At 67.5% G+C, this 56753-nt stretch carries 57 protein-coding genes and 2 pseudogenes (1 of these 59 cut by a window edge); 29 read left to right on the top strand and 30 right to left on the bottom strand.

What is annotated here, in order from left to right; genetic code table 11:
• Nucleotides 1-58: 58 nt before the first annotated feature.
• From rpsI to eccCb, 6 genes are all read right to left on the bottom strand, one after another.
• On the bottom strand, nucleotides 59-550 hold the full coding sequence (rpsI, locus tag PT015_RS22850; RefSeq protein ID WP_285187453.1) for a 30S ribosomal protein S9: 492 nt from the start codon (nucleotides 548-550) through the stop codon (nucleotides 59-61).
• Nucleotides 550-993, bottom strand: a complete 444-nt coding sequence (rplM, locus tag PT015_RS22845) for a 50S ribosomal protein L13 (protein WP_285187451.1) — start codon at nucleotides 991-993, stop codon at nucleotides 550-552. Before rplM ends, rpsI begins: the two co-directional genes overlap by 1 nt.
• Before the next feature lie 455 nt (nucleotides 994-1448).
• A complete protein-coding gene (locus PT015_RS22840; protein ID WP_285187449.1) occupies nucleotides 1449-1754 on the bottom strand; it encodes a WXG100 family type VII secretion target in 306 nt (101 codons plus the stop codon).
• Nucleotides 1754-2068, bottom strand: a complete 315-nt coding sequence (locus PT015_RS22835; protein WP_285191240.1) for a WXG100 family type VII secretion target — start codon at nucleotides 2066-2068, stop codon at nucleotides 1754-1756. Before PT015_RS22835 ends, PT015_RS22840 begins: the two co-directional genes overlap by 1 nt.
• A gap of 97 nt (nucleotides 2069-2165) precedes the next feature.
• Nucleotides 2166-3335, bottom strand: a complete 1170-nt coding sequence (locus tag PT015_RS22830) for a type VII secretion-associated protein (RefSeq protein WP_285187447.1) — start codon at nucleotides 3333-3335, stop codon at nucleotides 2166-2168.
• Entirely contained in the window at nucleotides 3332-6964 is a 3633-nt protein-coding gene (gene eccCb, locus PT015_RS22825) for a type VII secretion protein EccCb (RefSeq protein WP_285187445.1), read from the bottom strand. Before eccCb ends, PT015_RS22830 begins: the two co-directional genes overlap by 4 nt.
• A 92-nt stretch (nucleotides 6965-7056) precedes the next feature.
• On the opposite strand from eccCb, the gene eccD reads away from it, so the two are divergent.
• Both eccD and mycP read left to right on the top strand, forming a co-directional pair.
• Nucleotides 7057-8364: a type VII secretion integral membrane protein EccD gene (gene eccD / locus PT015_RS22820; RefSeq protein WP_285187444.1), complete on the top strand. Its 1308-nt coding sequence runs from the start codon at nucleotides 7057-7059 to the stop codon at nucleotides 8362-8364.
• A 17-nt stretch (nucleotides 8365-8381) separates the two neighbouring features.
• Nucleotides 8382-9665: a type VII secretion-associated serine protease mycosin gene (gene mycP, locus PT015_RS22815; RefSeq protein WP_285187442.1), complete on the top strand. Its 1284-nt coding sequence runs from the start codon at nucleotides 8382-8384 to the stop codon at nucleotides 9663-9665.
• On the opposite strand, the gene eccB is transcribed toward mycP, so the two are convergent.
• Entirely contained in the window at nucleotides 9636-11015 is a 1380-nt protein-coding gene (eccB, locus tag PT015_RS22810; protein ID WP_285187441.1) for a type VII secretion protein EccB, read from the bottom strand. The two genes, mycP and eccB, sit on opposite strands and share 30 nt — an antisense overlap.
• Before the next feature lie 182 nt (nucleotides 11016-11197).
• Here eccB and PT015_RS22805 point away from each other — a divergent pair, with 182 nt between their 5' ends.
• From PT015_RS22805 to PT015_RS22795, 3 genes are read left to right on the top strand one after another with little or no spacing between them, the layout of a single operon-like run.
• The gene (locus PT015_RS22805; RefSeq protein ID WP_390888051.1) at nucleotides 11198-11998 is read left to right on the top strand and encodes a cutinase family protein; all 801 of its coding nucleotides are present in this window, start codon (nucleotides 11198-11200) and stop codon (nucleotides 11996-11998) included.
• 15 nt (nucleotides 11999-12013) lie between these two features.
• Nucleotides 12014-12664 (top strand): cutinase family protein, encoded by a 651-nt coding sequence (locus PT015_RS22800; protein WP_285187438.1) that lies wholly within the window; start codon nucleotides 12014-12016, stop codon nucleotides 12662-12664.
• Nucleotides 12665-12714: 50 nt separating this feature from the next.
• Nucleotides 12715-13332: a cutinase family protein gene (locus tag PT015_RS22795; protein ID WP_285187436.1), complete on the top strand. Its 618-nt coding sequence runs from the start codon at nucleotides 12715-12717 to the stop codon at nucleotides 13330-13332.
• Here PT015_RS22795 and truA read toward each other — a convergent pair.
• The 9 genes from truA to PT015_RS22750 form a co-directional block, all read right to left on the bottom strand.
• Nucleotides 13329-14201: a tRNA pseudouridine(38-40) synthase TruA gene (truA, locus tag PT015_RS22790; RefSeq protein ID WP_285187434.1), complete on the bottom strand. Its 873-nt coding sequence runs from the start codon at nucleotides 14199-14201 to the stop codon at nucleotides 13329-13331. The two genes, PT015_RS22795 and truA, sit on opposite strands and share 4 nt — an antisense overlap.
• Before the next feature lie 10 nt (nucleotides 14202-14211).
• Nucleotides 14212-14772 carry a 50S ribosomal protein L17 gene (rplQ, locus tag PT015_RS22785; RefSeq protein WP_285187432.1) on the bottom strand — a complete coding sequence of 187 codons (561 nt, stop codon included), beginning with the start codon at nucleotides 14770-14772 and terminating at the stop codon, nucleotides 14212-14214.
• A gap of 60 nt (nucleotides 14773-14832) precedes the next feature.
• The gene (locus tag PT015_RS22780; protein ID WP_285187430.1) at nucleotides 14833-15879 is read right to left on the bottom strand and encodes a DNA-directed RNA polymerase subunit alpha; all 1047 of its coding nucleotides are present in this window, start codon (nucleotides 15877-15879) and stop codon (nucleotides 14833-14835) included.
• 72 nt (nucleotides 15880-15951) lie between these two features.
• Complete coding sequence (gene rpsD / locus PT015_RS22775; RefSeq protein WP_285187428.1) at nucleotides 15952-16557, bottom strand: 30S ribosomal protein S4; 606 nt, start codon at nucleotides 16555-16557, stop codon at nucleotides 15952-15954.
• A 14-nt stretch (nucleotides 16558-16571) separates the two neighbouring features.
• The gene (rpsK, locus tag PT015_RS22770; RefSeq protein ID WP_285187426.1) at nucleotides 16572-16991 is read right to left on the bottom strand and encodes a 30S ribosomal protein S11; all 420 of its coding nucleotides are present in this window, start codon (nucleotides 16989-16991) and stop codon (nucleotides 16572-16574) included.
• A gap of 4 nt (nucleotides 16992-16995) precedes the next feature.
• A complete protein-coding gene (gene rpsM / locus PT015_RS22765; protein ID WP_240259706.1) occupies nucleotides 16996-17370 on the bottom strand; it encodes a 30S ribosomal protein S13 in 375 nt (124 codons plus the stop codon).
• A gap of 175 nt (nucleotides 17371-17545) precedes the next feature.
• Complete coding sequence (gene rpmJ, locus PT015_RS22760) at nucleotides 17546-17659, bottom strand: 50S ribosomal protein L36 (RefSeq protein ID WP_003879483.1); 114 nt, start codon at nucleotides 17657-17659, stop codon at nucleotides 17546-17548.
• Nucleotides 17660-17707: 48 nt separating this feature from the next.
• Nucleotides 17708-17929, bottom strand: coding sequence for a translation initiation factor IF-1 (infA, locus tag PT015_RS22755; RefSeq protein ID WP_003418601.1), 222 nt, complete (start codon nucleotides 17927-17929; stop codon nucleotides 17708-17710).
• A gap of 187 nt (nucleotides 17930-18116) precedes the next feature.
• Nucleotides 18117-19934: a serine/threonine-protein kinase PknD gene (locus PT015_RS22750; protein WP_285187423.1), complete on the bottom strand. Its 1818-nt coding sequence runs from the start codon at nucleotides 19932-19934 to the stop codon at nucleotides 18117-18119.
• Between the two features lie 150 nt (nucleotides 19935-20084).
• Between PT015_RS22750 and PT015_RS22745 the strand changes: the two genes are divergently transcribed.
• The 5 genes from PT015_RS22745 to PT015_RS22725 all read left to right on the top strand — a co-directional run bounded on the left by PT015_RS22745 (nucleotide 20085) and on the right by PT015_RS22725 (nucleotide 26798).
• Nucleotides 20085-21755 carry an FAD-dependent oxidoreductase gene (locus PT015_RS22745; protein ID WP_285187422.1) on the top strand — a complete coding sequence of 557 codons (1671 nt, stop codon included), beginning with the start codon at nucleotides 20085-20087 and terminating at the stop codon, nucleotides 21753-21755.
• Nucleotides 21756-21757: 2 nt separating this feature from the next.
• On the top strand, nucleotides 21758-23254 hold the full coding sequence (locus PT015_RS22740; protein WP_285191239.1) for an ATP-binding protein: 1497 nt from the start codon (nucleotides 21758-21760) through the stop codon (nucleotides 23252-23254).
• Between the two features lie 198 nt (nucleotides 23255-23452).
• Nucleotides 23453-24703, top strand: a complete 1251-nt coding sequence (locus tag PT015_RS22735; protein WP_285187420.1) for an aminotransferase class I/II-fold pyridoxal phosphate-dependent enzyme — start codon at nucleotides 23453-23455, stop codon at nucleotides 24701-24703.
• Complete coding sequence (locus tag PT015_RS22730; RefSeq protein ID WP_285187417.1) at nucleotides 24700-25650, top strand: NAD-dependent epimerase/dehydratase family protein; 951 nt, start codon at nucleotides 24700-24702, stop codon at nucleotides 25648-25650. The genes PT015_RS22735 and PT015_RS22730 overlap by 4 nt, the downstream gene beginning before the upstream one ends.
• An 11-nt stretch (nucleotides 25651-25661) precedes the next feature.
• Nucleotides 25662-26798: an acyl-CoA dehydrogenase family protein gene (locus PT015_RS22725; protein WP_285187415.1), complete on the top strand. Its 1137-nt coding sequence runs from the start codon at nucleotides 25662-25664 to the stop codon at nucleotides 26796-26798.
• On the opposite strand, the gene PT015_RS22720 is transcribed toward PT015_RS22725, so the two are convergent.
• Nucleotides 26795-28990 carry an MMPL family transporter gene (locus PT015_RS22720; RefSeq protein WP_285187414.1) on the bottom strand — a complete coding sequence of 732 codons (2196 nt, stop codon included), beginning with the start codon at nucleotides 28988-28990 and terminating at the stop codon, nucleotides 26795-26797. The genes PT015_RS22725 and PT015_RS22720 overlap by 4 nt on opposite strands.
• A gap of 74 nt (nucleotides 28991-29064) precedes the next feature.
• Between PT015_RS22720 and PT015_RS22715 the strand changes: the two genes are divergently transcribed.
• The 6 genes from PT015_RS22715 to PT015_RS24775 all read left to right on the top strand — a co-directional run bounded on the left by PT015_RS22715 (nucleotide 29065) and on the right by PT015_RS24775 (nucleotide 32939).
• Nucleotides 29065-29916, top strand: coding sequence for an LLM class F420-dependent oxidoreductase (locus PT015_RS22715; protein ID WP_285187413.1), 852 nt, complete (start codon nucleotides 29065-29067; stop codon nucleotides 29914-29916).
• A 20-nt stretch (nucleotides 29917-29936) separates the two neighbouring features.
• On the top strand, nucleotides 29937-30800 hold the full coding sequence (locus tag PT015_RS22710; RefSeq protein WP_285187411.1) for an LLM class F420-dependent oxidoreductase: 864 nt from the start codon (nucleotides 29937-29939) through the stop codon (nucleotides 30798-30800).
• Nucleotides 30801-30868: 68 nt separating this feature from the next.
• Nucleotides 30869-31864 carry a dTDP-glucose 4,6-dehydratase gene (gene rfbB, locus PT015_RS22705; RefSeq protein WP_285187408.1) on the top strand — a complete coding sequence of 332 codons (996 nt, stop codon included), beginning with the start codon at nucleotides 30869-30871 and terminating at the stop codon, nucleotides 31862-31864.
• 1 nt (nucleotide 31865) lies between these two features.
• On the top strand, nucleotides 31866-32468 hold the full coding sequence (gene rfbC / locus PT015_RS22700; RefSeq protein WP_285187405.1) for a dTDP-4-dehydrorhamnose 3,5-epimerase: 603 nt from the start codon (nucleotides 31866-31868) through the stop codon (nucleotides 32466-32468).
• Nucleotides 32469-32520: 52 nt separating this feature from the next.
• Nucleotides 32521-32748, top strand: a complete 228-nt coding sequence (locus PT015_RS22695) for a deoxyribodipyrimidine photolyase (protein WP_285187403.1) — start codon at nucleotides 32521-32523, stop codon at nucleotides 32746-32748.
• Between the two features lie 29 nt (nucleotides 32749-32777).
• Nucleotides 32778-32939, top strand: a complete 162-nt coding sequence (locus PT015_RS24775) for a DUF732 domain-containing protein (protein ID WP_390887888.1) — start codon at nucleotides 32778-32780, stop codon at nucleotides 32937-32939.
• 38 nt (nucleotides 32940-32977) lie between these two features.
• Here PT015_RS24775 and PT015_RS22690 read toward each other — a convergent pair whose 3' ends face one another.
• The 3 genes and pseudogenes from PT015_RS22690 to PT015_RS22680 all read right to left on the bottom strand — a co-directional run bounded on the left by PT015_RS22690 (nucleotide 32978) and on the right by PT015_RS22680 (nucleotide 35097).
• A complete protein-coding gene (locus PT015_RS22690) occupies nucleotides 32978-33220 on the bottom strand; it encodes a hypothetical protein (RefSeq protein ID WP_285187401.1) in 243 nt (80 codons plus the stop codon).
• A gap of 92 nt (nucleotides 33221-33312) precedes the next feature.
• A pseudogene (locus tag PT015_RS22685) lies at nucleotides 33313-34716 on the bottom strand (HNH endonuclease signature motif containing protein).
• An 81-nt stretch (nucleotides 34717-34797) separates the two neighbouring features.
• Nucleotides 34798-35097 (bottom strand): PE family protein, encoded by a 300-nt coding sequence (locus PT015_RS22680; RefSeq protein ID WP_285187399.1) that lies wholly within the window; start codon nucleotides 35095-35097, stop codon nucleotides 34798-34800.
• Between the two features lie 645 nt (nucleotides 35098-35742).
• Here PT015_RS22680 and PT015_RS22675 point away from each other — a divergent pair.
• The 3 genes and pseudogenes from PT015_RS22675 to PT015_RS22665 form a co-directional block, all read left to right on the top strand.
• Nucleotides 35743-37068 carry a PPE family protein gene (locus tag PT015_RS22675; protein ID WP_285187397.1) on the top strand — a complete coding sequence of 442 codons (1326 nt, stop codon included), beginning with the start codon at nucleotides 35743-35745 and terminating at the stop codon, nucleotides 37066-37068.
• A 12-nt stretch (nucleotides 37069-37080) separates the two neighbouring features.
• Entirely contained in the window at nucleotides 37081-38490 is a 1410-nt protein-coding gene (locus PT015_RS22670; protein WP_285187395.1) for a PPE family protein, read from the top strand.
• A 10-nt stretch (nucleotides 38491-38500) separates the two neighbouring features.
• Nucleotides 38501-38845: pseudogene (locus tag PT015_RS22665) on the top strand (DUF732 domain-containing protein); the annotation flags it as partial.
• 80 nt (nucleotides 38846-38925) lie between these two features.
• On the opposite strand, the gene PT015_RS22660 reads toward PT015_RS22665, so the two are convergent.
• Both PT015_RS22660 and PT015_RS22655 read right to left on the bottom strand, forming a co-directional pair.
• Nucleotides 38926-39744, bottom strand: coding sequence for an SAM-dependent methyltransferase (locus tag PT015_RS22660; RefSeq protein ID WP_285187392.1), 819 nt, complete (start codon nucleotides 39742-39744; stop codon nucleotides 38926-38928).
• A gap of 7 nt (nucleotides 39745-39751) precedes the next feature.
• Nucleotides 39752-40597: a helix-turn-helix domain-containing protein gene (locus PT015_RS22655; protein ID WP_285187391.1), complete on the bottom strand. Its 846-nt coding sequence runs from the start codon at nucleotides 40595-40597 to the stop codon at nucleotides 39752-39754.
• A 31-nt stretch (nucleotides 40598-40628) separates the two neighbouring features.
• Here PT015_RS22655 and PT015_RS22650 point away from each other — a divergent pair, with 31 nt between their 5' ends.
• The 4 genes from PT015_RS22650 (at nucleotide 40629) to mmsB (ending at nucleotide 44985) form a co-directional block, all read left to right on the top strand.
• A complete protein-coding gene (locus tag PT015_RS22650) occupies nucleotides 40629-41324 on the top strand; it encodes an SDR family NAD(P)-dependent oxidoreductase (RefSeq protein ID WP_285187390.1) in 696 nt (231 codons plus the stop codon).
• A 78-nt stretch (nucleotides 41325-41402) separates the two neighbouring features.
• A complete protein-coding gene (locus tag PT015_RS22645; RefSeq protein WP_285187388.1) occupies nucleotides 41403-42923 on the top strand; it encodes a CoA-acylating methylmalonate-semialdehyde dehydrogenase in 1521 nt (506 codons plus the stop codon).
• 6 nt (nucleotides 42924-42929) lie between these two features.
• On the top strand, nucleotides 42930-44105 hold the full coding sequence (locus PT015_RS22640; protein WP_285187386.1) for an acyl-CoA dehydrogenase family protein: 1176 nt from the start codon (nucleotides 42930-42932) through the stop codon (nucleotides 44103-44105).
• Between the two features lie 10 nt (nucleotides 44106-44115).
• A complete protein-coding gene (gene mmsB / locus PT015_RS22635; protein ID WP_285187384.1) occupies nucleotides 44116-44985 on the top strand; it encodes a 3-hydroxyisobutyrate dehydrogenase in 870 nt (289 codons plus the stop codon).
• Nucleotide 44986: 1 nt separating this feature from the next.
• Here mmsB and PT015_RS22630 read toward each other — a convergent pair whose 3' ends face one another.
• A complete protein-coding gene (locus PT015_RS22630; RefSeq protein WP_285187383.1) occupies nucleotides 44987-45391 on the bottom strand; it encodes an HAD family hydrolase in 405 nt (134 codons plus the stop codon).
• 176 nt (nucleotides 45392-45567) lie between these two features.
• Here PT015_RS22630 and PT015_RS22625 point away from each other — a divergent pair, with 176 nt between their 5' ends.
• Entirely contained in the window at nucleotides 45568-46218 is a 651-nt protein-coding gene (locus PT015_RS22625) for a response regulator (RefSeq protein WP_285187381.1), read from the top strand.
• On the top strand, nucleotides 46215-47438 hold the full coding sequence (locus tag PT015_RS22620) for a GAF domain-containing sensor histidine kinase (RefSeq protein ID WP_285187379.1): 1224 nt from the start codon (nucleotides 46215-46217) through the stop codon (nucleotides 47436-47438). The genes PT015_RS22625 and PT015_RS22620 overlap by 4 nt, the downstream gene beginning before the upstream one ends.
• Here PT015_RS22620 and PT015_RS22615 read toward each other — a convergent pair.
• The 6 genes from PT015_RS22615 to secY are packed head-to-tail and all read right to left on the bottom strand — an operon-like array spanning nucleotide 47435 to nucleotide 51944.
• Nucleotides 47435-47941 (bottom strand): MarR family transcriptional regulator, encoded by a 507-nt coding sequence (locus tag PT015_RS22615; protein WP_285187377.1) that lies wholly within the window; start codon nucleotides 47939-47941, stop codon nucleotides 47435-47437. The two genes, PT015_RS22620 and PT015_RS22615, sit on opposite strands and share 4 nt — an antisense overlap.
• A 45-nt stretch (nucleotides 47942-47986) precedes the next feature.
• Nucleotides 47987-48685, bottom strand: coding sequence for an anti-sigma factor family protein (locus tag PT015_RS22610; RefSeq protein WP_285187375.1), 699 nt, complete (start codon nucleotides 48683-48685; stop codon nucleotides 47987-47989).
• The gene (locus PT015_RS22605) at nucleotides 48682-49215 is read right to left on the bottom strand and encodes a sigma-70 family RNA polymerase sigma factor (protein WP_285187374.1); all 534 of its coding nucleotides are present in this window, start codon (nucleotides 49213-49215) and stop codon (nucleotides 48682-48684) included. Before PT015_RS22605 ends, PT015_RS22610 begins: the two co-directional genes overlap by 4 nt.
• Before the next feature lie 58 nt (nucleotides 49216-49273).
• Nucleotides 49274-50074, bottom strand: a complete 801-nt coding sequence (gene map / locus PT015_RS22600) for a type I methionyl aminopeptidase (protein WP_285187372.1) — start codon at nucleotides 50072-50074, stop codon at nucleotides 49274-49276.
• Nucleotides 50075-50076: 2 nt separating this feature from the next.
• Nucleotides 50077-50622 (bottom strand): adenylate kinase, encoded by a 546-nt coding sequence (locus PT015_RS22595; RefSeq protein ID WP_285187371.1) that lies wholly within the window; start codon nucleotides 50620-50622, stop codon nucleotides 50077-50079.
• On the bottom strand, nucleotides 50619-51944 hold the full coding sequence (gene secY / locus PT015_RS22590) for a preprotein translocase subunit SecY (RefSeq protein WP_285187370.1): 1326 nt from the start codon (nucleotides 51942-51944) through the stop codon (nucleotides 50619-50621). Before secY ends, PT015_RS22595 begins: the two co-directional genes overlap by 4 nt.
• Before the next feature lie 320 nt (nucleotides 51945-52264).
• Here secY and PT015_RS22585 point away from each other — a divergent pair, with 320 nt between their 5' ends.
• Nucleotides 52265-53176 (top strand): class I SAM-dependent methyltransferase, encoded by a 912-nt coding sequence (locus tag PT015_RS22585; RefSeq protein ID WP_285187369.1) that lies wholly within the window; start codon nucleotides 52265-52267, stop codon nucleotides 53174-53176.
• Nucleotides 53177-53184: 8 nt separating this feature from the next.
• A complete protein-coding gene (locus tag PT015_RS22580) occupies nucleotides 53185-54105 on the top strand; it encodes a class I SAM-dependent methyltransferase (RefSeq protein ID WP_285187367.1) in 921 nt (306 codons plus the stop codon).
• On the opposite strand, the gene PT015_RS22575 is transcribed toward PT015_RS22580, so the two are convergent.
• Nucleotides 54097-55419, bottom strand: a complete 1323-nt coding sequence (locus PT015_RS22575) for a xylulokinase (protein ID WP_285187365.1) — start codon at nucleotides 55417-55419, stop codon at nucleotides 54097-54099. The genes PT015_RS22580 and PT015_RS22575 overlap by 9 nt on opposite strands.
• Nucleotides 55420-55440: 21 nt before the next feature.
• On the opposite strand from PT015_RS22575, the gene PT015_RS22570 reads away from it, so the two are divergent.
• Entirely contained in the window at nucleotides 55441-56421 is a 981-nt protein-coding gene (locus PT015_RS22570; protein ID WP_285187363.1) for an NAD(P)-dependent oxidoreductase, read from the top strand.
• Nucleotides 56418-56753, top strand: partial view of an L-fuculose-phosphate aldolase gene (locus PT015_RS22565; RefSeq protein WP_285187361.1) — the 5' portion only. Its footprint extends 321 nt past the window's final position; only the first 336 of its 657 coding nucleotides appear in the window; the start codon lies at nucleotides 56418-56420; its stop codon lies off the right edge, out of view. The genes PT015_RS22570 and PT015_RS22565 overlap by 4 nt, the downstream gene beginning before the upstream one ends.

Here is a 56753-nt window from a genome sequence, read left to right as displayed (position 1 = left end):
TTTGTACGCCGACACGCCGACGCGTGCGTACAACGATGCACGCTCGCGGCCAAAAAGATCAGCGCTTGCTGTACTGAGGCGCCTTGCGGGCCTTCTTGAGGCCGTACTTCTTGCGCTCAGTGGCACGCGGGTCACGCGTGAGGAAGCCGACCTTCTTCAGCGCGGGCCGGTCCTCGGGCTGAACGAGGATCAGCGCACGGGCGATGGCCAGACGCAGCGCGCCGGCCTGGCCGGACGGGCCGCCACCGTCGAGGTGCGCGAACACATCGAAGGCGCCCTCCCGGTCCACGGTCACCAGCGGGGCCTTGATCAGCTGCTGGTGCACCTTGTTCGGGAAGTAAGCCTCCAGGCTGCGGCCGTCGAGGTCGAACTTGCCGGTGCCGGGCACCAGGCGGACGCGGACGACGGCTTCCTTGCGGCGACCGACGGTCTGGATCGGGCGCTCGATGAGGATGTGGTCCTCGCGCGGCGCCGGGGCTGCCTCGGCCTCGGGGGTCTCGATGACCTCTTCGACGACGGCTTCGGTATCAGTTCCTGCGGTCTCGGTCATTACTGGGCCACCTGCTTGATCTCGTACGGGGTCGGCTGCTGGGCAGCGTGGGGGTGCTGCGGGCCGGCGTAGACGTGCAGCTTCTTCTTGATCTGACGGCCGAGCTTGTTCTTGGGGATCATGCCGACGATGGCCTTCTCGACCACGCGGTCGGGGTGCTTTTCCAGCAGCTCGCCGATCGTGCGGCTCTTCAGCCCGCCGGGGTAACCCGAGTGGCGGTAGGCCAGCTTCTTGTGTTCCTTGTCGCCGCTGAGGGAGACCTTCTCGGCGTTGATGATGATGACGAAGTCACCACCGTCGGTGTTGGGCGTGAACGTCGGCTTGTGCTTGCCGCGCAGCAGATTGGCTGCCGCGACGGCGAGGCGACCGAGCACCACGTCCTGGGCGTCGATGACGTACCACGACCGCGTGGTGTCACCCGCCTTAGGCGCGTATGTGGACACAGCGCTTACCTTCTCTTCTCTCGAGTGGATCCCGGTGACCCGGGCTGCCGGTCAGGCATAGTGCGGAAGGGAAGATCTCGGCGACCGACGTTGACCCGAGTCCCGGCGTACCGCACGCCAACGGAGCAGCTTACCGGCGGTTATCCGCGCAGGTCAAAACGCGTCATTCGGGCCGTTGCCGATACCTCAGTCGCCACACAAGCCTCATTGGCCACCTGTCTGAGGTGTCTCTCTTTTTTGGTTTTGTGACCACGGGCGATATCACGAGTTCGCGAGCTGGCTGACGCGCCGCGGAGAGGTGTCGAGCAGCGCGGCGTTGTCGCGGAAAGTCTGGACAGGTCAGCGACAGCGCCGACGGCAACCGAGCAACGCCCAGGCGCGTGGACGGCCGTAGGTGACTGCGCGGTTCCGCCGGTCTCTCCTTACCGACGGAACCGCGCAGAGTCTTTGCGGGCTCAATGCCCCGGACGGGCCCATACGCCCGCCGCTCGGTGGTCCGCAGCCGCAACATCGTCGGCGCCATCGCGGACGGCGTTGCCGAGGTCGACCAAGATCTCGTTCAGCGCGGCGGCCGCCTGGTGCCACTTGATCTGCTCGACGCCGTACGCCGCCGCCGCCTCGCGGGTCCACAACTCGTGCAGCGGGGCAACCTGCGCCCGCAATTCCTGCAGGGCGGAGTTGAAGCGCGTCGACGCGGTGTGGATCTCCTGCCTCACCGACGCCTCGATCTCGTCGAAGTTGTAGGACAATCGCGTATCCATCACAGACTTCCGGCGGCGGCGCCGATGTGGGCCGCGTGATTGTCGGCCGCCTCGCGCAGCGTGACCTCGTTGCAGCGGATGGTCTCGGCGATACCGTGGAGTGCCTGGTGCAGCTTCAGCGACTCCGCGTTCCATCGATGCACGACGTCCTTGAATCGGGCGGCCGCCATGCCACCCCAGACCGACTGCGGCACAGCGCTCATGCGCCCGATGAACGCCTGCAACGCCGCGCGAATCTCCTCATTTCGGGTTTCGATGGCCGCGGCGACCGAGCGCATCAGTTCGAAATCGGTGCTGAGTGCATTGCCACCCATCGGTGCGCTCACTGGGTCTTCTCTCTGTCGATCGTTGCGGGCCAACCGCGCTAACGACATATAAGACTTCTGCCACCGCGCTTCGGTTCCGTCGATTTCACTCAAGGACGTGCGCGGATCCAACGGCCAGGTCGCACTCGCGGCGCACTGGGTCGTCATCCTCGCGACGGCTCTGACAGCCGATGCTGATCCGGATCGCCCGCTCGACCCAGACGATCCAACGGATGACATGGCCGGGCCGCACCTCGCGGTAGCTCACGACCGGACGGCCCGCGATGTGGTCTCCCGGATTGAAGTCGACGAACACGCCGGCATCCGCCGCATCGATCGCGGACTTGAGGAATTCGGCCGTCGCCTCCAGGCCCTGCAACGCGACTCTCGACTGGGTCACGTGCAACGCCACCTCCGCATCCGTCGGCGACGTCACCTGCACCCGGGCTGAGCCCGGCCCCGTGACAACGCGTTGAGTCGTCCATTGCGCCGGCACCTTCAGCGTTACTCGCCCCTCCACCACATCGGTCGTCGGAAAGTCCTGCCCCGCAGCCGAATCAGAACCGAGGTGCATCGCACCGACTCCGGTGACGAGCCCGGCCACCACCGCAACCGATGACAACGCGGATCGGAAGCTCATCCGGCGCGCGGGCTCTTGAGGCACCGGAGAGCTCGCTTTCGCGGGCAGCTCTCGGACCAGCTTTCGAAACCGGATGTCATCAACGAGCACCACGTCGCCCGGCAACTGTTCGGCGATCTCGGTGGCCAACTTCGCGGCATCGCGGACCGTCGACGGCACGTCGATCACGACCGTGCTACCGATCTCCCCCGTCATCGTTCGGATGGCGGCAGCGACTCCGCCCGTGTCCGTGCCGCGCCGCTCGGCGGTCACCGATTCACCCGTGACCACCACGAAATCGTCTGCAATCTCGACGATCACCGTCGACGATGACGCACCACCGAGCACGAAGGTCCGCGGCCGCAGCTCGACGGGACCGGCCAGAGCGTCTGTTGCACCACGGATCACGGCCAGTCGCGCCGACGACCACCAGGACGGGTGGACCACGAGCTTGCCTTCCGGCGCACCGCAATCGATGGACCTGAAGATGTCTTCCCACAACGACGCGACGCTCGCCGGTCTACTCTCGACCAGCGCGATCTGGTCATCTATACTTTCAAGTGCCGTTCGCGCCGACTCGGAATCAACGAGATTGACTCCACCGCAACAGAATCGACGGATTTCACTCGGCCCGACCTCGATGACGTGTGACCTCACGGCGCCGGCGACCAGCCAACCTGAATCAGCTGGGACTCGCCGCGCCGAGTGATCAGTACGCCGCGACCGGGCGGCAACGGTGTCGGTCGCACCGGGCCGACCGCAAGGCCCTCATCGGGATTGCCACTCATCAGCAATGTCGCACAACCGGCGTCGCGCAACCCCGCCAATAGGGGCTCGTACATGGCCCGGGCGGCACCGTTACTGCGGCGCGCCACCACCAGGTGCAAACCGATGTCCCGGCTGTGCGGCAACAGTTCGACCAGAGGCGCCAACGGGTTTTCGCCGACAGCGGCGAGCGCGTCGTAATCGTCAATCACCATGTAGATCTCAGGCAGCGGCGCGCCGCCCGACCCTGGCAGTCTTGCACGCAGCGTGTCCAGCAATCGCGGCATCTGCGCACTGAAAGCATCGAGCGACACAACCTCGACGACGTCGGTGAGCGAACGCCGGGGGTCGATGGCGAGCAGCCGAGTCGCGGCCGGTGTACGCATCAGCTGACGACATATCGTCCGCAATGTCGCGGTCTTTCCACACTCGGCATCCCCGAGAACAATCAGATGCCGCTCCTGGTCGAAATCGATTGCCACCGTGCGAAGCTCGACCTCCTCCACCCCGAGAGTGACCCCTGCCTCGCAGGTGGCCAGGCTGTCTTGGTCGATCGATCTCGGCAGGACCGGGATCGGCGGCGCTGTCCATCCGTCTCCAGACACGGAACCGTCGATGCGTGGCAGCGCAATGGCCATCTGCATCCCGTCGTGAGTCAGACCACGGCCGGGCGTGCCCCGGGGAACTTGCTGCGCGCGCCGCCGGTCGAGTTCCGAATCCGCGGGGTCCCCCAGTCGCAACTCAATCCGGGTGCCGATCTGGTCCCGCAACGCGGGCCGGATGTCGGCCCAGCGCGAGGCGGAGATCACGACATGCACCCCGTACGAGAGTCCTTCCACCGCAAGGCTCGTGACGGAAGTCTCCGCGGTTTCGATCTCACGCTGAAGCCCGAGCCACCCGTCGATGACGAGGAAGACATCGCCGAATTGATCGCATGCCGGATCATCGGTCGCCTTGAGCAGCCGATAGCGCTCGACCGACTCGATTCCGTGCTCACGAAAGAGCACCTCACGCGAGCGAACGAGTGCGACGAGGCGGGCAATGGTGCGGCGTGCCCGTTCGGGTTCCGTCCGCCCGGCGACCGAGCCCACGTGGGGGTGGTCGCGCAACGAAGCCAATGCCCCACCGCCGAAGTCCAGGCAATAGAACTGCACCGTGCGCGGATCGTGCGTCGTCGCCAGCGCTATGACCAGCGTGCGCACGCATGTCGACTTTCCGGATTGCGGGGCACCGACGACCGCGACATTGCCCGCTGCCCTGGACAAGTCGACCACCAGCGACGTGCGACGTTGCTCGAACGGCCGGTCTACGACACCGATCGGCGCGGTGAGCGCCACGCGGGGGCTGACCTCTGCCAGGACAGCACCCAAGTCAGGCGATTCGCTGAGCGGCGGCAGCCACACCTGGTGGGCCGGCGGACCGGCTCCGCTGAACCGTTCGACGATCGCATCCAGAACCGTTGGCCCGGTTGCGATTTCGTCATCCCCGTCGCGGACGGTGGCCCCGACGGGTGCGGTGGTGAATACACGCAGCGGCGGACCATCCAGCGACCGGCCACCTTTGCGAGGCAATGCGGCCACCGACGACCCGGATACGAAAGCGGTCTGGAATCGCACCGGTCCCTCGGTGCCGACCCGCAGATACGCCACCCCCGGCGCGGCAGGCAACTCGTAGGCCTCCGAGGTTCCGAGCACCGCCCGAGACTCGTTGACCGACAGCGTCTTCAAGCACACCCGATACGACAGATGTGACTCGAGTCCCCGCAATCTGCCCTCGTCGAGGCGCTGACTCGCGAGCAGGAGATGCACTCCCAGCGATCGTCCCAGCCGCCCGATCGCGACGAATACCTCGGCGAAATCGGGTTGTTGGCTCAGTAGTTCGGAGAATTCGTCGACCATGATGAACAACACCGGCAGCGGGTCCATCGCGGCATCGACCTGCCGCCGGCGCCGATAGGCGGCGATGCCGTCGACATTGCCGGCCGCGCGGAGCAGCTCTTGGCGCCGATTCAACTCCCCCATCAACGCGTCACGCATCCGGGCGACCAGCGCGGCCTTGTCGGACAGGTTCGTGATGACCGCGGCCACATGCGGCGCAGATTCCAAGCCAGAAAACGTTGCCCCGCCTTTGAAGTCGATCAGGATCAGATTCAGCCGATCGGACGGGTGGCCGACGATCATTCCCAAGGCAACGGTACGCAGAAACTCCGACTTCCCCGAACCCGTTGCGCCGATACACAGTCCGTGGGGTCCCATACCACCAGCGGCGGCCTCGTTGATGTCGAGTTCGACCGTCGTACCTGCGGCCGTGGTGCCGACCGGAACTCGCAGGCTCTTGGCCGCACAATGGCCACTCGGCGAGAATGCGGCCACATCGGCGATGCCGACGAGGTCTTGCCAGGTCGTGCCCGGCGCCGCACCATGCAGACGGGCGGTACGATAGCCAGCCAATCGCCGCGCACACAGCAGTGCCGATTCGTTGCTCAGCTCATCGGGTAGCGCGGCAATGTCATTGCCGGACAAAGAGACTGCCACTGGCTCACCCTCGCGGGTGTCAATCCGTACCGTCGTCAGGTCGCGGTCGTCCCACTGCGGATCCTCGCCCCCGTCGACCACCACCAAGAGTTGTGGGACTTTCACCCCGTCGAGCGCTGCCCGTGCGGCCGCCGCCGTGTCATAGACCATTCGCGCCGGGCCGACATCGTCGCGCGCCTGCGGGTGCTGGTTGTGTGGCAACCACTTCAACCAATCCCACTCGTGCCGAGTTCGGTGTGCGACGGCGGCGATCAGGACGTCCGACGGATCATGCGCCACGGCCAGTTGGCAGACCAAGGCGCGCACCACTGCCCGTGCGCGTGACGGATCGCCGCTGACGCGCACAACCGCTGGGCCGCGCAGCGCAACCGCCGCCGGCATACCGGAGAACGACGAGTGCGTGTCGAGAAATCGTTGCAGCGCAGCCACGCCCACCGGATCTACGCGGCTTGCCTGCGCAATCTCCGGGACGATCATCCGGGTCGCCAGCGTCACCGCACCCAACCCGATGCGAACCTGGCAGAAATCGGCGTCGCCCGCGCGCCGCTCCCACATCCTCCGACCACCCACGAGGGTCCACAACGTGTCGGGATCGGGATGGCTCCAGAGCAGTGAATCATGCTGCGCCGCAGCTACCCTGAGCGCATCTGCCCGTAGTTCGGAGAGGTAACGCAGGTAGTCCGCGCGGCGAGTATTCGTCTCACCGCGACGCCTATCCGCCCCGGGCAGCACCGTCGCGATAGCCGACGTCAGCATCATCAGCGGGAAGATCATGAACGCGGGGTTCCGCGCGATGGCCGAGCGGGCGTGGTAGGCCACCGCCATGGCTCCGACCGTCGCCAGGGCCGTCACTATCGGAAGGAAGCGAATCAAGGGATTCGCTGCCGTCTCGGCCGCTTCCGGCGGTGCGGTAACGGCGGTGTCGTGGTCGGCGTACGCCGGCGGCGTCAACCGCTGACCGGCGTCGAACGGCCTCGCGCCCTCCATATTCCGGCACGGTAGGTACCGCTCACGTGGTCGGCAAGTCGCCTGTGGATCACTGGATACCGCGCACCTTTGGCCGGTCTAGCTTGGGTGCCGTGAGCGAAGTGCGGCGGGTGTCGATTCACGCCGACGCCGCACGAGTCGACGCGGTTGTGTCGGCGGCTGAACCGGTCGGATCGCTGATACCGGCCATGGTCGACGCCTTGACGCAGCACACCGACTTCGACGCCGGACACGTCGCTCGTCGATACCGCCTCGTCGTGCAAGGCCGGGTGGTGGCCCCATCGAAGACGCTGTCCGAGTTATTGATTGCCGATGGGATGTCTCTGACCCTGACTCATGAAGCGACCGCCTTCCTGCCACCGCCGTGCGACGATGCGGCCGAAGCGGTCTCGACGGAGGTTGCCGGTATCGAGCGACGGTGGAGCCGGCCTGCAGCACAGTCCGTGGCCGCGCTCGTCGGGGGCGGCTTCTCCGTCGTCGGCGCAATGGTGCTGCTGCGGAATGGGTTCGGACCCGACGGCGGACAGCGTCTGGGCTGCGTTGGCGTGGCCGCGACGATCGGGCTGCTTGCGCTGTTAGCTGCGGTCACCGCATACCGTGTCTTCAGCGAACAGGCGGCCGGGTTGGCGCTCGGCGTGGTGGCCGTGGGATGCGGCGGACTCGCGGGGTCGCTCGCCGTTCCCGGTGGCCCGGGAGCACCGAACGCCCTGTTCGCCGCCGCGGCCGCGGCCACGTCCGCGACGGTGATGCGCACGATCGGTTGTCACACCGTCATATTCACCACACTCGCGTGTAGCGGTACGGCCTGCACCGCGGCTGCGTTCGCTGCGGTCATCACCGGCGGGTCACCTGCCGTCATCGGCGCGGGACTGGCGGCCGCGTCGTTGGCTGTGATCGAAGCGGCCCCGTCGATATCGGTCGCGCTAGCGCGGTTGTCCGCCGAGGAACCACAGCATGCCCGTCGGGCGCACGCGTGGCTCACCAGCCTGATCGCCGCACCCTCGGCAGCCGCGGCTCTCGGTGTGGTCTGTGCCGCCTCCCGAATGTCCACGTCCGCAACCATTTTCGCCGTTGTGGTCGGCAGCGTCATGATCCTGCGCGCCCGCACACATCACGACGTCACACGTGCCGTGTCGCTTATCGTCTGCGGGTCGGTCTGCGTCGGCGCCGCTTTTCTGGCTTTCGCCGTGGCTCACCCACGCCACACGCTGCCGGTCGCGGGACTCTGCGTGGCGCTGGGTGTTGCCACCCTCGGGCTCGGCGGCAACCGGGTCAACGTCTCGCCAGGCGTGCGGCGAAGCATCGAATTGGTGGAGTCGGCCGCGTTCGCCGCTGTCGCGCCGCTGGCACTGTGGCTGAGCGGCCTACTGGGCGCCATCCGCGGCCTGGATCTGTCGTGAGGTTCGCACGGCGATGCATGACCATCGCGGCAATAGTCTCGGTACCACTGTGCATCGCCGCACCGGCGTGCGCCGTGGCGCCGCCGCCGATCGACGACAGTCGGCTCCCGAAAGCAGACCCGGCACGTCCGCCGACGCCGACCGTGCAGCGCGACATCTGCGCGATGCCGTCGCTCGACCGCGCCGCCGCTACCAGCCAGCTATCCGGACTTGATCTGCAGCAGGCCTGGGGGCTCAGTCGCGGCGCGGGCCAACGCGTCGCCGTCATCGACACCGGGGTCGCGCCGCATCCCCGACTTCCGCGCCTCGTGGCCGGTGGTGACTACGTGTCGACCGGTGACGGCCTGCAGGACTGCGACGGGCACGGGACCGCGGTGGCCGGGATCATCGCCGCCACAGCGGAATCCCACCGCGCGGACGCGTTCAGCGGCGTCGCCCCGGAGGCCGGCCTGATCAGCATCCGGCAATCCAGCACGCGGTTCGGCGCCGCGCGGGATTCGGCAGCGTCGGGATTCGGCGACGTCGACACCATGGCCAGGGCCGTGCGGACCGCCGCCGACATGGGCGCCTCGGTGATCAACATTTCCTCGGTCGCGTGCGCCCGGGACGACGCGACGCTCGACGATCGCCCACTCGGGGCCGCGTTGGCCTATGCGGTCGACATCAAGAACGCCGTAGTGGTGACTGCCGCGGGCAATGCCGGCGCAGGGCAGTGCGCCGCCGACACGACCGTCGTCAGCCCGGCCTGGTACGACGAATTCGTGCTGACCGTCGGTTCGGTCGACGCGAACGGAGAGCCGTCCTCGTTCACCCTCGCCGGGCCGTGGGTCGATGTCGCCGCACCCGGTGAAGGGGTGATCTCGCTGAGCATCTCGGGCAACGGGTTGGCCAATACCGTTGCAGGAAAACACAGCTCGACCGCGCTCGTGGGCACGAGCTTCGCCGCCCCCGTCGTCAGCGGGTTGGCGGCGTTGATCCGGTCGCGATTCCCGACCTGGACCGCCCGCCAGGTCATGCAGCGCATCAAGACCACCGCTCAGCATCCACCCGGCGGGTGGAACCCACGCGTCGGCGCGGGTGTCGTCGACGTGCTTGCTGCGGTCAGCACCGACACCCCCGCACCGTCCGCCTCCCCCACATCGCGGCCCGTCGCCACGCCCCGTCCGCCGCAGTCACCCGACCACCGACCACGCAACACGGCATTGGTCGGCGCGGCGATCTGCGGAATCGGGTTCGCGGCAATGTTGACCGGTGGCCTGATTCGCGGGCGGCTACGGCGACGAAACATCCCGTGCGACTGAGGCATTGACTCGACTCAACTCCGGACCGGCGGGCAACGCCGCCAGCACCGACCACGGTGCGGCCGGCGCCGTGTCGGGCAGGCCGAGATCGTGTGCCGCGGCGTCGTCATGCACGGCGAAGCGCACGCCCGTGTCCGACACGAGGTATCGAGTGCCCGCTCGGACATTGGCACCGGACAAGCTGGTCGCCCGCGCATAAGCCAGCCGGCCCGGTGACAGGTAGACCGCATCGACGGCTGGTCCGGGCCCGTCCCCTTGGACCAGCCGAACCGGTTCTTGCCCCGCCGGAAAGGTCGGTGCGCCAATCGAAAACGAGACAGTCGCACCGCCTGAGGTGAAGTCCCACGTGACGCAGAGCGTCGCACCGTCGGCGATCGGCAGCGCCCGCGTCTTGTCGGGAAGATCGAATACGGGTAGCGACATCACCGACTTTGTGGCTCGAATGACATCGGGCGCAACAGAAATCGTGGTGCGGGTGTCCTGTGAGTCGGCGTAGCGCATCAGTTCGGCGGCAACCCTACCGACCCGCTGAATGCCGTGACGCAGCACGACGTAGTACTCGTCGCCCTCGCTACGAGCCACCCGCAGGACGCTGCCGACCGTGAACCCAGGCAGCGTCTCCGGCCCGCGCCCGCCGGAATCGGGTATTCGCGGGGCGACTATCGGCGGCGCTTCGGGTATCAGATTGAGCAGCACCGACGACACCGGAAAGGGGCGCAGGCCGTCGAGCCCCAACGCGCGCGCGACCGCCGCGTCACCCGGATCGAACATGGCGCGCCGGCCGTCGAACATCAGATACGTCGAACCGCCGGAGGACGGCGTGACAAGCAGACCCTGGTCGCGGTTCAGGGCATCGGATCGACGCTGCCCACCCACGATCACCGTCGTGCCGTCGCGTCCGTCGCAGACGGTCCAGGACGATTCGTCGAGCGGCTTTCCAAGAGCCTGCGGGGCGCCGGGGATGCCCAGCGGCGGGCCCAACCGTGGGTAACGGAACGCCGATGCGGCCATCGGCCGAGGATCCGCATCGGTCCCAAGGATCAGTCGCGCCGATGCCAAGTTCAGGACGGGGTGCAGCGTGTCGCCCAGCCGGACATAGAGCGCGCCCGACTGTCGTTCCATCACGATCGGCGCCGTTTCCGCGTCGGGTTGGGGGCGCAGGAGCGCGAGCACCAGGCAGCCGGCCAGCAGCACGACGCTCACCGCTGCGCCGGCCGCCAGCGAGTGCGCCGGACCCCGCAGCGACTCGTTGACGGTCCGCGGATCACGACCCAACAGCGCGCACTCGAGACGCCTGCGCAGGAACCGGTGCCCGCTGATCTGCAGCCCAGTGGTCGGTTGCCATGCCATCGCAGCTCACGCTAGGCAGCCGAGCCTCCCCGCCATCTCCGCGATCCACAGCCAATGCCTAAACCGTTGAATGTGACCGAGGACCCGAAAATCCGTAGAATCACCTGGTGAGCATTAACTGCAAGAGTCCCGCAACGCCCCGTCGTGCCTGGTCACGGCGCTTCAATCTGACCGCGGTCGCATTGCTGGGAGCAGGGTTGCTCGTCAACGCCCCCGCCACGGCCCCGCCGGCCAAGGCCGACAATTGCCCCGACGTCGCGCTGACATTCGCCCGCGGCACCGATGAGCCCAAGGGTCTGGGCCGCGTCGGCCAGGCCCTCGCCGACGGCATCAAGCAGAACACCGGCAAGAACGTCGACGCCTACGCCGTCGACTACCGCGCCACCCTGCTGCAGATCCACGGCAACGACGGCGCCAAGGACGCGATCAAGCACATCAAGGAGATGGCCGACAAATGCCCGGCCACCCCGCAGGTGCTCGGCGGCTACTCCCAGGGCGCCTCGGTGGTCGACATCGTCACCGGCACCCAGATCGGCGGCGTCGGCTGGGGCGACGCGCTGCCCGCGCAGTACGCCACCCACGTCATCGCCGTCACCACCTTCGGCAACCCGGCCGACCGCAGCGGCGGGTCGATCGCCGCGCAGAGCGCGAACTTCGGCGCCAAGGCCGTCGACTACTGCAACCCCGAAGACCCGATCTGCCACGCCGGCGCGGGCAACGAGTGGAAGGGCCACACCGACGGCTACGTGCCCGTCTTCACCAACCAGGCCGCCAGCTTCGTCTCCACCCGCCTGCTCTCGGTGCTCCCCCAGACCGGCCCCGACGGCAGCCAGCTGGGTCTGCCGCCCGGACCCGGCCAGAGCCCGGTGCACGGCCAGGACGGCCCGCAGCCTGGGCAGGGCCCGCTGCCCGGCCCCGGCCCCGCCTCCCCGGTTCCCGGCCCGACCGTCGTCGACCAGACTCGGCCCGCGTCCTTTCGCTGAATCGTCGGGCCCGACATGACCCCGCGTTCGACGCTGAGCAGACTCGCGCTCGCCACCGGCTTGGCGCTTGCGCCCGCGATCCTGATCCCGGCAGCATCGGCCTCCTGCTCTGACGTCGAGGTGGTGTTCGCCCGCGGACGGCAGGAACCGCCGGGCGCCGGCATACTCGGCAACGCCTTCGTGAGCGCCTTGAGATCCAAGGTCAGCCGCAACGTCAGCCTCTACGCGGTGAATTACCCCGCCAATACCGAAGTCGCCCAAGGCGCTAACGACATGAGCGCCCATGTCCAGTCGACGATCAACGGCTGCCCGGACACCCGGGTGGTGCTGGGCGGCTACTCGCTCGGCGCCGCGGTCACCGACGTCGTGCTGGCGGCTCCCGGCGCGATGTTCGGCTTCACCAATCCGCTTCCGCCCGGGGCCGACCAGCACGTCGCCGCGGTCGCCCTCTTCGGCAACGGCAGCAACTGGGTGGGCCCGATCGCGAACCTCAACGGCCTCTACGCCGACCGCACCATCGACCTGTGCCACGGCGCCGATCCGATCTGCAACCCGGCCGATCCCCACACCTGGCAGAACAACTGGTCACAGCACATGGCCGGCGGCTACATCCACGATGGCCAGGTCAACCAGGCTGCCGACTTCGTCGCCGGAAAGCTCGGCTGACCACAGGTCGCTCACAGCGGGCAATTAGTTTTACCCGCTAACGTTTGCTCATGCGATCAAGCTTGATCCGCCTGGCAGCGGTGGCGTCGTTCGCGGCCGGTCTGCTGGCCGCCCCCGCGCTGGCACCCCGTTCCGTGACGTCCCTTCCGGTCGCCTCGGCGGCCTGTCCGGGCGTGGAGGTCGTCTTCGCCCGCGGCCGAGAGGAGCCACCCGGACTCGGTGCAGTTGGCGATGCATTGGTCAATTCGCTGCGCGCAAAGACGCACATGTCGGTCGGGGCTTACGGCGTCAACTATCCGGCAAACATCGATGTCGAGAGCGGCGCCAACGATATGGGCGCGCACGTTCAATCCATGGCCAGTAGCTGCCCGGACACCCGCGAGGTGCTCGGCGGCTACTCCCTGGGTGCCGAGGTGGCTGACGTCGCAACCGCAGCGCACATCCCCCCGGGTGTGGATCGGCACGTCGCCGCGGTCGCCTTGTTCGGTAACGGCACCCACAACGTCGCCCCCGCCTTCGCAGGTAGGACGATCGACCAGTGCGCGCAGGGCGACCCGATCTGCAAACCGAGCATCCACGACATCCACTGGTCGTCACACCTACAGTCGTCCTACATCGACTCGGGCTTGGTGGATCAGGCCGCGAACTTCGTCGCCGGCAAAGTCTAGTTGCGGGTACGCAGGTCGCGGGTGATCAGCGTCCGCGCCTGCAACTCGCTGTCCGGCGGATAGTCCACCCCCACCAGGGTCAAGCCCCGCGCCGGGGCGGCCGCATAGTCGCTGGAACGCCTTGTGTCCGTGAGCAACTCGGCAACCCAGTCGACGGTTCGCCGATGCTCGCCGACGGCTAGCACCGCGCCGACCAGCGAGCGCACCATCGACCAGCAGAACGCGTCGGCAGTCACCTGCGCGGTGATCAGGTCGCCGTCGCGCACCCAGTCGAAGCGCTGCAGGTCGCGGATCGTCGTCGCACCCTCGCGGTGCCGGCAGAATGCCGCGAAGTCATTGAGCCCCAGCAACTTCCGCGATGCCGAAGCCATCGTGTCGACGTCGAGCAGCCGCGGCCAACTGGTGATGAACCGGGCCTGTTGTGGATCCACGCCGTAATCGGCGGTCGAGATCCGGTAGACGTAGTGGCGGCGCAGCGCCGAGAAGCGTGAGTCGAAACCCGCTGGCGCCCGTTGGATTCGGCGCACGCGGACGTCGGCGGGCAGCAGCCGACCGAGCCGCCGGACCAGCGGCTGGAACTCGGGCTGACCCGACCGCGGCGTACGCGGGTAGACATTCGGCAGCGCATCGGCGGGGACATCCACGTGGGCGACCTGGCCGGTAGCGTGCACACCGGTATCGGTGCGTCCGGCCGCACGGAGTCTCAACTCGGTGCGGAACACCGTCGACAGCGACTCCTCCAATACGCCCGCGACGGTGCGCTGCCCGGCCTGGGTGGCCCAGCCCGCGAATTCGGTTCCGTCGTAAGCGATATCGAGCCTGAGACGAACGAGCCCGCCATCAGTGTCGATGGCGGGCTCGTTCTTCAACGACTTACCGTCAGGACTCGTCAGCGTCCCCGGCCTCTTCAGCTTCGGCCGTGGTCGGGTCCGCTTCCGCGGCGTCCACGTTGTCGCCGACCTCGGCCTCGTCGGCCGTGGCCTCTTCGGCCTCTTCGGCTTTCGGCTCGGCCTTGGCAGCCTTGGGCTCGACGGCCTTTGCGGCGCCCGCGCTCCGCGCACGGTTGGCTTCAGACGTCACGGTCTTCTCCTGAACCAGCTCGATGACCGCCATCGGGGCGTTGTCGCCCTTGCGGTTCTCGACCTTGATGATGCGGGTGTAGCCACCGTTGCGGTCGGAGAAGTGCGGCCCGATCTCGGCGAACAGGGCGTGCACGATGTCCTTGTCGCGGATCTTCTTCATCACCTCACGCCGGTTGTGCAGCGTGCCCTTCTTGGCGTGGGTGATGAGCTTCTCGGCGTAGGGACGCAGTGCCCGCGCCTTCGCATCGGTCGTCTTGATCCGGCCGTGCTCGAACAGCGACGTGGCCAGGTTGGCCAGGATCGCCTTCTGGTGCGAGGACGATCCGCCGAGGCGAGGACCCTTGGTGGGCTTGGGCATTGCGACTTCTCCTTAAAGGGGCCGGCCCCCGTATCAGGTAGGACCGGGACTCCAATGTTCTTACAGCTGTTCGGTTTCGGCGTAGTCCTGGTCGTCGTAGGCGGCTGCCTCGGCGGACCAGGTACCGGTCGCCACGTCGTAGCCCGCGACCTCCGACGGGTCGAAGCTGGCCGGGCTGTCCTTGAGCGACAGACCCAGCTGGTGCAGCTTGACCTTCACCTCGTCGATGGACTTCTGACCGAAGTTGCGGATGTCGAGCAGGTCGGACTCGGTGCGCGAGACCAGTTCGCCGACGGTGTGCACGCCCTCGCGCTTGAGGCAGTTGTACGAGCGCACGGTCAGATCCAGGTCGTCGATCGGCAGCGCGAACGACGCGATGTGGTCGGCCTCGGCAGGCGACGGGCCGATCTCGATGCCCTCGGCCTCGACGTTGAGTTCCCGCGCCAGACCGAACAATTCGACCAGCGTCTTACCCGCGGACGCCAGCGCGTCCCGGGGGCCGATCGAGCTCTTGGTCTCGACGTCGAGGATCAGCTTGTCGAAGTCGGTGCGCTGCTCGACACGGGTCGCGTCCACCTTGTAGGTGACCTTCAGAACCGGCGAGTAGATGGAATCGACTGGGATGCGGCCGATTTCGGCACCCGACGCCTTGTTCTGCACGGCCGGGACGTAACCGCGCCCACGCTCGACGACGAGCTCGATCTCGAGCTTGCCCTTGTCGTTCAGGGTCGCGATGTGCATCTCGGGGTTGTGCACGGTGACGCCGGCCGGCGGCACGATGTCACCCGCGGTGACCTCGCCCGGGCCCTGCTTGCGCAGGTACATGGTGACCGGCTCGTCCTCCTCGGACGATACGACCAGGCTCTTCAGGTTCAGGATGATGTCGGTGACGTCTTCCTTGACCCCCGGCACCGTGGTGAACTCGTGCAGCACACCGTCGATGCGGATGCTGGTGACGGCCGCGCCCGGGATCGAGGACAGCAGCGTGCGCCGCAGCGAGTTACCCAGCGTGTAGCCGAAACCCGGCTCCAACGGCTCGATGACGAACTGCGAACGGCTGTCGCTGATGACCTCTTCGGACAAAGTCGGCCGCTGTGAAATCAGCATGGTGTTTCTCTATCTCCTTCTCGGCACCCGCTATTTGATGCCGTTCAGACCTGAGCCGGCTGGCTCAGGGTGCTACTTCGAGTAGTACTCGACGATGAGCTGCTCGGTGAGCGGGACCTCGATCTGGGCGCGCTCGGGCAACTGGTGGATCAGGATCCGCTGCTGCTCCCCGACCACCTGGATCCAGCCGGGGATCGGACGGTCGCCGGCGGTCTCGCGGGCGATCTGGAACGGCACGGTGTTCAGCGACGTCCCCTTGATGTCGATGATGTCGTACTGCGACACCCGATAGCTGGGGATGGTCACCTTGACGCCGTTGACGGTGAAGTGACCGTGGCTCACCAGCTGTCGCGCCATGCGGCGGGTGCGGGCGATGCCGGAGCGGTACACCACGTTGTCCAGCCGGCTCTCCAGGATCTGCAGCAGCTCGTCACCGGTCTTGCCGGGACGGCTCGCGGCCTCCGCGTAGTAGCGGCGGAACTGCTTCTCCATGACGCCGTAGGTGAAGCGGGCCTTCTGCTTCTCCTGCAGCTGCTGGCGGTATTCGCTCTCCTTGATCCGCGCGCGGCCGTGCTGGCCGGGCGGGTAGGGGCGCTTCTCGAACGACTGGTCACCGCCGACGAGGTCGACGCCCAGGCGGCGCGACTTGCGGGTGACGGGTCCGGTGTAACGAGCCATCTTTCAGTTCCTCCCTAGACCCGGCGCCGCTTCGGCGGACGGCAGCCGTTGTGCGGCTGCGGCGTGACGTCGGAGATCGCGCCGACCTCCAGGCCGGCGGCCTGCAGCGAACGGATCGCGGTCTCGCGGCCCGAACCCGGACCCTTCACGAAGACGTCGACCTTCTTGACGCCGTGCTCCTGCGCCTTGCGGGCGGCGTTCTCGGCAGCCAGCTGGGCGGCGAACGGCGTCGACTTACGCGACCCCTTGAAGCCCACGTGACCCGACGACGCCCAGGCCAGGACGTTGCCCTGCAGGTCGGTGATCGTCACGATCGTGTTGTTGAACGTGCTCTTGATGTGCGCGGCGCCGTGCGGAACGTTCTTCTTTTCCCGCCGCCGGGTCTTCTGACCCTTCTTGGGCGCGGAAGCGGCCGCCTTCTTTGCTGGGGGCATGGTGTTACCTGGCCTTCTTCTTGCCGGCGATGGTGCGCTTCGGGCCCTTACGGGTACGCGCGTTGGTCTTGGTGCGCTGACCGCGCACAGGCAGGCCGCGGCGGTGTCGAAGGCCCTGGTAGCAGCCGATCTCGATCTTGCGGCGGATGTCGGCCTGGACCTCGCGGCGCAGGTCACCCTCGACCTTGAGATTGCTTTCGATGTAGTCACGCATCTGGGTCACCTGATCGTCGGTCAGGTCCTTGGTGCGCAGATCCTTGTCGATCCCGGTCGCGGCCAGGATTTCGATGGATCGGGTTCGGCCGATGCCGAAGATGTAGGTCAGCGCGACCTCCATGCGCTTGTCGCGCGGGAGGTCAACGCCCATCAATCGAGCCATGGGATGGCATTCCTTCTCTATGCGGAGGTCTCAATTCCCAGCCCGTTCCCGAACCCGGAAAACAACTCAGGGCTTCGGGGTCCGGCCTCCGTTCCGGACGTAGCCAGGCAGCCAATATGCCTAGTGGTGCTGGGAGGTCTGCATTCAGTTGTGTGCGCCGATGAAGCGGCAGGTGCTAGCCCTGCCGCTGCTTGTGGCGCGGATCAGAGCAGATCACCATGACCCGTCCATGCCGACGGATCACCCTGCACTTGTCGCAGATCGGCTTGACGCTCGGGTTCACCTTCACGGCTGTTCGGATCCTGTTCTGTCTACTCGGTTGCTGTATTCGGGCTGGTTACTTGTAGCGGTAAACAATGCGGCCCCGGGACAGGTCGTAGGGAGACAACTCCACCACCACCCGGTCCTCGGGCAGGATGCGGATGTAGTGCTGTCGCATCTTGCCGCTGATGTGGGCAAGCACCTTGTGGCCGTTTTCCAGCTCAATGCGGAACATCGCATTGGGCAGGGGCTCGACCACGCGGCCCTCGACCTCGATGGCGCCGTCCTTCTTGGCCATGCTTCTCTTCGAATCCTCGTCTTATCGCTTCGTATCGCGTATTCGCCCTGATCGGCGCAGCATTCACCCGACCCTCAACGTGAGCCGGTTACAGGAAATTCCTAAGACTGGGCACGCAAAAGTCGGCAAGAAACGCCGCACCGAAGGTCGACTGTACCTGCAGTGACGCGGTCGGCGCAAAAAGCGCCTACTCCGGTCGCAGCGCCAGGATCTTGTTGTTGTGCCCGGCTACGTAAACGGTACCGATGTTGTCGACGGCCAGACCCCACGGGTAATCGAGGTCGGTGAACGACAGCACGTCTTGCTGGCTGGAGCCCGCCGGAAGCTTCAGAGCCCGATTGCTCTTGCTGTCGGTCACGTACACCGCGCCTTGACTGTCGACGGTCACACCGCCCGGGTCGGACAGACCGACGAACGGCAGCGTGGTTTCCGTCGTCGAGCCCGGAGGCAGCGACAGCACCCGGTTGTTGCCGCTGTCGGCGACGTAGATGGTTCCGCTGGGACCGACGACCAGCCCGGTGGGGGCGTTGAGTCCGGTGAACGGCACCTCGTACTGCTTGTTCGAGCCGGCCGCCAGCGCGACGACGTGATTCCTGGTCGTGTCGGTGACGTACACCGTGCGGGAACTGTCCACCGTCAGACCGGTCGGCCGGTCGAGATCGGCGAACGGGAGCGCGGCCTGTTTGCGGGTGTCGCTCGGCAGGACCAGCACACGCTTGTTGCCGGCGTCGTTGACGTAGACCGTGCCGGTGTTGTCAGCGGTGACGCCGGTCGGCGAGCTGAGTCCCTCGAACGGCAGCACCACCGGGTCGGTCGACCCGGCCGACAACGCCAGGATCCGGTTGTGCATGGTGTCGGCGACGTAGACCGTGCCGCCGATATCCACCGACAGCCCCTGCGGTTCGCGTAGGCCGGTGAACGGCAGCACGGTCTGCCGCAGATTCGTGGTCGACTCGTCATGACCACCACTGCCGCCGACCACGCCGACGATCACCGCGACCACGAGCAGGGCGGCCGCCGCGATGATGACCGGCTTGCGCTGCCACCACGGCGGGCCCAACAGCAGCTTGCGCTGGCTGTTCGGAGCGGCCTGGGTGAACGATTCGGGCCCAGTCGGCGGGGGCGCCGCGCGCTGGGGCGCGGGCCGCGGGACGCTGACCGGGCCGGGTCCCGATCCGGGCGTCGACAGGGCCTCTCGGGCGGCGCGCGCCAACTCCACGGCGCTGCCGTAGCGCTCGACGGGATTCTTCGCCATACCCCGGGCGATGACGGCGTCGAAAGCCGGCGAGACACCCGCCCGGGTCAGCGACGGCCGCGGCGGCGGCGCCGACAGATGACTGGTGACCTGTTGCTCCAGGCTGTCGCCGGGGAACGCGCGCTTCGACGTCAGGCACTCGTAGAGCACACACGTCAGCGAATAGATGTCCGAGCGGGCGTCGATGCCCGGGCCGGTCTCGTCCTGAGCCATGAAGCGTTCGGGGGCCATGTAGTAGAAGGTGCCCATCACATCGCCGGCGGTCGTCAGCGCCCGCTCGCCCGCCGCCCGGGCAATGCCGAAATCGATCAGGTACGCGTAGTCGTCGTCGTCGATCAGGATGTTGGACGGCTTGACGTCGCGGTGCAGCAGTCCAGCCTTGTGCGCCGATTGCAGCGCCATGGCGATCTGCTCGATGAACCGCACCGCCCGCTCCGGTGGCAGCGGCCCGGCGTCCAGCAGCGACTGCAGGTTGTCGCCCTCGACCAGGCGCATGTCGACGAACAGCCGCCCGCCGATCTCACCGTGAGTGTGGATCGGCACCACGTGTGCGCTGTTCAGGCGGGCGGCCGCGTGCGCTTCACGGCGGAACCGCTGCTGGAATACGTCGTCTTGGGAGATGTCGGGCGGCAGGATCTTAATCGCGACGATCCGGTCGATGACGGTGTCGTGGGCGCGCCACACCTCACCCATGCCGCCCCGCCCCAGCAATTCGAGCAGCCGGTAGTTCCCGAACGTCGATCCCTGCAACGAGGCCCTCCTGCCGCTTTCCATCGCTGTGCCATGGTCGCATCCGAAGCTATCGCGGCTCACGCGATCGCGCGATTAACCGCGCGGGGCGGCGACCAGACATTTCCCGCACGTGCCGCACGGGGCCTGACGAGCGCATAATTGGCGACGATGACTAATCCCGCGCCCGCCGACACCGCATCCCGCAAACCGGTGATGCTGACCGTGGATGACGATCCCGCGGTCTCCCGCGCCGTCGCCCGGGATCTGCGCCGCCGCTACGGCGACGCGCACCGCATCGTGCGGGCGGAATCGGGCCCGGACGCGCTGGACACCCTCAAGCAGCTCAAACTGCGCGGCGAGACGGTCGCGGTGCTGGTCGCCGACTACCGGATGCCGCAGATGACCGGCATTGAGTTCCTGGAAGAGGCGATGGTCCTCTACCCCGTCGCCAAGCGGGTGCTGCTGACCGCCTACGCCGACACCCACGCCGCGATCGACGCGATCAACGTCGTCGACCTCGACCATTACCTGCTCAAGCCGTGGGATCCGCCCGAGGAGAAGCTCTATCCCGTCATCGACGAGCTGCTCGAGGCCTGGCGGCGGATGCCGGAGCGCGCGATCCCGCACACCAAGCTCATCGGGCACCGCTGGCACGCGCGATCCTGGGAGGCCCGCAACTTCCTGGTCCGCAACGGGCTGCACTACAAGTGGTTCGAGGCCGACCAACCCGACGGCGAGCAACTGTTGTTGGCCGCCGGCGAAGACGGCAAGCGGCTGCCCGTCGTCGTCACCGAGAAGGGCGACCCGCTCGTGGAGCCCAGCGACGCAGAGCTGGCCGACACCCTCGGCCTGACGACCACGCCGTCGCAGGACTTCTACGACCTGATCGTGGTCGGCGGCGGGCCCGCGGGCCTGGCCGCCGCGGTCTACGGCGCGTCCGAAGGCCTGCACACCGTGCTCATCGAGTCCACCGCGACCGGCGGGCAGGCCGGCCAGAGCTCGAAGATCGAGAACTACCTCGGCTTTCCCGACGGGGTGTCGGGCGACCAGCTGGCCACCCGCGCGCGTCGGCAAGCGGAGAAGTTCGGCGCCGAACTGATCACCACCCGCACCGCGGTCGCACTGGAGGTCAACGGCGCCCGGCGGACGGTCCGGTTCGACGACGGCAGCTCGATCGACGGGCGCGCGATCATCGTTGCCACCGGGGTCGCCTACAACCAGCTCAAAGCCGATGGCTGTGCCGACTTTTCGGGTCGCGGTATCTACTACGGCGCGTCCGTCGCCGCCGACTGCGAGGGCGACGAGGTCTACGTCATCGGCGGCGCGAACTCGGCGGGCCAGGCCGCGATGCATCTGTCGACCCGTGCCAAGTCGGTCACCATCCTGGTGCGCGGCCCGTCGCTGGAAGCGTCGATGTCGCACTACCTGATCCAGCAGATCGAGGCGAACCCGAACATCACCGTCCGCACCTGCACCGAGGTGCATTGCGCGACAGGCGATGAGCACCTCGAGACGCTGACGCTGATCGACAACAAGACCGGCACCACCGAGGACGTCAGCTGCGGACGGATGTTCATCTTCATCGGCGCCGCACCGCGCACCGAATGGCTCGACGGGGTGCTGGCCCGCGACGACCACGGCTTCATCCTCACCGGACCGGACCTGCGCAACGTGTGCGGCTGGTCGCTGGATCGGCCGCCGCACCATCTGGAAACCAGCGTGCCCGGCGTGTTCGTCGCCGGCGACGTGCGCTCCGAATCCGCCAAGCGGGTCGCCGCGGCGGTTGGCGAAGGGTCGATGGCCGTGATGCTGGTACACCGTTACCTGGCGGAGTCATGACGATGCAGAAGGATTGCAACGCAGACGAATTGCGCACGCTGTTCCTGTTCGAGCATCTCACCGACGCACAGCTCGCATCGTTGTGCAACGTCGGGGAGATCGACAGCTACGAACCCGGCCCGCTCTTCCTCGAAGGGGACGACGCAACCTGCTTCTACGTCCTCATCGAGGGCGAGTTGGCGATGTCAAAGCTGTCCGGCGGCCAGGACATCGAGACCAACCGGACCTCCCAGCCGGGCGTGTATTGCGGTGCGTGGCAAGCGTTTACGCACGAGAAGAGTCAGTACTACAACACCTCGGTACACGTGACCAAGCCGTCGAGGTTCTTCGTGATGGACGCCCCGGCCTTCGCCGCGTTCATGAAAGATCAGTTCCCGATGGCGGTGCACCTGCTCGACGGGATCGCGGTCGGCAGCGAACGGACGCGCCGCCTGATCGACAACCGCGAGAAGCTGCTCGCGCTGGGCCAGTTGTCGGCCGGTCTCACCCATCAGCTGAACAACCCGGCCGCCGCCATCTCGCGCGCCGCCCAGGAGCTACGCGGCCGAATCTCCAACATGCGTGGCAAATTGGCGATGCTGGCCGACGGCACGGTGAGCCCCGAGACGCTGAATGCGTTGGTACGGCTGCAGGACGCCGTCGCCGAGGAGGTCGTCAAGTCCGCGTCGGTGCACCTGAACGCGATCGAGACCGCGGACCGCGAGGACGCCGTCGGCGACTGGCTGGACGACCACGGCATCGACGGCGGCTGGGACATCGCGCCGACGTTCGTCGAGGGCGGCGTCGACACCGACTGGCTGGAGCGCATCGCGGCCACCGCCGAGGAACTCGAGGCGTCGACGTCGTTGGGGCAGGCGATCCAGTGGATCAGCTACACCATCGAGAGCGAACTGCTGATGAATCAGCTTGTCGAAGCGAGCCAGCGCATTTCGGCCCTGGTCGCCGATGCCAAGCAGTATTCGCAGCTGGACCGCGCGCCGTTCCAGGTGGCCGATGTGCACGATCTGCTGAAGAGCACGCTGACCATGTTCGCCGACCGATTGGGCAAGGACAGCACGTGCCACATCAAGGTGGCCAAGGACTGCGATCACACTCTGCCGCCGATCCCCTGCTTCCCGGGCGATCTCAACCAGGTGTGGACCAACATCATCGACAACGCGATCGCCGCGATGGGCAGCAAGGGCGGCACGCTGACGATCCGCACCTGTCGCGAGGCCAACGAGATGCTGCGCGTCGAGATCTGCGACACCGGTCCCGGCATCCCGGAGGACGTACTCGAGCGCATCTTCGAACCGTTCTTCACCACCAAGCCCGTCGGCGAAGGCACCGGGCTGGGCCTGGACCTGGCGTGGAAGATCATCGTCAACAAGCACCACGGCGATCTGCGCGTCGAGTCGAAGCCCGGCGACACCCGGTTCATCGTCCTGCTGCCACTCGAGGTGCCGCCCGTCATGGACGTGGCGCTGCCGGAGGACGGCGACTCCGCCGAATTGAACTAATCGCACCCATCCGTCGTTGTATCGGCGTCGAATAAACAATGGTGTGACCGGTGGTTCAACCGGGTACGCCGACGCAAGGCGACGCGCGGGGACGCCCCTCGGGGTGGCGTGTCAGGAGTTGCTCGATGCCACCGGTAACTCATGTTTCGCCAAGCTCTCCGCGCTCGTAAGGGGCAACGACACGGGGGTGCTAAGCAAATGGACACCGACCAAGAGACTTTTTCCGTCACCGGGGATATCTCGACCGACGTCAATCAGCGGGTCGCTATCGCGCGACACTTCGCGTCGATCGGGCAGATGCCCTTCTTCCAAGAGATCAGTTCCGTCGATCCGCCGCGAGTCGGGGTTCGGGGACGACAGTGCGTGCTGCTCGGCTCGAATTCCTACATCGGGTTGTCGACACACCCAGACGTGATCGCCGCGTCGGCTCAGGCGACCGAGGACTTCGGCACCGGCACGACTGGCAGCCGGCTGCTCAACGGCACCTACAGCCTGCACGTCGGACTGGAAAAGAAGATCGCGGACTGGCTTGGTCACGACGACGCGGTGGTGTTCACCACCGGCTACCAGACCAACGTCGGCACCATCCAGGGGCTGATCGGGCAGGACTGCCTGGCGATCGTCGACTCCTACGCGCACGCGTCGATCCGCGACGGCGTCCGGCTGAGCCGCGCGGCCGAGGAGCGCTTCGAGCACAACGACGTCGCGTCGCTGAAGGAAGCGCTGCAACGCCACTCGGGCAAGGCTTTTCGACGGGTGCTCGTTCTGGTGGATTCGCTGTACTCGATGGAGGGGTCGACGGCCCCGCTGGAGGACATCATCGACGTCTGCAAGAACGCGGGCGCTCTGCTGATGGTCGACGAGGCGCACGGCGTCGGTGTCTTCGGCCCGACGGGCGGCGGGCTGTCGGAACTCCACGGTGTCGCGCAGCACATCGACGTGCTGATGGGCTCGCTGTCCAAGGCCATCGGCGGGCTCGGCGGCTTCGTGGCCGGCTCCCAGGACATTGTCGACGAGATCCGGTTCAGCGCACGGTCGTTGTGGTTCAGCACCTCCGGCACCCCGGGGGCGATGGCCGCGGCCGCCACCGCGATCGACGTGATCCGCAGCGACGAGGGGGCGCGGCGCCGAGAACAGTTGGAGCGCAACGCCCGTCTGATGCGTGAGTGCCTTCGACCGCTCGACGTGGAGTTGAACCGGCCCGACGAGCGCAGTCCCGACTGGTCGCCGATCATCCCGATCCGGCTGTTCGACGAGATGCGCACGGTGTTGAGCTGGAACAACCTCAGCGACGCCGGCGTTTTCGTCACCCCGGCCGTCTACCCGGCCGTCCCGGTGGGCAAGCCGGTGCTGCGGGTCTGCATGACGTCCGAACTCACCGAGGACGAAATCCGTTGGTGCGCCAAGACACTGTCGGCCGAACTCTCGTGGGCCCTGGCCGCTGCATGAGGGACGGCTTTCGGCTCGCCATCACCGGCGCGACCGGGGACTTCGGCCGCGCGGTGCTCAGTTGGGCCTGCGGGTGCGACGATATCGCCGAGGTCACCGCGCTGGGTCGCCGGCCGACGGGCCTGCACCACAACAAGGTTCGCGAGCAGTTCCTCGACCTGAGCGGCGACGTCGACCTCGAGTCGGTGCGCGGCTATGACGCGCTGATCCACCTGGCCTACTGCGTCGAGGAATCCCACGACAAGCGCTGGGCTCACCGGGTCAACGTCGCGGCGACCCGGGCCCTGCTGGCGCAGGCTCGCGAGGTGGGCATCGGGCAGCTCGTCCTGACCTCCAGCGCCAACGCGCTGGGCGTCACGGCCTGTGGCACCGGACAGCAGTACACCGAAACCAGTTATCCCGCAGGCGATCAGGATGCCGGGCACTACTACTTCCAGCACAAGGCCCTGTTGGAGCACCTGGCCAACTGGTATTGGGCGAACATCGACGACGGCAAGACGACGCTGGCCGTGGTGCGGCCGTGCTACGTCGTCGGCGAACAGTTCGACAACTCGGGACTACAGACGATGCTGTCCAAAACCGTTGTCTACCCGTCACCTTCGCGGTCGTACTACCAGTTCTTATGGGACACCGACCTGGTGGACGCCTATGCCACGATCCTCTCGCACGGCCTCGGCGGCCTCTACAACGTCGCCCCGGCCGACTACACCAGCGTGCGGGAGATCTGCGCGATCACCGGGGCTCGGCTGATCCCCGGCCCGCTGCGCCTGCTGAAGCCGGGCGCCGACCTGTTGTTCCGGCTACGCCTGTCGCCCTACTCCGGCCATTGGGTGACACTCGGCGACCCGCTGCTCGACTCAGGATTGCTGCAATCGACCACCGACTGGCGGCCGTCGATGAATTCGGCTGCGGCCCTGCGTAAGTACTTGACCACCCGACCGAACTGAGGAGTCTCGACATGGATCGCAACGCGCTCGAAGCCCGACTCTCCTACGTCGCCGCCGTGCGTAAGCACCTGCCCACGCTGGCCGACCAGCTCGAGAAGCTGGGGCTGATGGCCGTGGAGGACCCGGACACCAACGTCATCGACCTGTGGAAGCAACACGACGGCCCGCGGCTGACCGCACCCAAGGAGCTCAGCGGCCTGGGCGCAACATGCGTGGAAACCGTTGAGCTGCAACGCGGTGTCGGCTACCTCAGCCCGTCGCTGGCCGCCGCGACCACCATGCACTATCTGTCGGTGGCCGGTCTGGTCGACTTCGCCGAGACCGCCGACGAGACAACGGTGGGTCTGGTCAAGTCGCTGATCGAGAACAACACCGTATTCGCCTCCGGCTTCTCCGAGGGCACCATCGAGGGCAGCGTCTTTCGTCCCACGATGAAAGCCGAGCCGGCCGACGGCGGCTACACGGTCACCGGCAGCAAGAAGCCGTGCAGCCTGGCCGACAGCATGGACTGCGTGATGGCCAGCGTGGTGCTCAGCGACACCGACCAGCGCGCTATCACGCTGATCTGGAACGGCAGCGAGGGGCTGTCAGTCAGCCCGCTGTGGACCAGCCACGCACTAGGCGCCGCCCAGAGCCACGCGGTCAACTTCGAGAACGTGTTCGTGCCAAGCGATTTGTCGATGGTCAGCGACATCGAGGACCCCGACGGCCGCAACGAGAAATCCGGCTACGTCTTGTTCGGGTTGATCATCACCGCCGGCTACGTCGGCGCCGCGACCCGGCTGGCGCTCAAGCTGGTCGAGCGGCCGAACTTCACCGAGGCCGACTTCGTCGAGTTGTTCTCCCCGATCGAGGGGGTGTGGCGGGCGCTACGGATGGTCGCGGCCCGCTACGACGAGGGCGATCGAAGCGACTCGCTGTTCGCCGACCTGCTGTGGATCCGCCTGGGTCTGCGTGATCAGTTGCAGCACAGCGTCTCTCGCCTGGTGTCTCGCGTCGGCGGCGTCGGCTTCGCCACCGACCCCGAGGTCGCCTATCTGGTCGGCTGCATCAGCGCGTACTCGTTCCACCCACCGAACCTGCGCGAGGCGGGGACGTTCCTGATCGACCACGAATTGGCCGGCCAGATCGACCTGACTCGCACCTAGCTTTCGCTGATGCCCACGGCCGCATGGAGTTTCGCGAGCGGCCTGGGCGCCCACCAGTTCCAGCGGCCCACCAGCTTCATGAAGGCCGGAACCAGCACCATTCGGACCAACGTGGCGTCGACGATCACCGCGAGCGCCAGGCCCACGCCGATCATCCGCATGAACGACACCTCGCCGGTCGACAGCGCCGCGAACACGATCACCATCAACAGCGCCGCGGCGGTGATCACCCGGCCGGCTGTCGCAATTCCCATCGTCACCGCCTCGACGTTGTCTTCCTGGCGCTGTTCGGATTTCAGCCAGTGCTCGCGAATTCGCGACAGCAGGAACACCTCGTAGTCCATCGACAGGCCGAACGCGGTCGCAAACAGGAACACCAGCACGTCGGCGACCAGTGTGCCCGTCGCCGTCGTTCCGAGTCCGCCGAGGTGGCCCTCCTGGAACACGAACACCAGCGCACCCAGCGTCGCCGAGAGCGACAGGGTGTTGAGCACCAACGCTTCCAATGGCAACACCAGGCTGCCGGTGAGCAGGAAGATCAGCACGAAAGTCGTTGCGGCCACCAGTAACAGCACAACAGGAAGGCGTCGGACGATCTCGTCGACGGAGTCGCGATTCAGTTGCTCGGCACCGGTGAACAACGCCTCGGCGCGATGCGGCACCGGCACCGCCCGAAGCTGGTCGACCGCCGCCCGGTACCGGGAATCCAGCGACGAGCCCGGGACCGACACCGTCAGCCACAGGCTGCCGTCCTTGACGGCGGCCGCGGACATCGGCGGCCCGACGTTATCGCCCTTCACGTACGAGCCATTAGGCGCCGAAACGGCCTCCACGCCGGGCACATTGGACAGGGCGGTGGCGTAGTCGGAGACGTCACCGATGGTCAGATCGCCCGCGTCGGGGATCACTATCGAGGTGGCCGCCGACGGATCGGCGGGAAAGTCCCGGCGCACGATGTCGCCGGCCTGCCGCGACTGCGCGGTCGTCGGAAGCACCCTGTCGTCCGGCAATCCGAAACGGGCCCGCGCGAACGGCGACCCGAGCAGGAGCAGCAGCGCCACCACGGCCAGTGCGCACGGCAGTGCGTGGCGCGTGACGAAGGTGGCGACCCGATAGAGCGCGCCGTGCCGCACGTCCGGATCCGGCCTGGACCGCCGGAACAGCGCCCGGATGTTCAGCGCTTCGATCCGGTCGCCGAGCAGCTTGATCACCGCGGGAGCGACGACGACGGCATACAGGCCGGCCAGCGCCACCACTCCGCAGCCGGCGTAGGCCATCGAGCGCAGGAAATACATCGGGAACACCGCAAGCGCGCTCACCGCGAGGAATACCGTGCACGCGGAGAACAGGATCGTCCGCCCCGCCGTCGCCACCGCGCGCCGCAATGCAACGTCGCGATCGCCGACCTCGACGTACTCCTCGCGGTACCGGCTGATCAGCAGCAGCGTGTAGTCGATCGCCAGCGCCAGGCCCATCGCGGTGGTGAGGTCGAGGGAGAAGATCGACACGTCGGCGAACAGGGTGATGCCCCGCAGCATCCCGAGCGTCCCGACGATGGCCAGCCCGCCGACCACCAACGGCAGCAGCGCGGCGAAGAGGCCGCCGAACACCCACACCAGCACGATCAACGACAGCGGCAGCGTAATGGCCTCGGCGGTCACGAGGTCCTTCTCGGACTGGTCGTTGATCTCCGAGGCCACTGTGGCGGTGCCGCCGGCGAGCACCTGCACCCCGTCGCGCATGCCGGTGAATTTCTCCGCAATTGCCTTGGCGTGCTTGGGTGCGTCGTTCTCCGATCCGCTGATACCGGTGACCACCAGCCCGGTCTTGCCGTCCTTACTGATCAGGCCGGCGCTGTGCGGTGAGCCGTCCCAAGGTGATTCGACGTCGTTGACGAATTCGGATCGTCGTAATTCCTGCACGAGCTTGCGCCCGGCCGCGGCCGCCGAAGGGTCCTGCACGCTGCCGGGGGCGCTGACCACGAACGTCAGGTCCATGTCACCCTGACCGAATTTCGAGGTGAGCACCTTCATCCCGCGCGCGGACGGTGAGCTGGGATCTTGAAACCCCGCAGCGCCAAGGTGTTCGGCGACGGTGGCGCCGAATCCAGCCGCGATGACCGTGATCAACAGGACGACTGCGAGGACTCGCTTCGGGGCAGCGATGACCAGGCGTGCCAGCAGCGAAAGCATCCAGGCGATGCTACCCAGCGCCATCCGGCGCCAAACCCGGAATAGAGAACGCACAGCGGTAGGTTGGAGCGACCATGACCGATTCTGCAGCGAGCAAACCCAATCTCGGCCGGTTCGGATCCTTCGGCCGCGGCGTCACCCCCGAGCAGGCCAGAGACATCGAGGCCCTCGGCTACGGCTCCGTCTGGGTGGGTGGCTCCCCGCCCGCCGAGCTGGCCTGGGTCGAGCCGATTCTCGAGGCGACGACGACACTGCAGGTTGCCACCGGCATCGTCAACATCTGGTCGGACGCCGCCGCGCCGGTGGCGGAGTCGTTCCACCGCATCGACCGCGCCTACCCCGGACGCTTCCTGCTGGGCATCGGCGTCGGGCACCCGGAGGCGATCACCGAATACAAGAAGCCCTACGACGCGCTCGCGGAGTACCTGGATCAGCTCGACGAGCACGGCGTGCCCGCCAACCGACGCGTCGTCGCGGCGCTGGGCCCGCAGGTGCTGAAGCTGTCGGCGCGGCGCAGCGCGGGCGCGCACCCGTATCTGACAGCCCCCGAACACACCGCGCGGGCGCGCGAGCTGATGGGGCCGTCGGCGTTCCTGGCGCCGGAGCACAAGGCGGTGCTGACCACCGACGCCGACGAGGCTCGGGCGATCGCCCGCAAGGTGCTGCCGGTCTACTTCAACCTGGCCAACTACCGCAACAACTGGAAGCGGCTCGGGTTTTCCGAAGAGGAGACCACCTATCCGGGCAGCGACCGCCTCATCGACGCGCTGGTCGCCTACGGCACGCCGGAGGCGATCGCGGCACGGTTGAAAGAGCACCTCGACGCCGGTGCCGACCACGTGCCTGTGCAGATCTTGACCAAAGATGAAAACCTGGTGTCCGCGTTGGCCGAACTTGCGGGGCCGCTCGGACTCACGCCGGCCTGACGAACCAGAAAGGGACGTAGATGACCGAGGGCGTTTCGCTCAAACCCGACCTGGGTCGATACGGCGTCTGGCTTCCCGGCCGTTCCGTCAGCCCGGGGGTGGCCAAGCAGATCGAGGCGCTGGGCTACGGCGCGGTCTGGGTCGGCGGCTCCCCCGACGCCGACCTCGGCTGGGTGGAACCCGCCCTGGCCGAGACCTCGTCGCTGGTGCTGGCGACCGGGATCGTCAACATCTGGGCGTCGCCGGCGGCAGAGGTCGCCGCCTCCTATCACCGTATCGAAAAGGCTTATCCCGGAAGGTTTTTGCTCGGCGTCGGGGTGGGGCATCCCGAACACACCGATGTGTACAAGAAGCCGTACGACGCGCTGGTCGAATATCTCGACGAGCTCGACGGCGCGTCGGTGCCGACCAGTCGGCGGGTGCTGGCCGCGCTGGGACCCAAGGTGCTGGCCCTGTCCGCAGAGCGCAGCGCCGGCGCGCACCCCTACCTGACGCCACCCCAGCACACCGCACAGGCCCGCGAGCTGATCGGCAACGCCGTTTTCCTGGCCCCCGAGCACAAGGTGGTGCTGACCGAGAACGCCGACGAGGCCCGCGAGATCGGTCGGCGCACCGTCGACTTCTACCTAGACCTGAGCAACTACGTGAACAACTGGCGCCGGCTCGGCTTCACCGATGCCGATGTCCATAAACCCGGCAGCGACAGGCTGATTGACGCCGTCGTCGCGCACGGCACCGCCGAGCAGATCGCGGCGCGACTGAGCGAGCACGTAGACGCCGGCGCGGATCATGTGGCGATCCAGGTGCTGGGCGGGCCCGACGGCAAGCTCATCGGCGCGCTGGAAGCGCTGGCCGGACCCCTCGGTTTGACGCCCCCGGGCTAGGGCTTAACCGCCCACCTCCTCCTCATCGCGCTACGCGCTCTGCATCGTCGGCGCGCTAGGGTTTTCTCATGCGGCTGTTGGTCACCGGTGGCGCCGGCTTCATCGGCGCCAACTTCGTGCACTCCACCGTGCGCGACCACCCCGACGACGCGGTGACCGTTCTCGACGCCATGACGTATGCGGGCAGCCGCGAATCGCTGGCCCCGGTCTCCGGCGACATCACGGTGGTGCAGGGCGACATCACCGACGCAGACCTGGTGTCGCGGTTGGTCGCCGACTCCGACGCCGTCGTGCACTTCGCGGCGGAGACGCACAACGACAACTCGCTGGCCGATCCCTCACCGTTCTTGCAGGCCAACGTGATCGGAACATTCACCATCCTGGAAGCGGTGCGCCGGTACGGGGTTCGGCTTCACCACGTGTCCACCGACGAGGTGTTCGGCGACCTGTCGCTGGAGTCCGTCGACCGATTCACCGCCGCTACGCCGTACAACCCGTCGAGCCCGTACTCGTCGACCAAGGCGGCCTCCGACCTGTTGGTGCGCGCCTGGGTGCGGTCCTATGGTGTGCGCGCGACGATTTCCAACTGCTCCAACAACTATGGGCCGTACCAGCATGTCGAGAAGTTCATCCCGCGGCAGATCACCAACGTGCTGACCGGACGGCGACCGAAGCTCTACGGCGCCGGTGCGAACGTCCGGGACTGGATCCACGTCGACGACCACAACGCCGCGGTGCGGCGGATTCTCGACGACGGCCACCTCGGTCAGACCTACCTGATCGGCGCCGACGGCGAGCGCGACAATCTCTCGGTGCTGCGGACGATCCTGACGTTGATGGACCGCGAACCCGACGACTTCGACCATGTCGTCGACCGCGCCGGACACGACCTGCGATACGCGATCGACCCGTCGCAGCTGCGTGGCGAATTAGGCTGGACGCCAACGCATACCGATTTCACCGAGGGACTTCGGGTGACCATCGACTGGTATCGCGACAACGAATCCTGGTGGCGTCCACTCAAAGACGCCGTCGAGGCGCGCTACGCCGAGCGGGGGCAGTGAGATGGATGGGCGTGGACTGGACATCTCCGGCGCGTGGGAGATCACGCCCGCGGTGCATCCCGACTCTCGCGGGCTGTTCTTCGAATGGCTCACCGATCGCGCCTTCACCGAGTTCGCGGGACATCGATTCGACGTCCGGCAGGCCAACTGCTCGGTGTCGTCGGCCGGGGTGCTGCGCGGCCTGCACTTCGCCCAACTACCGCCGAGCCAGGCGAAATACGTGACGTGCGTGTCCGGTTCGGTGTTCGACGTCGTGGTCGACATTCGGATGGGTTCGCCGACGTTCGGCCGGTGGGACGCCGTCGTGCTCGATGAGGGGAGCCACAACTCGGTGTACATCTCCGAGGGGCTGGCGCACGGTTTTCTTGCGCTGCAGGATAATTCGACGGTGATGTACCTGTGCTCGACCGAGTACAACCCGCAGCGCGAACACACCATCTCCCCCACCGATCCGGCGCTGGCCATCGACTGGCCGCGCGGACACAAACTGGTGATCTCCAACCGGGACGCCGCCGCTCCCTCACTGGACGAGGCGCGCGCGGCCGGCCTGCTACCGACGTGGGACGAGACCCAAGCCTTTGTCGCCGGCCTGAAAGGCGATTAGGCCGCAGCGATTTCGGGTACCTCCGACGATTATTGGCGTCAAGGAGGTCGTCATGCTTCACCAGATCTTGCTGGCCAGTTACAGCCAGCCCGAAGCCGCGGGCTTGATCCTGCGGGGCATCAAGGGCATTTTCCTGCTGATCGGCGGTGTCATCGCTGCCATCATCTGCGGAGTCATCGCAGCGACGAAGGGCCGCAACCCATTCGGCTGGGGCTTACTCGGCTTCTTCTTCAGCATCTTCACGCTGATCGCCGTGATTGTGGTCCCGTCCAAGAAATAGGCGGGGCCAGCCAGCGCCTGGCGAAAGTTGTGGTTGCCAGCGCCCACCACATCTGCCAACTGCTCGGCGAAGGCACCTCCAAACCCGACGCCGCCATGCAGGCCAGCAACGGATTAGGAATTGGCATGGCCGAGGCAACTCTGTTGGTGGATGTGGCTTCCGCCAACCTCTGCAAAACCCCCGGACGCTGAGCAACAACCGGCGAGGTGACAGCCGGCGTCCGCGGCCCTCAGTTTTTCTTGGGCCCGGCCTTGAACATGCAGTCGTAATCCTGCGGCGGACAGCCGTATTGAGTGGGGTCCGGGACGCTCGAGCACCCCGATCCGTCTGACGCGGGGAACTGACCCGACGGACAGTTCGGGGGGTCGGCATGCCCGACGGGCGCGCCCAGTAGCCCGATCGCAACAACCCCTGTCGCCGCAACGAGCATCGCCGGGATCTTGATGCCGAGAGAACGTGGTTTCTGGGTCATCGTGACCCCCCTTTCGGTGCCGGAACCCGTCGTCCCGGGTGCAGGCACCATAAACACACTCGCCCATGGGGATATGCGTTTCGGCAATGTTGCTAGAAAGGCGGCGGCTCGTCGTCAGCGGCGATCGGGACGTTAGCGGGTTCCCGCAACATCCGGTTGCGACGACGCAGCGCCGCGACGTATGCGGCCCGATTCTGGGCGCGGGTACGCCTACGGGTGGGCATCATCGCGGAGCGATTGGCGCACGGCGATCAGGTGGCCGACTGTTCCAGCCCACCCGTCGGCGCACACAGCGCGGGGAACAGCAACGCGCTGCCCGGCGACGTGACGTAGGTCTGGCCGCCGGGCGATGTCCAGATCAGGGTGCCGTCGGGTAGCTGTTGATCCCGCCAGCCCCAGAACGTCTTCATCAGATGATGAAGACGGCAGAGCGATTTCAGGTTGGAAGCGTGTGTCGGACCACCGTCGCCATGCGGGATCGTGTGGTCGAGGTCGCAGCGCATCGCGGGCGTCTCGCAGCCGGGGAACCGACAGGTGAGATCGCGACAGCGGACGAAGTCGGCCAGCGCCTGCGATGGCGTGTAGCGGGTCTCGGGTGGCGCATCCTCGGGATGGATCACCGGCCGAAGCTCGGCCGAGCGCGCCAACTCGGCGAGCACCTCCGGCGGGATGACGGCGTCGCCGCCGATCAGCGATCCCGTCGTCGACGCCACATCGCCTAGAGCGGTTTCGTTGGCGACCACGTGGATCACCACCGGACTCGCCGCCGGCTTGGACCCGGCCGGACAGTCGGCCCGCCGGCAGCGGCACACCAGCCGATCGGCTCCGATTGCCAAGGCGCCCATGGCATCTGCGCGACGCTGGCTGCGGGTCCGCGGATCGTCAGCGCACACCGTGGCCGCCAGCGCGTCCAGTCGCGCATCGACAGCGTGCGCGTCGGCCGTCACGAGGCGTCCGAAGACCTCGGTGAGGCCGTCGGTGTTACCCCAGATCGAAAACTCGCGGTCGGCCTGGGTCTCGCGGCGTCGTCGCAGCGCATCGCGATCGGTACGTTCGACCACGCGGTCGACGTACGCACCCAGCCGACCCTGCGAGATCTCCGACCAGCGCGGGACTTTCACGGCCAACTCCCCGTCGACGGCGGTCAGCACGTCGGGATCGGTGATCAGATCGGTGCGGTAGACGACAGTCTGAAACGTCCGGTAGTCGATGTCGCCGGCCAGCAACAAAGCCCCGACCCGCGGCAGCCGGATCCGCAGCGCCCGGGAGTACTCCAGGTAACTCGTCGCCAGCCCGCGGGTGATCCCGAGCGCCGCGGCGACTTCGGCGGCGACCGCCTCGTGGGTATCGGTGCACCACGACTCCCGTTCACCGGCCTCGCGCAGGAACAACAGGTCGATCTCGCCGATGGCGGCCAGCCGCTCGCCCGCCGCGCGATTCTCCGTCCGTGCGGCGGAACGCAACCGGGCGACCACAGGTGTCGTCGACTCGAACATATGTTCGATGATGCCACGAGGCACCGACAAAAACGTCGGCCGGACACCATCACGGTGCCCGGCCGACAGAGAGTCGTGAAATTAGCCGGCGGATGCGGCGTTCGCGGCCTCAGTCGCCGCGTACGAGCCGGCGCTGGTGCCGAGCGTGTTGACGAACTGCTCATGAATCGCGGCGGCCTGCGCGGCCACGGCCTGGTACAGCTGAGCGTGGGCGGCGAACTGGGCGGCGGTCAGCGCCGACACCTCGTCGGCCGCGGCGGGAACCACGCCGGTGGTCGGCGCGGCAGCGGCCGCGTTCTGGGCGGTGAACGACGAACCGATGCCACCCAGGGCGGTGGCTGCCGTGCTCAGCGCTTCGGGCTGGGTTGTCACGAACGACATGTGCATGTCTCCTCAGGTGCAGCACCCTGCGATGTACGCGGAGTGAGTAAGCGTGGCGTTAGCCGAAACTGTATGACCAACTATGCCGGACGACGAGGCGGTGGGTCCAGGTTCCGCCACCGTGTCGACCGCGACAGGAAACCTGCGGACGGCGGAAAAGGCGCTCTGAGCTGGTGAGACGCCGAATGCCCGGGTTGCGAGCACACGGCCGCAGCCGCGGGCGGTTAGTAAGAATCTCCCGGCGATTAATCGACCGCGGCTCACTCCGTCTCGCGACCGGCATTTTGGATACCCAGATTTTTAATCTCGGCCACTGCCCGTTCACCGCGATCGCGTAGGTCGTGGCCCGCAGGCCGGCGCGCGATTCGCGCAGCTCATCACCATTTTTCAGGCCAGATTCATCGGACTCGGCACCGCCGCTGTGAGCCGCCTGGGTGCGCCGAGCGTCTATCGGCGGGCGCCGTTGGCAGAAGCCGGTTTTCGCGAACGTCGATAACGTTCGAGCTGCGAAAAGATCCAGGCAGCTGCCAGCGGATATGCAACCAATTGCCAGCTGTCGACGGGCGCTTCGTCAAGCCAACTAACGCTCAGCGCTGAGCAAGCGCGGAGCACTGACGACCCACAGACCCGGAGCGAGGGACACCGATGGTTTTCGATTTCGGAGCGCTGCCGCCGGAGATCAACTCCGGCAAGATCTACGCCGGCCCGGGCTCGGCGCCACTGCTGGCGGCCTCGACCGCCTGGAATGCGCTGGCAAGCGAGCTGCAGGCCACGGCCGCCGGATACGCCTCCACGATCACCGAGCTGGGTTCGAGCTGGCAGGGGCCCTCGTCGGCGGCGGCAGCCACCGCCGCGGCGCCCTACACCGACTGGCTCAGCACCACCGCAGCGCAGGCCGAGCAGACCGCGGCCCAGGCGCAGGCCGCGGCCGCCGCCTACGAGGCGGCGTTCGCCGCCAGCATCCCGCCGCCGGTGATCGAGGCCAACCGAGCGCTGTTGGCGGCGTTGGTGGCCACCAACTTCCTGGGCGTCAACACTCCCGCGATCGCCGCGACCGAGGCGGCCTATGCGGAGTTCTGGGCCCAGGACGCGGGAGCGATGTACGCCTACTCCGGGGCCGCTGGCGCGGCCACCCGGCTGCCTGCGATCACGGAGGCGCCGGCAACGACGAATGACAGCGGGCAGGCGAGCCAGGCGGCCTCGACGGCCCAGGCCGCCGCCGCGCAGCCCGCCGACGCGGCCGGCGACCTGCTGACGTACCTGAACTCCCAGCTGACGACCCTGAACGGCGACATCACGGCCTTCGGCACGCAATTGACGAACGCACAGACGGCCTTCATCAACTCCCTGGGAATCCCGGCCCTCACGGCGACGCTGCCGCCGGACGTGACGGGCGGGCTGTCCAGCATCTCGAAGGTGTTCACAGCGTTGAACGGCAGCATCAGCACCTTCCTCTCCGGACCGTTCAGCCCGCTGGGCTATGCCTCCGGTGTCCTCCGGAGCTTCTACCAGGCCTCCATCAGCATCCCGAGCCTCGGCGTCGGCATTCAGGGCATCGGGCCCCTTCTTCACCCGGCGCCCATCACGGGTGCCCTGTCACCGTTGCTGCACAGCAGTCTGCTGAGTGGCTCCTACAGCGGCGCGGGCGGCGCCGAGACACTGGCCTCGGTCGGTCGGGCCGGCTACATCGGCTCGCTGTCGGTGCCGCAGAACTGGGCCGCCGCGACGCCCGCCGTTCGCACGGTGGCGGCCGAGATGGAAGCGTCCGCGGTCGACGCCGCACCGGAATTGGGGCTCGCGCAGCCGGGCATGTTCGGCCAGACGGCACTGTCCAGCCTCGCCGGTCGCGCCATCGGCGGTACCGCTACCCGAGTGGCGGTGGGCCAGGGTTACCGGGTTCCCGGCGCGGTGGCGGCCGACGAGATCGCCACCACCGCCACCATCATCGTCATCCCATCGAGCGCGGAATAAGGAAGGCTGACAATGGTTTTCGATTTCGCAGCGCAACCCCCGGAGCTCATTTCCGCCAAGATCTACTCCGGTCCGGGTGCCGAGTCACTGACGGCCGCCGCGGCGGCCTGGGACGCCTTGGCCGGCGAATTACAGTCGACCGCAACGCAGTTCGAGTCGACAATCGCCGGCCTGGTGGGCGGTGACTGGACCGGTCCGTCCGCCGAGGCCGCCGCGGCGGCGGCCGCGCCGTACGTGTCGTGGCTGGGAACGACGGCGGGACAGGCCGAGCAGACCGCCGGGCAAGCGCGCGCGGCAGCCGGCGCGTACGAGACGGCGTTGGCGGCCACCGTGCCACCGGCCGAGATCCTGGCCAACCGGACCCAGCTGCTGCAACTGGTGCCCGCCAACATCTTCGGGCAGTACAACGCAGCCATTGCCGCACTCGAGGCCGAATACGCCCAGTTCTGGGCCCAGGATGTCGCCGCTCTCACCGGCTACTCCGCGTCGGCGCAATCGGCGACCACCGGGTTGGGCTCCTTCAACGAAGCGCCGCAGACCACCAACGCGAACGGGACTGCAGCACAGGCGGCCTCGGCCACCCAGGCCGCCGCGGCGGCCCCCTTGGACCCGTCGGGGACCCTCACTCAGCTCGAGACCTTGGCGAACTCCTTCGCGACAACCCTGACCAATTTCAACTCCACCTACACGAACTTCTTCACGAACGCGTTCAACGTGCTTCCGGGTGGCTCGGGCCTGTCGTCGGCGTACCAGAGTTTGTTGACGTTCGCGAACAACGTCGGCAGTCAGGCGACGTACACCAACGTCATCAACAGCTCGACCAGCTTGGGCATCTCGCAATGGAAGAACTTCTTCATCTACCAGCCATGGAGCCACGGCATCGGCCTGGGTTCGCTGGGCGCCGGGCTGTCGTCGCCGGGGCATTTCGGCGGGCTGGGAATCGGAGCCAAGGCGGCGTCCGCGGCACTCGGCAGCGCCCACACGGTCGGCAAGCTGTCGGTGCCGCCGAGTTGGGCCGGTGCCACCCCGGCGATCCGACTCGCCGCTACGTCGTTGCCGGACGGCGCTTTTGCCGCGACGGCCGCTCCGGCGATGGAGGCCCCACTGAGCGCGCTCAACCAGGCCAGCCTGGGCAGCCTGGCGGGTGGCGCGCTGGGCAGCCCGGCCTCTCGCGTCGTCAGCTCCACGGGCGTTCGGGCGAAGGTGACGGCGCCCGCGCGCTCGAAGGGTCCGATCCCACTCGACAAGGTCATCGCCAAGCTGCAGGAATCGCCCGACGAGGTGCAGCACTGGAACGTCGACGAGGCCGGACTGGACGACCTCGTCGCAAAGCTGTCGACCAAGCCCGGCATCCACGCCGTGCACCTGACCGATGGCAAAGCGACCGCTGCGGTCCAACAGGCCGCGACCGAAACCGGATAAGGGGGATCGAATGAAATCACTATTGGCCCTACTCGGCATATCGCTGGGATTGCTGATCGCCGTACCGGCGCATGCCGAGCCTGGCCTCGACGAGCCGTCCAGCGACGAGAACAACGGCGCGTTCCTGGCCAACCTGAAGAAGGTGGGGATCGGCTTCTCCGATGAGGGCCAGGCCGTCAGCGCGGGTCAGGCCGTGTGCGGCGCGCTGCACAACGGCATGGGTGGCCTGCACCTGATCCAGCACCTGCAGGAGAGCAATCCGGCCCTCACCGAGAGCGGCGCCGCTCAATTCGCGACCATCTCCGCAAAGGCCTACTGCCCCAAGCAACTCGAGGACGACAAGGAGCCTGGCAAGAAATACCTGAAGGGCAACGCACCGGGTAAGGGCAACGGCGAAGACGAGACGGCCGTCATGAAGGGCGGCGGAGGAGGCGGTTAGGCCTTGACCGCCTCGACGAAGTAGCCACGTGGCGCGTTGGGCACATCAGCCGGAATCGGCGGGTGCGCCCAGCGCGTCCACGCGTTTCCGGGCACGGCCATGTCGGTGACCGTCGGCATCCAGCCAACGTTCCCGGCAAGCGCGCCCGGGTCATCACTGCTGAAAACCCATGGCGCACCGAGCTTTTTCATGTACTCCAACATTGCCGCCGAGAACGGAGCCTGCAGCAACGCGGTGCCGACCACGTCGTAGAGCAGGGTCGAGCCGGACGCCGACAGTGCGTCGACGCGAGCGAACAACTGCTCGACGTCCGGGGCTTCGAGATACTGCAGCAGCCCCTCGATCGTCCAGACGGTCGGGATTTCGGCGTTAAAGGCCTGCCCTGCAAGCGCTTTGGGCCAGTCGTCGGCGAGGTCGACGCCGACCGCGATGCGCCGGCAGCGCGGCCGCTCCCCCACGAGTCGCTCGTCCTTGAGTGCGATCACGTGCGGCTGGTCGACCTCGAACACCGCGCTCCCCTGCGGCCACGGCAGCCGGTAGGCGCGGGCGTCCATCCCCGCGGCCAGGATCACCGCCTGGCGCACTCCCCGCAGGCCCAGCAGCGCATCGTCGTACAGCTTGGTGCGCACCACGATCGGGTCCGACGGTTGGCCCGTCGCCGCAACGGATTCCGCGAGCAACTGCCTGCCGTCATCGCCGGCGAGACGCGCGGCGAATGGGTCGCGGAAGAGGGCGTCGGCGCGCGCGGATTCCTCGGCGCGCATCGCGGCGACGAGCAGACCCGTCGCGGCTACCGCATGTCTGGTGCTGTCCATCCGTCGATCATGAGCGGACGGCGACCGCCGGTCTTGGATATTTGTGCCCGTGCGCGACGGGCACATGGCTCGGCAGCACCAGGCGCTGCTCGGTGTACTGCGTCGGCGTCATGCCGGTGAACGACCGGAATTCCCGGACGAAGTGGGCCTGGTCGAAATAGCCGACCTCGGCGGCCACCTGGGCGCCGTTCATCGTGCCGAGCAGTCGCAGCGCTGCCTGCAGGCGCCGGATGCGCGCGTAGGCCTTGGGCGACAAGCCCACTTCGGCGCGGAACAATGCGATCAGCCGTTTGGTCGTCATGCCGACCAGATCGCGGATGTCGGACATCTGGATGGACGGGTTGGCCTCGATCGCAGCCAGCGCCGCCGACACCGCCGGGTTTCGCCGCACCGACGTCCACGGCCGCGAGAGCAGGAAGTTTTCCAATAACGCGAACCGGGCTCGCGCGTCCGGCGCGTCGACCAGCCGTTCTTGCAACTCGACACCCGCCCGACCCCAGATGTCGTCGAGCCCGACGTACGTATTCTCCAACTCGCCCAACGGGATTCCGAGAAACGGGAATGCCCCACCGGGCCGGAAATGGACGGCCATCGCCGGCTCTTGCGCGGGCATCTCCGACACGTACGACGCGGTGTGGGAGCCGGTGACGAACGCCGCCGGGACATCGAGTCGGGTGCGGCCATCGGCGGCGTAGAAGTCGACCTGCTGCCGCTGTCCGACGTCGATGATGACGGTGACGGCGCCGCGCGGTAGCGCCCGGCTGCGATAGCCGACGTGCGCGTGCCAGTGGCCGATGATCTCGGCGTATCCGGCCAGCGGCGACGTCGGGCGGTGTATGGAAACGCCATCCACGCCAGCGACGATAACCCGGCATGCTGGAGTCATGACGAATACCTTGATCACCGGCGGCAACAAAGGACTCGGCTACGAGACCGCCCGCCGACTCATCGCCGACGGCCACACGGTGTACCTCGGCGCACGCGACCCGGAGCGCGGCCGGACAGCCGCCGCCGAACTCGGCGCCCACTTCATCCAATTGGATGTCGCCGACGACACCTCGGTGGCCGCGGCCGCGAGCGAACTGGCCGAGCACGCCGGGCATCTCGACGTGCTGATCAACAACGCCGGCATTACCGGCCCGCACAAACCCGTCGGGGACCTGACCGGGCCGGACGCCCAGGACGTGTTCAACACCAACGTGTTCAGCATCGTCCGAATGACCAACGCCTTCCTCCCGCTGCTGGCGAAGTCGTCCGCACCGGTGATTGTGAACGTCTCCAGCGGCCTCGGCTCGTTCGCGGTGGTGCACGACCCGTCGCGTATCGAACACGGCGTCCCCGGGGCGCTGTACCAGGCGTCGAAGTCCGCGGTGACCATGCTGTCCGTGCAGTACGCGCGGCAGCTGCCGAACGTTCGGGTCAACGTCGTCGATCCCGGCTACACCGCGACCGATTTGAACGCGAACAGCGGTCCGCAGACCGTCACCGAGGGCACCGACGCGATCGTCGCCATGGCTACCATCGGCGCCGACGGACCCACCGGCACCTTCACCGACCGGCACGGCACCGTCGCGTGGTAGCGGCTTGCCAGCACCCCTCATCAGTTACTAGGATGTCCTAGTAAACGATCTGCTTACTTCCAATGTCCGAGGGACACCATGACTCAGAAGATTCCGCACTTCATCGACGGACGCCGCAGCGATCTCTCCTCGACCCGGACCGCCGACGTGCTCAACCCGAGCACCGGCGGGGTGCAGGCGCAGGTGCTGCTGGCGTCGGTTTCCGACGTCGACACCGCGGTCGCCTCCGCCGTCAAGGCGCAGAAGGAGTGGGCGGCGTTCAATCCGCAGCGCCGGGCGCGGGTGATGATGAAGTTCGTCGATCTGGTCAACCAGAACGTCGACGAGTTGGCCGAGTTGCTGAGCCTGGAGCACGGCAAGACCGTTCCCGACTCCAAGGGCGATATCCAGCGCGGCATCGAGGTCATCGAATTCGCCATCGGCATACCGCATTTGCTCAAGGGTGAATTCACCGAGAGCGCCGGAACCGGCATCGACGTCTACTCGATCCGCCAGCCGCTCGGCGTGGTCGCGGGCATCACCCCGTTCAACTTCCCCGCGATGATCCCGCTGTGGAAGGCGGGTCCCGCGCTGGCATGCGGAAACGCGTTCATTCTCAAGCCTTCTGAGCGCGACCCGTCGGTGCCTCTGCGCCTGGCCGAACTGTTCCTCGAGGCCGGCCTGCCCGCGGGCGTCTTCCAGGTGGTCCAGGGCGACAAGGAAGCCGTCGACGCGATCCTGCACCACCCCGACGTTCAGGCCGTCGGCTTCGTCGGCAGCTCGGACATCGCGCAGTACATCTACGAGACCTCGGCTGCCAACGGCAAGCGGTCGCAGTGCTTCGGCGGCGCGAAGAACCACATGATCATCCTGCCCGACGCCGACCTCGACCAGGCGGTCGACGCGCTGATCGGCGCCGGCTACGGCAGCGCCGGCGAGCGCTGCATGGCGATCAGCGTCGCCGTGCCCGTCGGCGAGGAGACGGCAAACCGGTTGCGTAACAGGCTCGTTGAGCGCATCAACGGACTGCGCGTCGGGCACAGCCTGGACCCGAAGGCCGACTACGGCCCGCTGGTCACCGAGGCCGCGCTCAAGCGGGTGCGCGACTACATCGGCCAGGGTGTCGAGGCCGGCGCCGACCTGGTGGTCGACGGCCGCGAACGCGCCACCGACGAACTCACCTTCGACGACCAGAGTTTAGAGAAGGGCTTCTTCATCGGGCCCACGCTGTTCGACAACGTCACCACCGACATGTCGATCTACACCGACGAGATCTTTGGGCCGGTGCTGTGCATCGTGCGCGCGCACGACTACGAAGACGCCTTACGGTTGCCGACCGAGCACGAATACGGCAATGGCGTAGCGATTTTCACCCGCGACGGCGACGCCGCCCGCGACTTCGTGTCGCGCGTCCAGGTCGGTATGGTCGGCGTCAACGTGCCGATCCCGGTCCCGGTGGCGTATCACACCTTCGGCGGCTGGAAGCGGTCCGGCTTCGGCGATCTCAACCAGCACGGCCCCGCGTCGATCCAGTTCTACACCAAGACCAAAACGGTCACCGAGCGCTGGCCGTCCGGCATCAAGGACGGGGCCGAATTCAGCATCCCGACGATGAAGTAGCGCGGCATGCAACTCTTCGGTCTGGACGACGACGAACGGGTCATCACCGAGACGGCCGCCGCGTTCGCTGCCAAGAAGCTGGCCCCATACGCGCTGGAATGGGATGCCACCCACCACTTTCCGGTCGACGAGCTGCGCGAGGCGGCAGGCCTGGGGATGGCGGCGATCTACTGTCGCGACGACGTGGGCGGCAGCGCGCTGCGCCGCCTCGACGGGGTGCGGATCTTCGAGCAACTGGCCATCGCCGACCCGACGACGGCGGCGTTCCTGTCCATCCACAACATGTGCGCGTGGATGGTCGACGCCTTCGGCACCGACGAGCAGCGCAAGGAGTGGATCCCGCGACTGGCGTCAATGGACGCGATCGCCAGCTACTGCCTGACCGAACCCGGCGCCGGATCCGATGCCAGCGCGTTGAGTACCAAAGCCGTCAAGCAGGGTGACGACTATGTGCTCGACGGCGTCAAGCAATTCATCTCGGGTGCGGGCACCTCGGACGTGTACGTGGTCATGGCGCGCACTGGTGGCACCGAAAAGCCCGGGCCGCGCGGCATCTCGGCGTTCATCGTCGAAAAGGACACGCCGGGGCTGAGTTTCGGCACACAGGAAGAGAAGATGGGCTGGAATGCGCAGCCCACCGCGCAGGTCATTCTGGACGGCGTGCGGGTGCCGGCGGACGCGATGCTCGGCGGGGTCGACGGCGAGGGCGGCGGTTTCGGCATCGCGATGAACGGTCTCAACGGCGGCCGGATCAACATTGCCGCCTGCTCACTGGGTGGCGCGCAAGCCGCCTACGACAAGGCGGCCACCTACGTCGCGCATCGCGAGGCGTTCGGCGCTCCCCTGCTCGACGAGCCCACCATTCGATTCACGTTGGCCGACATGGCCACTGCGCTGGAGACGTCGCGGCTGATGTTGTGGCGGGCCGCAGCGGCACTGGACGAGGGCGCCGACGACAAGGTCGCGCTGTGCGCCATGGCCAAACGCTATGTCACCGATGCGTGTTTCGAGGTAGCGGACTCCGCCCTGCAACTGCACGGCGGCTACGGCTACCTTCGCGAGTACGGTCTGGAGAAGATCGTGCGCGATCTGAGGGTGCACCGCATCCTCGAAGGCACCAACGAAATCATGCGGGTGGTCGTCGGCCGTGCCGAAGCCGCCCGGGTACGCGCCAGCGCCTAGGAGATAGCGGATGTCGACTGTTGCGTTTCTGGGTCTCGGCCACATGGGTGGACCGATGTCGAAGAACCTGGTCGACGCTGGCCACACCGTGCGGGGCTACGACCCGGTGCCCGCGGCGATCGAGGCCGCGAAGGCCAACGGCGTCGACGTGCTCGACAGCGGCGTTGCCGCGGTCGCCGGGGCGGACGTGGTGATCACCATGCTGCCCAACGGCGATCTGGTGAAGCGCTGCTATGGCGAGATCCTGCCCGCCGTCGGCAAGGGCGCGTTATTCATCGACAGCTCAACCATTTCCGTCGACGACGCCCGCGAGGTGCACTCGTTGGCGGCCGAGCACGGCGTCGCGCAACTCGACGCACCGGTCTCCGGCGGGGTCAAGGGCGCGGTCGCGGGCACGCTGGCCTTCATGGTCGGCGGTGACGACGCGGCTCTGGAGCGCGCCCGTCCGGTGCTGGAGCCCATGGCGGGCAAGATCATTCACTGCGGCGCCGCCGGCGCCGGCCAGGCCGCCAAGGTGTGCAACAACATGGTGCTGGCCGTGCACCAGATCGCGATCGGCGAGGCCTTCGTGCTGGCCGAGAAGCTCGACCTGTCGGCGCAGGCGTTGTTTGACGTCATCACCGGTGCGACCGGCAACTGCTGGGCGGTGCACACGAATTGCCCGGTGCCGGGCCCGGTCCCGGCGTCGCCGGCCAACAACGAATTCAAGCCCGGCTTCGCCACCGCGCTGATGAACAAGGACCTCGGGCTGGCGATGGACGCCGTCGCCTCGACCGGCGCGACCGCTCCCCTGGGCACGCACGCCGCCGACCTCTACGCCAAGTTCGCAACGACCAACGCCGACAAGGACTTCAGCGCGATCATCGAAACGCTGCGCTGAGTCAAGCCGCCTGGCGAATCCACCAACGCCGGTGCGCCTGTTGGCAACTGGCCGCCGACAGCGGCGCCGCGAGGGTCACCGTCGGCATACCCGCCGACGCGTGCACGCCGGTGACGGCCAGGGCGTCGCGCGACGTTATGCCCATCTCCCACAACGCCAATCGGTACAGCTCGCTGGCGCACGCCAGACCGGCCTCGGATTCCGGTAGATCGTCGACGGACACGATGGTCTCGACAAGACCGTCGCCGAGCAGGTGGCGCACCAGCGTCTCGACCTCGTCGCGTGGCCGGGTGCTCACCACGCTCACCCAGATGCCGGCGACGAACAAGCTCATCACCGCATCGATCAGGTCGGTCCTGGCGTCGTCGTCGATCCCGGCCAGTACGGAGTCCGCATCGAAGATCACCGCACGCAGTTCATCGGATTCGGTCCGTGATTCCCGGTCCCACCAAAACGTCCGGGATGGCCGAGTCTGCCCCTTGGCTCGCACGCCAGACAGGGTGCCCCGAAAAGCCGACGCTCAGCCTCCCCCATTGGGGGGATTCGTGTGATCAACCGGGTGCCTCCTCCTAGGGTGTTGCCATGTCCGTAAGCCTCGTCCTCGTCGACGACCACGAAATGGTCATCGAGGGCCTCAAGGCGATGCTCACCGCGTTCAAGGACCGGGTGGTGGTGGTCGGGCAGGCCGTCGGGGTCGAGCGCGCCGTCGAGGTCGTCGACGAACTCGACCCGGACGTGGTGTTGTGCGACGTCCGGATGCAGGGCTCCAGCGGGCTCGACCTGTGCAAGCTGCTGCGGGAGCGTGGCAGCGACCGCAAGATCGTGATGCTGTCGGTCTACGACGACGAGCAGTATTTGTTCGAGGCGCTGCGGGTGGGCGCCAGCGGCTATCTGCTGAAGTCGATCAGCAGCGACGACCTGGTCCGGCAGCTGGAACTGGCGCACAAGGGTGAGACCGTCATCGATCCGGGGATGGCGGCGCGCGCGGCCGACACCGCGGCCCGGATGCAGCGCGACGAATTCTGGCCGGGCGCCCGGCAGGGCCTGACGCAGCGCGAGAGCGAGATCCTGTCGGCGATGGTCAGCGGGCTGTCCAATCGCGGAATCGCCAACAAGCTGGTGATCGGCGAGGAGACGGTCAAGAGCCACCTGCGGGCGATCTACCGCAAGCTCGGCGTCAACGACCGCACCGGGGCGGTGGCCACAGCGCTGCGCGAGGGCATCTACCAGTGAGCAACCCGCAGCGCGGTCCGCACGCCGTGCACGATCTGGTCGACACCGATCGCGAATTGGCGTTGCTGCGCGAGCTGATTCAGGCCGCCTCGACCGGTCCCGGCGTGGAGCCGCTGGCCGCGGCGGCGGCGCGGATGATCACCGCGGCCACCGGCGCCGACGTGTGTTTCGTGCACGTGCTCGACGACAGCGACCGATCGCTGACGCTCGCCGGCGCGACGCCGCCGTTCGACGCGTCGGTGGGAAAGATCCGGCTGCCGTTGGGATCCGGCATCTCCGGTTGGGTGGCCAAGCACCGCGAGCCGGTGGTCATCACCGACGACAAGGAAGCCGATCCGCGTTACCTGCCGATCCAGTCACTGCGCGGGCGCGACTTCACCTCGATGGTGTCCATGCCGATGGAGACCGATCCGGGCGGACTGGTCGGGGTGCTGAACGTGCACACCGTCGCGCGTCGCGAATTCACCGACGGCGACGTCGAATTGCTGCGCGTCATCGGACGGCTGATCGCCGGGGCCATGCACCAGGCGCGGCTGCACCGGCAGCTGGTGGCCAGGGAACGGGCCCACGAACTGTTCGTGGAGCAGGTGATCGAGGCGCAGGAGATCGAGCGGCGCCGGGTCGCCGGCGATATCCACGACGGCATCTCGCAGCGCCTGATCACGTTGTCCTACCGCCTCGATGCGGCGGCGCGGGCCGTCGGCAGCGATCCGGCCGAGGCCTCCAGTCAGCTCGCGGAGGCGCGCGCACTGGTCGGCCTGACGCTGGGCGAGGCGCGGGTGGCGATCAGCGGCCTGCGGCCGCCGGTGCTCGACGACCTGGGCTTGGCCGGTGGCCTGGCCAGCCTGGCCCGGTCGATCCCGCAGCTGGACACCGAACTCGACCTGGCCGACGTGCGCCTGCCCGAGCACATCGAGATCGCGCTGTACCGCATCGCCCAAGAAGGGCTGCAGAACATCGTCAAGCACGCCAACGCGTCGGTGGCGCGGCTGCGATTCGCGGTCGACGCCGAAGCCAACGCCCGTCTCGAAATCATCGACAATGGAATAGGTTTCGACACATTCGAGCATCCGCTGGGCAGCGACGAGATGGGCGGCTACGGCGTGCTGTCGATGGCCGAGCGCGCAGAGCTGGTCGGTGGCACGCTGAACATTCGGTCGCGGCCGGGGTCCGGGACGGCGGTCACCGCGACGATTCCGGTGCCCTCGGTCGGTGACTAGAAGTCGCCGGCGTTCTGCCGCAGCGTCTCGATCGAGGACACCAGCGCCTGCGACTCGCGCTCGGAGATCCCGATGTCGGCAAACACCTGCTCGTTGAGCGTGACGGTGGCGTCCTCCACCGTCGAGCGACCCAGGTCGGTGATCTGCACCAGCGTGGTTCGTCCGTCGGTCGGGTGCGGCACCCGTTGCACCAGCTTGTTCGCTTCCAGCCGCCGGATGGCGTGGGTGACGCTGGTGACATGCACCTGCAGCCGGTCGGAGGCCTTGGTGATCGGCAACGCCCCGCTGCGACTGAACGCCAGCAGGCGCAGCAGCTCGAACCGGGAGAAACTCAAATCGTAAGGCCGCAAGGCGGTTTCGACACGAGCCAGCAGAATCTGATGGGCCCGCATCACCGACGTGACCGCGACCATTCCCTCGGCGACACCACCCCAGCCGGCTCGTTCCCAGTTGGCGCGCGCAACGGCGATCGGATCGCGAGCGTCGGAGGGGGATGCGGCCACGCCCCTGTTCTTACCGCATCCGACTCGGCGGTGCGGGCGTTGGGGCTACAGTAACCGCTGCAACAGCACCGTCCCGTTGTCGGCGGAAACGATTTGCACTGCGGCGATCTGGTCGACCGGGGTGGAAATGCTCCCTGCCGTGTTTGCGGTGTGGCCGGGCTCGGCAACCCAGGTGGCCAATTGCGTGTGACTACCGTCGCGGCCGACCACCACCATCGCCAATTTGTCGTGGTGGGCATAGACCGGCGCCAGGCACACGCATCGCAGATCGATCAAGGTGCCCCAATGTTGGCCGCTGACAGCCACTGTCGAGGCCAGCGCTGTGGTGCCGATCTGATTCATCGGCTGAGCAGACACGGTCGCCTGCGGAGGTGACGACGGCCGAGTATGGCCCGACACGCCCAGCACGACGCTCACGGCCAGCACCACCGACGCCGCGGCGCCCAGGCCCCACGTCAGCACTCGTGCACGTCGGCGTTGTCGACGCACCGCAAACAGCAACCCCGGCAACAGATCTGGCGTTTCGACCGGCGGTGCCGTGGCATTCATCGCTGACACCGTCGGGCCGTCGATTTGGGCCAGCAGCGACGGCACGTCGCTCAATTCGGCAACGGCCCGCCTGCACGACTCGCATTTCTCGAGGTGCGTCTCGTATTCGAGTCGATCGGACGGCGTCAACGACCCGAGCACATAGGCCGCGTCCCACGTCGCATATTCATCCGCACCCCCTCGGGTGGCAATCATCGGGTAACCCCCATCTCTTGCATGGTCAGCCGCAACGCGCGCACGGCGTAGTGCAGTCGCGACTTCACTGTCCCCTCGGCTATCCCGAGGTCGGCGGCAATTTGCGCCGTCGTCCAACCTCGGTAGTACGACCGTTCGACCACCGCCCGGTGGTCGGTCGACATCTGGGCCATGGCGTCGGCCAGCAGCAGACGATCAACCGCCGCGTCCACTTCGTCCGGCGCCGCGGGCTCCGGCACACCTGGATCGTCCAGCGCCCCGCCCGCGGTTCGCATTCGGGCACTGCGCACCTCGTCGATGACGATGTTGCGCGCGACGGTGAACAACCACGCCTTCGGCGGGCGTTCCGGGTTGGCGATGACCTCAGGGTGCTGCCAGGCCCGCAGCAGCGTTTCCTGGACGACATCCTCGGCGCGGGCGGCGTCGCCCGTCAGCCGCAGCACGAACCGCCACAGCGGCGCCGCGTGCTCGTTGTACAGCGCGGTCATCAGAGCGCTCTCGGGACTCATCGCGGCGGCGAGTCGGGCCATCGACCACCTCCCGGTACGCGACCTCTCGGTGATGACACGGCGTGGGTGGCCGTTTGGTTCAGCCCAGGGTCAGGATCCGGGGTCCGTCGTCGGTGGCGGCCACGGTGTGCTCCCAGTGCGCGGCGCGTGAGCCATCGGTCGTCGTGACCGTCCACTGGTCGTCGAGCACCACGGTCTTGCGGGTCCCCAGGGTCAGCATCGGCTCGATCGCCAGCACCGACCCGGCGGCCAGCAGCGGACCCTTACCGGGCGCTCCCTCGTTGGGCAGGAATGGGTCCATGTGCATCTGCCGGCCGATGCCGTGCCCGCCGTAACCCTCGACGATGCCGAACTTGCGCCCGTAGCGGGCTTCGGCGGCGTGCGTGGCGGTTTCGATGGCGTGCGAGACGTCGGTCAGCCGATTGCCGGGAATCATCGCGGCGATCCCGGCCTCCATGGACTCCCGGGTGGCCTGCGAGAGCAACTCGTCGGCGGGGATCAACGGGCCGACCCCGAAGGTGACCGCGGCGTCGCCGTGCCAGCCGTCCAGGATCGCGCCGCAGTCGACGGACACCAGGTCGCCCGCGGCGAGTTCCTCGGCCTTCGACGGAATGCCGTGCACCACACGGTCATTCACCGACGAGCAGATCGAGGCCGGGTAGCCGTGGTAGCCGAGGAAGGACGGGATGGCACCCGCGTCGCGGATCACCGACTCCGCGACCAGGTCGAGGTCGTGGGTCGTCGCTCCGGGGACCGCGGCTTCGCGCGCCGCGGCCAGCGCTGCGGCGACAACTGCGCCGGCGGCGGCCATCGCGTCGAGTTCAGCGGCGCTGCGCTGCGGCACCACCTTGCGGCTGCGCAGGCCGGCCAGGCCGATCACCGCTACTTCCCGAGGGCCTGCAACGCGCGGCCGAACACCTCGTCGACCTCGCCGACGGCGTCGACGGTCTTCAACTCGCCGCTGTAGTACTCGATCAGCGGCGCGGTCTCGTCGCGGTAGACCTTCATCCGGTTGAGGATGACGTCGTCGGTGTCGTCGGCCCGGCCACGCGCCTTGAGGCGCTCCAGCAAGACCGTCTCGGATACCCGGAACTCCAGCACCGCGTCGAGTTGGGTACCGCGACGCTCGAGCATGTCGTGCAGCGCCTTGGCCTGTGCCACCGAGCGCGGGTAGCCGTCCAGGATGAAACCGTTGTCGGTGTCCGACTTGCTCAGCCGGTCGTCGACGAGTTCGTTGGTCAGCTCGGAGGGCACCAGATCGCCGGCGTCCAGGTAGCGCTTGGCCTTGAGGCCCAACTCGGTGCCGTTGCCGATGTTCTCCCGGAACAGGTCACCGGTGGACAGATGCGGGATCTCGAGCTTCTCGGCCAGCTTGACGGCCTGCGTGCCTTTACCGGCTCCGGGCGGGCCCAGCAGCACGACTCTCACTTGAGGAACCCTTCGTAGTTGCGTTGCATGAGCTGGCTTTCGATCTGCTTCACCGTATCCAACGCGACACCGATCGCGATCAGTACGGCGGTTCCACCGAACGGCAGGTTCTGCACCGAACCCGAGTTGCCGATCTGGAGGAACAGGTTGGGCAGCACCGCGATGACACCCAGGTAGATCGAACCAGGCAAGGTGATTCGGCTCAAGACGTAGCGCAGATAGTCGGCGGTCGGCTTGCCCGGCCGGATGCCCGGAATGAACCCGCCGAACTTCTTCATCTCGTCGGCACGCTCGTCGGGGTTGAACGTGATCGACACGTAGAAGTACGTGAAGAAGATGATCAGGCTGAAGTAGATGCCGATGTAGACCGGGCTGCCGGGGTTCGACAGGTAGTTGCTGACGAACTTGTCCCACCAACTGTTGCCCATGCCGCCGCTGCCGCTGCGGATCAACTGGGTGATCAGGTGCGGGATGTAGATCAGCGACGACGCGAAGATCACCGGGATGACACCGGCCTGGTTGACCTTCAACGGCAGATAGGTCGACGTGCCGCCGTACATCCGTCGGCCGACCATGCGCTTGGCGTACTGGACGGGGATACGGCGTTGGCCCTGCTCGACGAACACCACGCCGACGACGATGATCAGCGCCGCCACACAGACCGTCGCGAGAACGACGCCCCCACGGCTGTCCAGGATGGTCTTGCCCTCGCCCGGTATCCGGGCGGCGATGCCGGCGAAGATCAGCAGCGACATGCCGTTACCGATGCCGCGCTCGGTGACCAGCTCGCCCATCCACATCACCAGCGCCGCGCCCGCGGTCATCACCAGGACGATCACGACCAGCGTGAAGATGCTCTGGTTCGCGATGATGTCCAGGCTGCAACCCTGTAGCAGGCCGCCGTTGGCGGCCAGGGCGACGATGCTGGTGGCCTGCAGAACGGCCAGCGCGATCGCCAGGTAGCGGGTGTACTGCGTCATCTTGGCCTGGCCGGACTGGCCTTCCTTACGCAGCTCCTCGAAGCGCGGGATGACCACGGTGAGCAGCTGCACGATGATGCTCGCGGTGATGTAAGGCATCACGCCGACGGCGAACACGGTCAGCTGCAGCAGAGCGCCGCCGGAGAACAGGTTGATCAGCGAGTAAATCTGCGCCGAGTCGCCGCCACTGATCTGGGCGAGACACTTCTGCACGTTGGGGTAGTTGACGCCGGGCGACGGGATCGTCGCACCCAGGCGGTACAGCACCACGATGCCCAGCGTGACCAGGATCTTTCTTCTCAGGTCGACTGTTCGCAGCGATGAGATGAAAGCCGAAAGCACTCTTCCTCCTGCGCAGCCGGGCTCTAATCGCGGCATGCCTACTGGCTGGGGTATCCAGCACCGGACTGTCCTGAACGGTTGTGGTCTTCATCGCGCGCCGAGCACATGCAGGCAGGACGTGTCCAGGCGCGCGTCAGACAGTCTACGAGACTAACAGCGCATGACGTGCTTGCCCGCAAATGGGTGGACCGGCTCCCGACCGGATCGGCGCGACCCGCGCTCGCAGGCCGTACACAGATAACCGGCGTAAGGTTTCACTGGCTCTTTACCTTGGCTAAATATCAAACGACTACAGCTGAGTGCATACGGAAAGGGTGATCATGGCGCGTAGCGACACCGACACTTGGGACCTGGCCTCCAGCGTGGGTGCCACCGCAACGATGGTCGCGGCGGCCCGGGCGCTGGCCACCGAGGACAGCGACCCCATCATCAACGACCCGTTCGCCGCCCCCCTGGTGCGAGCGGTCGGCATCGACTTCTTCACCAAGGTGATCGACGGCGACATCGATCCCGCGGACGCGGGTGAAAACGGTACCGGCGAACTGCAGAACGAGACCGACTCGCTGGCGGTCCGCACCAAATTCTTCGACGACTTCTTCACCGACGCGGCGGCCGCCGGAATTCAGCAGTCGGTGATCCTGGCGGCCGGACTCGACTCGCGGGCCTACCGACTCGACTGGCCCGCCGGCAGCGTGGTCTACGAGGTCGATCAGCCCGAGGTGGTCACGTTCAAAACCGAGACCATGGCCTCGCTCGGTGCCGAGCCGACGGCGCAGCGCCGCACGGTCAGCATCGACCTGCGCGAGGATTGGCCGGCCGCGTTGCGCGCCAGCGGTTTTGACGCGTCCAAGCCGTCGGCCTGGAGCGCCGAGGGGTTGCTGATGTATCTGCCGCCCGAGGCGCAGGACCGGCTCTTCGACCACATCACCGCGCTGAGCGCGCCGGGCAGCCAGATCGCGACCGAATACCACCCGGTCAGCGGTCCCACGATGGCCGAGCGCGGCAAGGCGATGAGCGACCGGTGGGCGAAGATCGGCTGCGACGTCGACCTGTCCGGGTTGTTCTACGAGGGCGACCGCAACAACGTCGCCGACTACCTCGGCGAACGCGGCTGGGATGTGCTCGCGCGCAACCGCCGCGACCTGTTCGGTGAATACGGTCGCGTGTTCCCGGACGACCCGGCGCATGCCGCGTTCCGCGACATCGTGTCCGTCATCGCCACCCGTCGATAGGAGATCCCATGTCCGACAACGACACAATCCGGCACGACGGGGACAGCTGGGACCTGGCGTCCAGTGTCGGCGCCACCGCGACCGCGGTGGCCGCGCGCCGGGCGATGGCGTCCAAAGGCCCCGACCCGCTGATCGACGACCCGTTCGCCGAGCCACTGGTCAAGGCGGTCGGCGTCGAAGCCTTCGTCAAGATGGTCGACGGCGAGATCGAACTCGGCGACGACGATCCGGCCTTCACCTCGCGCCGCCTGGCCGAGGGGATGGCCGTGCGCACCCGGTTCTTCGACGCCTTCTTCACCGACGCCGCCACGGCGGGCGTGCGGCAGGCCGTCATCCTGGCCGCGGGTCTCGACACCCGCGCCTACCGGCTGCACTGGCCGGACGACACCACGGTCTTCGAGGTCGACCAGCCACAGGTCATCGAATTCAAGAGCCGCACACTGGCCGACCTGGGTGCGGCCCCGACCGCCGACCGCAAGGCCATCGCGGTCGACCTGCGCGACGACTGGGTTGGAGCGTTGCGCGACAACGGATTCAACACCGAGCGGCCCACCGCTTGGATTGCCGAAGGACTACTCGGCTATCTGCCGCCGGACGCGCAGGACCGGTTGTTCGACACCATCACCACGCTCAGCTTCAGCGGCAGCCGGCTCGGCACCGGCTACGTCCCGGACATCCACGATCGAATCACCAAGCGGGGCAACCAGATCAGCGAACGCTGGCGCAAGCTCGGGTTGAACATCAACTGGTCGGAACTGGTCTACGACGGCGACCGGAACGACGCGGTCGAGTATCTCGCGGAGCGCGGCTGGCAGACGAGCGTGCACACCACGCAGGAGCTGTACGCCGCCAACGGTTTCGACTTCCCCGACGCCAACTCGCTGGAAGGCCTGGGCGACATCCGGTACGTCTCGGCTGAGCTACCGTAGCGACGCCAACTCGAGGAACCGGAAGTAGCGCTCCTGCACCGGCTCCACCCACGCCGGGTCGGGATCGACGACCCGATCGGTAGCGGCCCAGCGTGCGGCATCGGTGATCGCGGACTCCTCGCCCACCGCCATCCGGCCCAGGAACGCCGCGCCCAGGGCGGCGCCCTCGGCCGCCGCGGACACCTGGATCGGCCGGCCGGTGGCATCGGCGATCGCCTGCAGCCACGGTTGCACGCGGGTGCCACCCCCGGCGACGACGATCCGGGCGACGTCAACGCCACTGAGGTCGATCAGTTGGCGCACAACAAATCCCGACGCCTCGAAGGCAGCCCGGCGCAGCGCGGCCGCGTCGTGGCTGAGGTCGAGGCCGTGCAGCAGGCCGCGCCGGTCGGGGTCGTGCAGCGGGGTGCGCTCGCCGCGCAGGTACGGCGACCACACCGGGACCCGGCACGGGTCCGCGGCGGCCGGGTCGCCCGGCCCGAGGACACGGTCGACCCACCCGAGGAACAGGCCGCCGGCGTTGCTCGCCCCACCGATCTGGCTCTTGCCGGTCATCGTGGGAATCGTCCACAGCCCCGGGACTTCTCGGGCTTCGGGCACGGTCGTCCAGACGATCAGCGTGGTGCCGCACAGCACGAGCACGTCGCCGTCGTCGACCGCGCCGGAGACCATCTGCTCGCACACCGCGTCGATCGCCCCGACCGCCAGCACGGCGCTACCCACCCGGCCGGTGGGGGTGCCGGGCGCGCCCACCCGGGGCATCTGCTCCGCCGTCGCGCCGTGCCGCGCGCAGGCGGTCGCGTTCCAGCCGTCGCCGTCGAAGACCGGCGTCGAGGTGAACGCGGTGGGAAAGTCGACCACCGCCTCGCCGGCCAGCGCGTGGTTGGCCACCGCGGGGGCGGGCCAATACCCGGCGGCGCCGGGAGCCTGCGCAGCGGTCCAGCGCAGGAACTCGGCCGCCTCGCCGACCGGGAACGGCCCCTCGGCCACGGCGGCGGCGACCCGGCCCCGCGCGTCGCCGTAGAGCAGACCGGGCGTGATCGGGATGCCGTCGGCGTCCACGGCGGTCAACGACGGCACCATCGCCGACACCGCGACGGCCTTGGCGTCCGGGCGGCCCAGCCGATCGAGAGCCGCGAGCGGGCCCCGGCGCCACGCCTCGTCGGCGTCGTGCTCGAGCCGATCCGGCGCCGGCACCCGCAGTTCGTGGGGAATGCGCACCCGCGCGACCACCCGGCCGTCGGCGTCGGCGGCCACCGCTTTGACGGCGGTGGTCCCGATGTCGATGCCGATTGTGACGCCTTCGCGTGACACGGGCGTCACCGTACGCCAGCATTGGCTCTCGTGACCCGTGCCCTGGTGACGGCCCCGCTGCGAGGCGACGGATTCGCGAAACTGCGCGGCCTGGCCGACGTGGTCTACGACCCGTGGATCGACCAGACCCCGCTGCGGATCTACAGCGCCGAACAACTCGCCGAGCGGATCACCGCAGAGGGCGCGGATATCGTTGTGGTGGAGAGTGATTCGGTAAGCGGGCCGGTGTTCGACACTGGGGTGCGAGCCATCGCCGCCACGCGCGGCGACCCCAACAACGTCGACGTCGCCGGCGCTACGGCGGCCGGGATACCGGTACTCAGCACGCCGGGCCGCAATGCCGACGCGGTCGCGGAGATGACGCTGGCACTGCTGTTCGCCGCCACCCGGCAGGTGCTCGGCGCCGACGGCGACGTGCGCGCCGGGCAGGTCTTCCGCGACGGCACCATCCCCTATCAGCGGTTCCGGGCCTGGGAGCTGGCCGGCCGGACGATCGGTCTGGTCGGCCTGGGGGCGGTCGGGCGCGCGGTCCAGTGGCGAATGGCCGGTCTCGGCCTGCGGGTGATCGCCCACGACCCTTTCAACGACGACGCGCGGCACAGCCTGGCGGAGTTGCTGGCCGAGGCCGACATCGTGTCCCTGCACGCGCCGGTGACCGCCGAGACCGCTGGACTGATCGGGGCCGAACAGTTCGCGGCGATGCGCGACGGGGTCGTCTTCCTGAACAGCGCGCGGGCCCAATTGCACGACACCGACGCGCTGGTCGAGGCGTTGCGCGCGGGCAAGGTCGCCGCCGCCGGGCTGGATCACTTCGCCGGCGAGTGGCTGCCCATCGACCATCCGCTGGTGGCCATGCCCAATGTCGTGCTCACGCCGCATATCGGCGGCGCCACGTGGAACACTGAGGCGCGCCAGGCCCAGATGGTCGCCGACGACCTCGACGCGCTGCTCTCGGGCGGGTCGCCGGTTCATATCGTCAACCCGGAGGTGCTGACCCGATGAGATCGGTGGCGGACACTGAGGCCGCTGTGCTGGCGGCCGCCAAGGACATGCTGCGCCGCGGACTGGTCGAGGGCACGGCGGGCAACATCTCGGCCCGGCGGTCCGACGGCAACCTGGTGATCACCCCGTCCTCGGTCGACTACGCCGACATGACACTGGCCGACCTGGTGGTGGTGGACCCCGACGGCACCGTCCTGCAGGCCGCGGACGGCCGGTCGCCGTCGACGGAGATGGCGCTGCACCTGGCCTGCTATCGGGCGTTCGACGACATCGCCAGCGTCATCCACAGCCACCCGGTGTGGGCGACCATGTTCGCGATCTCCCATCAACCC

Source organism: Candidatus Mycobacterium wuenschmannii (assembly GCF_030252325.1).
Lineage (GTDB): Bacteria > Actinomycetota > Actinomycetes > Mycobacteriales > Mycobacteriaceae > Mycobacterium > Mycobacterium wuenschmannii.
Note: the sequence above shows the minus strand (reverse complement) of the source record. Positions and strands in the feature narration are given on the sequence as shown.

Bases quoted from the DNA above. Each gene is read 5' to 3' on its own strand.
- PT015_RS22745 (WP_285187422.1), top strand. From the start codon at position 20,085: ATGACTAATCCCGCGCCCGCCGACACCGCATCCCGCAAACCGGTGATG.
- PT015_RS22780 (WP_285187430.1), bottom strand. From the start codon at position 15,879: ATGCTGATTTCACAGCGGCCGACTTTGTCCGAAGAGGTCATCAGCGAC.
- rfbB (WP_285187408.1), top strand. From the start codon at position 30,869: ATGCGGCTGTTGGTCACCGGTGGCGCCGGCTTCATCGGCGCCAACTTC.
- mycP (WP_285187442.1), top strand. From the start codon at position 8,382: ATGACCATCGCGGCAATAGTCTCGGTACCACTGTGCATCGCCGCACCG.
- infA (WP_003418601.1), bottom strand. From the start codon at position 17,929: ATGGCCAAGAAGGACGGCGCCATCGAGGTCGAGGGCCGCGTGGTCGAG.
- rfbC (WP_285187405.1), top strand. From the start codon at position 31,866: ATGGATGGGCGTGGACTGGACATCTCCGGCGCGTGGGAGATCACGCCC.
- PT015_RS22610 (WP_285187375.1), bottom strand. From the start codon at position 48,685: ATGATTGCCACCCGAGGGGGTGCGGATGAATATGCGACGTGGGACGCG.
- PT015_RS22710 (WP_285187411.1), top strand. From the start codon at position 29,937: ATGACCGAGGGCGTTTCGCTCAAACCCGACCTGGGTCGATACGGCGTC.
- PT015_RS22800 (WP_285187438.1), top strand. From the start codon at position 12,014: ATGACCCCGCGTTCGACGCTGAGCAGACTCGCGCTCGCCACCGGCTTG.
- PT015_RS22605 (WP_285187374.1), bottom strand. From the start codon at position 49,215: ATGGCCCGACTCGCCGCCGCGATGAGTCCCGAGAGCGCTCTGATGACC.
- PT015_RS22640 (WP_285187386.1), top strand. From the start codon at position 42,930: ATGCAACTCTTCGGTCTGGACGACGACGAACGGGTCATCACCGAGACG.
- PT015_RS22740 (WP_285191239.1), top strand. From the start codon at position 21,758: ATGCAGAAGGATTGCAACGCAGACGAATTGCGCACGCTGTTCCTGTTC.
- PT015_RS22680 (WP_285187399.1), bottom strand. From the start codon at position 35,097: ATGTCGTTCGTGACAACCCAGCCCGAAGCGCTGAGCACGGCAGCCACC.
- mmsB (WP_285187384.1), top strand. From the start codon at position 44,116: ATGTCGACTGTTGCGTTTCTGGGTCTCGGCCACATGGGTGGACCGATG.
- PT015_RS22835 (WP_285191240.1), bottom strand. From the start codon at position 2,068: ATGGGTGGCAATGCACTCAGCACCGATTTCGAACTGATGCGCTCGGTC.
- PT015_RS22650 (WP_285187390.1), top strand. From the start codon at position 40,629: ATGACGAATACCTTGATCACCGGCGGCAACAAAGGACTCGGCTACGAG.
- PT015_RS22720 (WP_285187414.1), bottom strand. From the start codon at position 28,990: ATGCTTTCGCTGCTGGCACGCCTGGTCATCGCTGCCCCGAAGCGAGTC.
- PT015_RS22725 (WP_285187415.1), top strand. From the start codon at position 25,662: ATGGATCGCAACGCGCTCGAAGCCCGACTCTCCTACGTCGCCGCCGTG.
- PT015_RS22730 (WP_285187417.1), top strand. From the start codon at position 24,700: ATGAGGGACGGCTTTCGGCTCGCCATCACCGGCGCGACCGGGGACTTC.
- rpsD (WP_285187428.1), bottom strand. From the start codon at position 16,557: ATGGCTCGTTACACCGGACCCGTCACCCGCAAGTCGCGCCGCCTGGGC.
- eccB (WP_285187441.1), bottom strand. From the start codon at position 11,015: ATGGCATGGCAACCGACCACTGGGCTGCAGATCAGCGGGCACCGGTTC.
- PT015_RS22840 (WP_285187449.1), bottom strand. From the start codon at position 1,754: ATGGATACGCGATTGTCCTACAACTTCGACGAGATCGAGGCGTCGGTG.
- PT015_RS22670 (WP_285187395.1), top strand. From the start codon at position 37,081: ATGGTTTTCGATTTCGCAGCGCAACCCCCGGAGCTCATTTCCGCCAAG.
- PT015_RS22795 (WP_285187436.1), top strand. From the start codon at position 12,715: ATGCGATCAAGCTTGATCCGCCTGGCAGCGGTGGCGTCGTTCGCGGCC.
- PT015_RS22585 (WP_285187369.1), top strand. From the start codon at position 52,265: ATGGCGCGTAGCGACACCGACACTTGGGACCTGGCCTCCAGCGTGGGT.
- PT015_RS22675 (WP_285187397.1), top strand. From the start codon at position 35,743: ATGGTTTTCGATTTCGGAGCGCTGCCGCCGGAGATCAACTCCGGCAAG.
- PT015_RS22625 (WP_285187381.1), top strand. From the start codon at position 45,568: ATGTCCGTAAGCCTCGTCCTCGTCGACGACCACGAAATGGTCATCGAG.
- PT015_RS22645 (WP_285187388.1), top strand. From the start codon at position 41,403: ATGACTCAGAAGATTCCGCACTTCATCGACGGACGCCGCAGCGATCTC.
- PT015_RS22735 (WP_285187420.1), top strand. From the start codon at position 23,453: ATGGACACCGACCAAGAGACTTTTTCCGTCACCGGGGATATCTCGACC.
- rpsK (WP_285187426.1), bottom strand. From the start codon at position 16,991: ATGCCCCCAGCAAAGAAGGCGGCCGCTTCCGCGCCCAAGAAGGGTCAG.
- eccCb (WP_285187445.1), bottom strand. From the start codon at position 6,964: ATGGAGGGCGCGAGGCCGTTCGACGCCGGTCAGCGGTTGACGCCGCCG.
- PT015_RS22695 (WP_285187403.1), top strand. From the start codon at position 32,521: ATGCTTCACCAGATCTTGCTGGCCAGTTACAGCCAGCCCGAAGCCGCG.
- PT015_RS22690 (WP_285187401.1), bottom strand. From the start codon at position 33,220: ATGACCCAGAAACCACGTTCTCTCGGCATCAAGATCCCGGCGATGCTC.
- PT015_RS22580 (WP_285187367.1), top strand. From the start codon at position 53,185: ATGTCCGACAACGACACAATCCGGCACGACGGGGACAGCTGGGACCTG.
- rplQ (WP_285187432.1), bottom strand. From the start codon at position 14,772: ATGCCCAAGCCCACCAAGGGTCCTCGCCTCGGCGGATCGTCCTCGCAC.
- rpsM (WP_240259706.1), bottom strand. From the start codon at position 17,370: ATGGCTCGATTGATGGGCGTTGACCTCCCGCGCGACAAGCGCATGGAG.
- PT015_RS22660 (WP_285187392.1), bottom strand. From the start codon at position 39,744: ATGGACAGCACCAGACATGCGGTAGCCGCGACGGGTCTGCTCGTCGCC.
- rpsI (WP_285187453.1), bottom strand. From the start codon at position 550: ATGACCGAGACCGCAGGAACTGATACCGAAGCCGTCGTCGAAGAGGTC.
- PT015_RS22715 (WP_285187413.1), top strand. From the start codon at position 29,065: ATGACCGATTCTGCAGCGAGCAAACCCAATCTCGGCCGGTTCGGATCC.